The 57,671-nt window shown below is 68.5% G+C and carries 38 protein-coding genes, 2 other RNA genes and 1 pseudogene (2 of these 41 cut by a window edge); 32 read left to right on the top strand and 9 right to left on the bottom strand.

Going from position 1 to position 57,671, the window contains the following annotated elements; translation table 11 throughout:
- Positions 1-575: the 3' end of a UvrD-helicase domain-containing protein gene (locus ACZ7D7_RS30770; protein ID WP_470828576.1), read on the top strand. Its footprint begins 1,033 nt before the window's first position; only the last 575 of its 1,608 coding nucleotides appear in the window; the start codon falls outside the window, past its left edge; it ends in the stop codon at positions 573-575.
- Positions 576-1,610: 1,035 nt separating this feature from the next.
- Here the strand turns inward: ACZ7D7_RS30770 and ACZ7D7_RS30765 are convergent.
- Positions 1,611-1,931, bottom strand: coding sequence for a hypothetical protein (locus ACZ7D7_RS30765; RefSeq protein ID WP_470828574.1), 321 nt, complete (start codon positions 1,929-1,931; stop codon positions 1,611-1,613).
- Between ACZ7D7_RS30765 and ACZ7D7_RS30760 the strand changes: the two genes are divergently transcribed.
- From ACZ7D7_RS30760 to ACZ7D7_RS30715, 10 genes are all read left to right on the top strand, one after another.
- Positions 1,902-3,113, top strand: coding sequence for a helix-turn-helix domain-containing protein (locus ACZ7D7_RS30760; protein WP_470828573.1), 1,212 nt, complete (start codon positions 1,902-1,904; stop codon positions 3,111-3,113). The two genes, ACZ7D7_RS30765 and ACZ7D7_RS30760, sit on opposite strands and share 30 nt — an antisense overlap.
- Positions 3,110-3,676 (top strand): helix-turn-helix domain-containing protein, encoded by a 567-nt coding sequence (locus tag ACZ7D7_RS30755; RefSeq protein ID WP_470828572.1) that lies wholly within the window; start codon positions 3,110-3,112, stop codon positions 3,674-3,676. Before ACZ7D7_RS30760 ends, ACZ7D7_RS30755 begins: the two co-directional genes overlap by 4 nt.
- A gap of 241 nt (positions 3,677-3,917) precedes the next feature.
- Positions 3,918-4,634 carry a ParA family protein gene (locus ACZ7D7_RS30750; RefSeq protein WP_014676526.1) on the top strand — a complete coding sequence of 239 codons (717 nt, stop codon included), beginning with the start codon at positions 3,918-3,920 and terminating at the stop codon, positions 4,632-4,634.
- Positions 4,631-5,401, top strand: coding sequence for a hypothetical protein (locus ACZ7D7_RS30745; protein WP_470828571.1), 771 nt, complete (start codon positions 4,631-4,633; stop codon positions 5,399-5,401). The genes ACZ7D7_RS30750 and ACZ7D7_RS30745 overlap by 4 nt, the downstream gene beginning before the upstream one ends.
- A 121-nt stretch (positions 5,402-5,522) precedes the next feature.
- Positions 5,523-5,834: a hypothetical protein gene (locus ACZ7D7_RS30740; RefSeq protein ID WP_470828569.1), complete on the top strand. Its 312-nt coding sequence runs from the start codon at positions 5,523-5,525 to the stop codon at positions 5,832-5,834.
- An 802-nt stretch (positions 5,835-6,636) separates the two neighbouring features.
- On the top strand, positions 6,637-7,794 hold the full coding sequence (locus ACZ7D7_RS30735) for a DNA-processing protein DprA (protein WP_366837047.1): 1,158 nt from the start codon (positions 6,637-6,639) through the stop codon (positions 7,792-7,794).
- Entirely contained in the window at positions 7,784-9,007 is a 1,224-nt protein-coding gene (locus ACZ7D7_RS30730; RefSeq protein ID WP_470828568.1) for a hypothetical protein, read from the top strand. Before ACZ7D7_RS30735 ends, ACZ7D7_RS30730 begins: the two co-directional genes overlap by 11 nt.
- 355 nt (positions 9,008-9,362) lie before the next feature.
- Positions 9,363-10,121 carry a hypothetical protein gene (locus ACZ7D7_RS30725; protein WP_470828567.1) on the top strand — a complete coding sequence of 253 codons (759 nt, stop codon included), beginning with the start codon at positions 9,363-9,365 and terminating at the stop codon, positions 10,119-10,121.
- 1,037 nt (positions 10,122-11,158) lie between these two features.
- Entirely contained in the window at positions 11,159-11,668 is a 510-nt protein-coding gene (locus tag ACZ7D7_RS30720) for a helix-turn-helix domain-containing protein (RefSeq protein ID WP_470828565.1), read from the top strand.
- Positions 11,669-12,433, top strand: coding sequence for a hypothetical protein (locus tag ACZ7D7_RS30715; RefSeq protein WP_470828564.1), 765 nt, complete (start codon positions 11,669-11,671; stop codon positions 12,431-12,433).
- A gap of 49 nt (positions 12,434-12,482) precedes the next feature.
- On the opposite strand, the gene rnpB is transcribed toward ACZ7D7_RS30715, so the two are convergent.
- An RNA gene (gene rnpB / locus ACZ7D7_RS30710) (RNase P RNA component class A) lies at positions 12,483-12,887 on the bottom strand.
- A gap of 569 nt (positions 12,888-13,456) precedes the next feature.
- On the opposite strand from rnpB, the gene ACZ7D7_RS30705 reads away from it, so the two are divergent.
- The 14 genes from ACZ7D7_RS30705 (at position 13,457) to ACZ7D7_RS30640 (ending at position 22,789) form a co-directional block, all read left to right on the top strand.
- Positions 13,457-14,329, top strand: coding sequence for a hypothetical protein (locus ACZ7D7_RS30705; RefSeq protein WP_470828562.1), 873 nt, complete (start codon positions 13,457-13,459; stop codon positions 14,327-14,329).
- Between the two features lie 83 nt (positions 14,330-14,412).
- Positions 14,413-15,810 carry a DNA cytosine methyltransferase gene (locus tag ACZ7D7_RS30700; protein ID WP_470828561.1) on the top strand — a complete coding sequence of 466 codons (1,398 nt, stop codon included), beginning with the start codon at positions 14,413-14,415 and terminating at the stop codon, positions 15,808-15,810.
- A 171-nt stretch (positions 15,811-15,981) separates the two neighbouring features.
- Positions 15,982-16,221 (top strand): hypothetical protein, encoded by a 240-nt coding sequence (locus ACZ7D7_RS30695; protein ID WP_382230856.1) that lies wholly within the window; start codon positions 15,982-15,984, stop codon positions 16,219-16,221.
- The gene (locus ACZ7D7_RS30690; RefSeq protein WP_470828560.1) at positions 16,218-17,117 is read left to right on the top strand and encodes a phosphoadenosine phosphosulfate reductase domain-containing protein; all 900 of its coding nucleotides are present in this window, start codon (positions 16,218-16,220) and stop codon (positions 17,115-17,117) included. The genes ACZ7D7_RS30695 and ACZ7D7_RS30690 overlap by 4 nt, the downstream gene beginning before the upstream one ends.
- A gap of 227 nt (positions 17,118-17,344) precedes the next feature.
- Positions 17,345-18,223: a hypothetical protein gene (locus ACZ7D7_RS30685; protein WP_382230854.1), complete on the top strand. Its 879-nt coding sequence runs from the start codon at positions 17,345-17,347 to the stop codon at positions 18,221-18,223.
- A gap of 563 nt (positions 18,224-18,786) precedes the next feature.
- Positions 18,787-19,164, top strand: coding sequence for a hypothetical protein (locus ACZ7D7_RS30680; protein WP_470828558.1), 378 nt, complete (start codon positions 18,787-18,789; stop codon positions 19,162-19,164).
- An 8-nt stretch (positions 19,165-19,172) separates the two neighbouring features.
- Positions 19,173-19,385, top strand: a complete 213-nt coding sequence (locus ACZ7D7_RS30675) for a hypothetical protein (protein ID WP_470828557.1) — start codon at positions 19,173-19,175, stop codon at positions 19,383-19,385.
- A gap of 66 nt (positions 19,386-19,451) precedes the next feature.
- A complete protein-coding gene (locus ACZ7D7_RS30670; RefSeq protein WP_470828556.1) occupies positions 19,452-19,598 on the top strand; it encodes a hypothetical protein in 147 nt (48 codons plus the stop codon).
- Between the two features lie 119 nt (positions 19,599-19,717).
- Positions 19,718-20,062, top strand: coding sequence for a hypothetical protein (locus tag ACZ7D7_RS30665; RefSeq protein ID WP_470828555.1), 345 nt, complete (start codon positions 19,718-19,720; stop codon positions 20,060-20,062).
- A gap of 53 nt (positions 20,063-20,115) precedes the next feature.
- Positions 20,116-20,181: hammerhead ribozyme type II (locus ACZ7D7_RS30660), an RNA gene on the top strand.
- A gap of 30 nt (positions 20,182-20,211) precedes the next feature.
- Entirely contained in the window at positions 20,212-21,012 is an 801-nt protein-coding gene (locus tag ACZ7D7_RS30655) for a hypothetical protein (RefSeq protein WP_470828553.1), read from the top strand.
- Positions 21,013-21,160: 148 nt separating this feature from the next.
- A complete protein-coding gene (locus tag ACZ7D7_RS30650) occupies positions 21,161-21,478 on the top strand; it encodes a hypothetical protein (RefSeq protein WP_189896521.1) in 318 nt (105 codons plus the stop codon).
- A 168-nt stretch (positions 21,479-21,646) separates the two neighbouring features.
- The gene (locus ACZ7D7_RS30645) at positions 21,647-22,255 is read left to right on the top strand and encodes a hypothetical protein (RefSeq protein ID WP_470828552.1); all 609 of its coding nucleotides are present in this window, start codon (positions 21,647-21,649) and stop codon (positions 22,253-22,255) included.
- A 165-nt stretch (positions 22,256-22,420) separates the two neighbouring features.
- Positions 22,421-22,789, top strand: coding sequence for a hypothetical protein (locus ACZ7D7_RS30640; protein WP_470828551.1), 369 nt, complete (start codon positions 22,421-22,423; stop codon positions 22,787-22,789).
- Positions 22,790-22,861: 72 nt separating this feature from the next.
- Here ACZ7D7_RS30640 and ACZ7D7_RS30635 read toward each other — a convergent pair whose 3' ends face one another.
- Positions 22,862-23,344 carry a hypothetical protein gene (locus ACZ7D7_RS30635; RefSeq protein WP_470828550.1) on the bottom strand — a complete coding sequence of 161 codons (483 nt, stop codon included), beginning with the start codon at positions 23,342-23,344 and terminating at the stop codon, positions 22,862-22,864.
- A gap of 349 nt (positions 23,345-23,693) precedes the next feature.
- On the opposite strand from ACZ7D7_RS30635, the gene mobF reads away from it, so the two are divergent.
- The 5 genes from mobF (at position 23,694) to ACZ7D7_RS30610 (ending at position 33,703) form a co-directional block, all read left to right on the top strand.
- The gene (mobF, locus tag ACZ7D7_RS30630; protein WP_470828548.1) at positions 23,694-28,472 is read left to right on the top strand and encodes a MobF family relaxase; all 4,779 of its coding nucleotides are present in this window, start codon (positions 23,694-23,696) and stop codon (positions 28,470-28,472) included.
- An 18-nt stretch (positions 28,473-28,490) separates the two neighbouring features.
- Complete coding sequence (locus ACZ7D7_RS30625) at positions 28,491-28,850, top strand: hypothetical protein (RefSeq protein WP_359387073.1); 360 nt, start codon at positions 28,491-28,493, stop codon at positions 28,848-28,850.
- Between the two features lie 291 nt (positions 28,851-29,141).
- Complete coding sequence (locus tag ACZ7D7_RS30620; RefSeq protein ID WP_470828546.1) at positions 29,142-29,579, top strand: hypothetical protein; 438 nt, start codon at positions 29,142-29,144, stop codon at positions 29,577-29,579.
- Between the two features lie 77 nt (positions 29,580-29,656).
- On the top strand, positions 29,657-32,410 hold the full coding sequence (locus tag ACZ7D7_RS30615; protein WP_470828544.1) for a tetratricopeptide repeat protein: 2,754 nt from the start codon (positions 29,657-29,659) through the stop codon (positions 32,408-32,410).
- Between the two features lie 198 nt (positions 32,411-32,608).
- Entirely contained in the window at positions 32,609-33,703 is a 1,095-nt protein-coding gene (locus ACZ7D7_RS30610; RefSeq protein WP_470828543.1) for a hypothetical protein, read from the top strand.
- 315 nt (positions 33,704-34,018) lie between these two features.
- Here ACZ7D7_RS30610 and ACZ7D7_RS30605 read toward each other — a convergent pair whose 3' ends face one another.
- The gene (locus tag ACZ7D7_RS30605; RefSeq protein ID WP_359387079.1) at positions 34,019-34,642 is read right to left on the bottom strand and encodes a hypothetical protein; all 624 of its coding nucleotides are present in this window, start codon (positions 34,640-34,642) and stop codon (positions 34,019-34,021) included.
- 233 nt (positions 34,643-34,875) lie between these two features.
- Here ACZ7D7_RS30605 and ACZ7D7_RS30600 point away from each other — a divergent pair, with 233 nt between their 5' ends.
- Entirely contained in the window at positions 34,876-35,199 is a 324-nt protein-coding gene (locus ACZ7D7_RS30600; protein WP_470828541.1) for a hypothetical protein, read from the top strand.
- Between the two features lie 70 nt (positions 35,200-35,269).
- Here ACZ7D7_RS30600 and ACZ7D7_RS30595 read toward each other — a convergent pair.
- Positions 35,270-35,858 (bottom strand): annotated as a pseudogene (locus tag ACZ7D7_RS30595) (transposase); the annotation flags it as partial.
- Between the two features lie 702 nt (positions 35,859-36,560).
- On the opposite strand from ACZ7D7_RS30595, the gene ACZ7D7_RS30590 reads away from it, so the two are divergent.
- Positions 36,561-37,955, top strand: a complete 1,395-nt coding sequence (locus tag ACZ7D7_RS30590; protein ID WP_470828539.1) for a hypothetical protein — start codon at positions 36,561-36,563, stop codon at positions 37,953-37,955.
- Positions 37,956-37,985: 30 nt separating this feature from the next.
- Here ACZ7D7_RS30590 and ACZ7D7_RS30585 read toward each other — a convergent pair whose 3' ends face one another.
- The 4 genes in view from ACZ7D7_RS30585 to ACZ7D7_RS30570 are tightly spaced (at most 59 nt apart) and all read right to left on the bottom strand, a layout consistent with a single transcriptional unit that may run on beyond the window.
- Positions 37,986-55,097, bottom strand: coding sequence for a UvrD-helicase domain-containing protein (locus ACZ7D7_RS30585; RefSeq protein ID WP_470828537.1), 17,112 nt, complete (start codon positions 55,095-55,097; stop codon positions 37,986-37,988).
- A 59-nt stretch (positions 55,098-55,156) separates the two neighbouring features.
- On the bottom strand, positions 55,157-55,684 hold the full coding sequence (locus ACZ7D7_RS30580) for a hypothetical protein (protein WP_470828536.1): 528 nt from the start codon (positions 55,682-55,684) through the stop codon (positions 55,157-55,159).
- An 18-nt stretch (positions 55,685-55,702) separates the two neighbouring features.
- On the bottom strand, positions 55,703-56,365 hold the full coding sequence (locus ACZ7D7_RS30575; protein WP_382227918.1) for a hypothetical protein: 663 nt from the start codon (positions 56,363-56,365) through the stop codon (positions 55,703-55,705).
- Positions 56,358-57,671: the 3' portion of a type IV secretory system conjugative DNA transfer family protein gene (locus ACZ7D7_RS30570; protein ID WP_470828534.1), read on the bottom strand. The gene runs 507 nt beyond the window's last position; only the last 1,314 of its 1,821 coding nucleotides appear in the window; its start codon lies off the right edge, out of view — the gene reads right to left on this strand; the stop codon is at positions 56,358-56,360. Before ACZ7D7_RS30570 ends, ACZ7D7_RS30575 begins: the two co-directional genes overlap by 8 nt.

Here is a 57,671-nt window from a genome sequence, read left to right as displayed (position 1 = left end):
TGGAACTGACAGACCTGCTGGGCCAGGGAAAGAGACGCATCACCCGGCACACCGACAAGAGGATCATCAGCGAAGCAATTCGCGAGCTCGACACGGTGCGCGCGACCGGGACCATCGGCGATGTGCTGGACCTCATGGCCGACAGCCCTCTCTTGGCCATGCCCGGACGAGTGAAAGACCGCGAGCGCCGCAGAACCGCAGTCGACCTCGACGAGCGACACAAGCGGCAAGCGGACTTCTCCAACAACATCCGTGCTGTCTCCTACCGGGAAGTCATCAGCGTCACCCAGTTCATCGATGAACTCACGCCTTTCTCAACCCAACACGGCGTCAAAGGTGACGAGTTCGAGAATGTCGTCGTAGTGATCGACGACTCTGTCTGGACCATGTACAACATCGGCAAGATGCTTGCCGGCACCGACAAACCTGAGCGCACCGAGCGCTCACGCAACCTCTTCTACGTCTGCTGCTCACGAGCCCGCCGCGGCCTGGCCGTGGTCTTCATCAACGACCTCCCAGACGGAGCGGAGGCAACAGCTCGCGACTGGTTCGCTTCGGGCACCGTCCATCCGTGAAGCCTGCCCCAAACACCATCGGTCGTGGCGAATGAGGCACCTATGCGGTGGGGCGCGCCATGCGGCGTTACGCACATTGCGCCAAGTGGTCTCGTTGTGGATCGCCGCAGTCCAGCCGGAGGCCCCTTGTCATCGCGCCAGTCCACACGGTGCCGAGTCGACCAGGTGTTCTCGAGTCCGGCCCTAACAGCGGGCACCGCGTTGCAATGCAAATGACCTGAACTCGCCACTCGTACTCAGATTGCGAAGCGACTTGACCTGCAGCTCAAAGAAACCTGACCGCCCACCAGAATGAGTGTGCCGATATCGCCGGTAAGGCTCAGACCGCACGGCCCACTCCACCGGAGACACGGCGGACAATACTTCGAGCCCACCCGAGGCTTCCCGCCCTGCCGCCTACGGCCTTCCGGCTACGCCTCCCACTAACCGATCGCCCGATATGCCCTGTATTACGCCCACCCGCTGATCAGACCGGACGGACGATACTCAGGACCAAAATTCGACCCGGATTCGACCCGGACGCTTTGTTCAGCGAGAAAACATGGCCTCTGACCTGCGAAAATAAAGAGCGGCAGACGAGTCGGGCTGTACGCCGGGTTCTCCAGCAGCCCCCTCCTGACCTGCGGCTTTGTGGGTCGAACCGGCTGTGACCTGCTAGGACGGGTTGCAGAGGCGATCGGAGGCAGTCAGAGGAAATCGCTCTGATTCGACCCCGGATCGACCCGGGTCGCTCAGAGGCAGCCAGAGGCAACCCCTCTGCTCCAGCCGCCTGAGCGGCCCGGGAGTCCGGAACCGGACAGGCCGACGACTCCGACTCCTTCACGGTCTCCCCGGTCGAGCCGCGATGGGGATGCCTGCCTCCACCGGAGCCAGGCACACGAAAGCCTCCAGGACGGCCATCCTGGAGGCTCTTCGCTGGGCACCGATTGGAGGTCGGTTCCGGACACCACCCGTGGTTTTAGCGGGCCCCGGTGGCGTCCATGTCTTTCGCGAGACGACCCCAGAATGCCATACGCCGTACCCCGTTCGCAGCACTCACAGAAGGCTGCGCCTCCAGGAAAACCCCATCCAGAGGCAGTCAGAGGCGGCCACACCAAGCCCCTGGGACTGGCCCACCTCCCTCAGGCCGCCGCCGACCTGGTCCTCCTCGGAGACCTCACTGGTCGCTACGCCGCCGGCTGCTACAGCAAGCTCGGCCGTGACGGAGAGGTCGTACGCCGCGGTGACCGCCAGGGCGTGTCCGAGCACGGGCACCGTGTCACCGCCGCCATCGCCTGCCACGTCGCACGTTGTGGAGGAACTCTCGATCAGCTCACACAACTCCTCATGCACCCGGACCACGAGGGCGGTAGGCATCCGCAGTACATAGCGCAGCGCTCGGGCCAGGCTCGCGCCCTGTCGTACATCCGTCGAGTCTGGGACAGCGCCTGCGCCGCGGTCAGTAGCACGACACGGGTCGAGTCACGCGAGCAGTCCTACGAGGACCTCGCGGCCCTGCGGGCCCGCATCGAGACCACCCCATGGCGCGGCGAGCGAGGCAGGACCGCGCTGCGTGTGCTTCGTGCCCACCTGAACTTCGCGGAGATCGCCGGAGGCCGCCTGCACGCGGCCAGCGAACGTCAGACAGCGGAAGAGGCAGGAGTATCGCGGCAGACCCTGCGGAAGGCCTACGAAAGCGTTCTCGTGCCTGCAGGATGGCTGCGCCGGCTGAAGGTCGGACGGGGCAGGGAAGGCTCAACCTGGTACCTCGGCGACGGGCCTGGTGCTGCCATTCAGTCACCCGAGTCTCGATCTCGTACCACTCAGTTCCCCCCCGACCCGGAACTTGAGGAGTGGAACACCCCTGAGACGGGATCGCGTGCAGACGTCGATTCCACCGTCATCGGCAGCCTCATGGGGCACGACGCCTTCACGCACCAGGCTCTGGGCAGCTCCGCTCTCATGGTGATCGGTGCTCTGCATGCACGTCCCCACCAGACCGCCAGCGAACTCGTCGCCACAGCGTCCGTCTCGCGGGCAACCGCCTACCGAACCCTGAACCGGCTCTTGAGCCATGGCTTGGTCCACCAGACCGGCGAAACCTGGTCCTTGGCCCCCAGGGCCCTGGAAGGCTTCGGTAACAGCCACCCGGACGCTGTTACCGACCTCCAAGTGACGCCTGCACACGGTTGGGACCGGATCGCCGACCAGTACGGAACGACAGGGACCTCAGCCAGCCGCAAGGCTCTCCATGCTGCTGAAAGGGCGGCGTACCGCAAGGCGCTGGAGGGCCTGGCGGAGCATCGGACCAAGGCGCTGGTGATGGTCCGTGATGGCCGTTCGGTGCTGGTTCCTGCCGTTCGACCAGACGAGATCTCCGCTGAGTGGCACGGGCCGCACGGAGCCGTGACCAACCCGGCCACAGGAGTGGCGGACCCGGAGTGGCGGATCGCCACGGACGGCCGCTTGATCCTCATTACTCCGCGCGACGAGCGCTCATATGACGAGCTTGCCGCCGCCTACACGAACGCACTCAGAGAATGGGAGTCCGCCGCATGACGGATCAGCGCCCAGTACAGGGCGACCATCAACCGCCCACCACTCCCGCGGCTTTGCGGAAGTGCTACGAGGCCGGATCCACGGTTCAGGAACTCGTGGAAATCAGTGGCCTCTCGTACGGCACGGTCATCAACCGGCTCCGCAGCGCCGGGACGGTGATGCGTACTTCGTGGGAGACGCGCCGCATGCGTGAAGCTCCGGCGCGCCGCCGCTTGGCAACTCACCTGCGCCGACTGTACGAGCAGCATGGCGCCACTCTGGCGGAACTGGCTGTCGCTGGGGCCAAGACGAAGCGGGCCGCCCGTCAGCTTCTGATCGAGGCTGGCGGCAAACCGCGCACGGCACAGGAGACGCTGCGCATCCGTTCCGCTGCGCAGGCCGCTGAGCGGCAGAAGCTGATGGCGGCGCTTCGGACGAAGTACGAAAACGGAGCTGCGGTGTCGGTTCTCGCTGCGGAGCACAACCTTTCCACCGCAACGGTCTACCGGCTCCTGCGCCAGGCCAGGACGCGGATGCGGCCCCACGGTTCTGCTGGACAGCGTCAGCGCAGGACCGTCCCGTGAACAGCGTGACGCGGAGGCACGAGCGCCTCGCTCAGCGCGGTGGGCGAAAGCAGAACTCACGCGGATCGCTGCATCCGGCTCGTCCTCCCCCAAAGGACCGGCGATCACGTCGACTTCCGGGCGCCTGCCCGTGACGGCAGGCACCCGGAGGGGCCCCTCGTCAGGCAGTTGCTCCACACAAATCCTTGTGCCGCTGCCTGACGAAAAACCTCAACTTCGCATTCTAGGAGTACAAGCAAACGTGAACGAGCTCACTCGCCAGAAGACGCTGGCAGCAGCAAAGACCAGCACCTGGGACGCCTTTGTGGTCGTCGTCGGAATGCTCAAGGGCGGCGCCGGCAAGACCACATCGGCCTGGTTCATCGCCCTCTACTACGCCGTGGTCCTTGGGCTGCGCACGCTGCTCCTGGACGCCGACGCCATCAGCCAGTCCGCCTACGACTGGTTCAAGGTCGCCCAGGCCGAGGGCTTCGAGATCCCGGAGAACCTGGTGGTCGAGCGGTACCCGTTCGATGACATCGCCGAGTACATCCAGGCCAAGCGCGCCGAGTTCGGCGCGATCGTGGTGGACGCCGGCGGCGGCAGCGCCCGGATCTTCCACGAGGCTGTTACCGAGGCGGACCGGCTGATCGTGCCGGTCGCCCCCACCAAGATCGAGCGCCGCAAGCTCGTGGCCACGTTCGACGAGGCCGAGCGCGCCGCCGCACGCAACGAGCGTGACGTCACCGCCCACGTGGTGCTGGTCAAGGCGGACGACCGCACCAGCCTGCCCCGTAGGGCCAAGGAGAGTCTGCTGAATCCCCCGAAGGGTGAGGGGCTCGGCGAGGACCGTGACGGGCCGTTCCCCCTTGCGGAAACCGTGATCCATTCCTGGGTGCACTACATGGAGGCCTTCGGCGAAGTGCCGACCGAGCTGAGCGAGTACGCCGAGCTGATGAAGGAGCTGGACGCAGCGTGACCGAGAACAACGACAAGCTGAAGCCCCCGGCTCGGCGTACCCGTCCGAAGGGTCACGTGCTCGGCGGCGCCAAGAAGACGGCAGCCGCGCCTCCGCCGCCGGCCGAGCTGACCCGTGAGCACCTGGATGCCGAGCAGGCCCACCCCGCCGACACCGTTCTCGCGCCGCCTTCCACGGCGGACAGTGGCCTCTCGCCGCGGCCGACTGCCGCCCCTGTCGAGTCGCCCGCGACAACGCAGGAAGCGTCCGCGACGCAGGCTCCAGAGCAGGTGGGGATCGCCGCACAGGTGGATGGAGGCGCCGGCCACACGTCGGGCGCGCCCCCTGTGGCCTCTCCTGCTGAGGCGCCGTCCGAGGCACCTGAAACCTCTCCTCAGCCTGTTCCGGGCGCTCCCTCTGGACCCGCGCACGGCTCCTCCGAAGTGGCCGTGCGGGCGGCTGCGTCGGCAGCACAAGGAACGTCATTCCCTATCAGGGCTGGGGCAGCAGCTCCCCAGTACGAGAGCGAGGCTGCTTCAGGGTCAGCATCGAATGAGGGTGCGCCGTGGACGCAGGGAGCGGGCCGCCCGAAGGACATCCCGGAGGCTGCCGCGGTCCTCAATCAGCGCCACATCACGCGCGAAAGCCTCGACGCATCGGTTCCCGCAGCGCTGAAGCTCAAGAAACGGATCAAACGCTTCGCGCTCGACAACGATCTCGACCACCTGCCGATCGGTGACATCGTCTGCGTGGCAGTGGACGAGTGGTTGAGCCGCCGCGGGTTCTGACGAACCGCTCGTCGATCGGGGCGACCCGCCAGTACGAAGGCTGGTCGCCCCTCCGGCGACTATTCCACTAGTCCACTAGGCGGCTAGCTAGCCGCCTAGTCGCCTCCACGGGAGCCACTCCGTGCACAACCTCGCTACCTATGCCGGCCAGCTGCGTGCGGTTGCCGACGCGCTTGAAGCGCAGTCCGAGTCACAAGGTGATCCTCTTGCTCCCCACCCGGACACCCTGAAGGTCATCAACAGTCGGCACACCAAGCGCGGGCAACTGAACTACGCCGTTCCTGATGTCCTTGAGCTCCAACGGCGCGTCCGCCGCTGCAATGCCGACACCGAGATACCCCACGGCGACATCGTTGCCCTGGCCCTCGACGCATGGCTCCGGGCCAAGGGCTACCCGCCTGACCCCAAGCAACTCGGCAACAACACGCCATGACGGAACACACCGGTCAACTCCCGCTGCCGGACATCGACGAAAGGCGACAGACCGCGCCAGCCAGAGGAGAACAGCTGTCCCTCCTGGGTCACCCGACACCGATCCGACTACCGGCAGATCTCTGGTTGAGCTGGCTGACTGACGAGACCATCGTCGCCCGCTTCAAGGCCAAGTGCTACGTCCGCTCAGCGGGTCAATGCTGGCCATGGCTGGGCGCCGTCAGCTCAACCGGCCATGGATCATTCCGCGCCGCCAGCCTGCCGGGGCCGTCCCGCAGAGGCACGGTCCCAGCTCACCTCTTCGCCTACCAGTTGGCCAACGGCGTGGTCACTCGGACGGGATGGTCCTCCGCTGAGGATCCCGTCATCTGCCACACCTGCGACTTCCACGGCTGCACGAATCCCGCCCATCTGCGGCTGGGGACAGCCGCAGAGAACCGAGCCGAGTGGTCGCGACGGCGGCACAATCCCCATGGACCACTCGCAGACGTACGGGGGGCTGCTGGCCGAACACGGGCCATCGCTTCGGCGATCCTGGCGGGCCTCAAAGCCGGCGAATCGCAAGATCGCATCGAAGAGAGAATCCGTGCCGCGGAGGAAGCGGGAATCCCGCTGACCCTGTGGTGACGTCTCCATTCCTCGGGACACGTCCAGGCAGCCGGCCCGGCCTCGAAGTCCAACGCGGCCGGGCGTCTACCCCTTCGAGAAGAGGATCTCGGTGCCGGGCTGGACTGCCCGCGGCACGCGCGCCGGAAGCTGGCCTTGACCGCCCGTTGCGCCGGCACGCCGGATAGGGTGCTGGGGTGGATCAGCGCGGCACCGAGAACGGTCGTGGGCTTCCCGCTCCGGGTGGGCAGCCCACACTGTGGCAGGCCCACGATGACCTGCCAGCCACCGATATGCCTTTTGCCGTTGCTCTGCTTGCCCTCGGTTCCGCTCGTGGCCTAGGAACCAAGGGGCTGCATGCGCTGGTGCGTGAACACCGGGAGCAACTCGGTCGGGTCTGGGAGCTTCCCGGTGGCCGCTTGGCCGCCGAACTCGCCCGCGCAAGAGTTCCCGCCGCCCGCAGGATCGCAGAGGAGATCGACGTCAGCCGCTCAGAACTGCTGGCGGCAGCCAGGGCGAAGGCCGACGAACTCGCTCGGCGCAGCGTCCGGATCATTGGTCCGTCCGCTTTGCCTGCCCGGCTTGCCGAGCTCCCCGGCGGGCCCTTGTGGCTGTTCGTTGAGGGCGACTCCCGCGCCCTGTACGAGGGACCGCACGTCGCGGTTGTCGGTACCCGGGAGGTCACACCCGATGGCGTGCGTGCCACCGAGGCCGCTGTGCGCACCATGGCCGCCTACCCGATCACCCTGGTGTCCGGTCTCGCCAATGGCGTCGACGCGGTCGCGCATCAGGCCGCTCTGCGGGACGGAGTACGCAACGTGGCCTTTCTCGGCCATGGCATCGACGTGGTCTTCCCGGCCGAGACGGCTGACATCCGTACCCGCATCGTGCGCTCGGGCGGTGCGGTTGTCAGCGAGTACCTACCCCAAGAGCATTACCGCAAGGCACAGTTCGTCCAGCGCAATCGCCTTCAGGCAGGTCTGGCAGACATCGTCGTGGCCACCGAAGGCAAACGCACGGGTGGCACAGCCCATACCGTGCGCTTCGCGGCCACCTACCGGCGCCCGATCATAGGCTTCACCTGGCCCGGCGCGGGCGATCTTACCGACCTGATCGGCAACGAGCCCACCGGCCGGCTGATCGCCCCCTTCACTGCGGCCGGACGGCGCACCCTGGACACCCTGCTGCGCAGCGCGGCCGATTCCTATGGCCACACCACCTTCGGCCTGAGTCTGGTCGAACGCCAACTGAGCCGTGAGGTGGAGCTGCGCGCCCTGCACCCGGAAGACCTACAACGGCTACGGCAGCGCCTGGACGACCTGCTGGGCCAGGAAGATGGTGGTCATGCCCGCTAAGGCAGTCATCTTCGACTACAAAACCCTCATCCTCAGGCTCGGTACATCCGCGGCTGCCGACGCTGCCGCGCTGCTGCACAGCCTGGCCGCCCAGGGACTGCAGTGGTGCATCTTCTCCACCGAACCGCTCTCACCAGCCCAGAAAGAGCAGATACAGCAACTCGGCTACCCCACCCCTAGCCTGGTTGTCGACCAGTCTCACATAGCGGACGGCAAACGGCGCGGCTCACCTGCCTGGATCGATGCCGTCACCACCGCCCTGCACCTAAAGCGGCACGAACTGCTGTACATCGGCTGCACCGCCATGGACTGGCGCACCGCCATCAACTCCGGCGTCATGTATCAGCACGCCGCTTGGGCAGCCTCGATGCCCGCCGGCACCACCTCTCTCGTCGCCCGGGCCCCCGGTGACGTGGACAGATTCCTGAAGATGTTCCTCTGCGGGGATCCGAGCTGGTCACACCGTACCGATCAGGGCAACTGGTCACTGCGCTCGCTGCTGCCCGCCTCCGCGAGGCTGCCTTCGACCTCGCCGGGCCCCACCTTCAAACTTCAGGACGTCTTCACCTACAACAAGAAGGTGCAGATCGGCGACGCGGACGCACGCAGCATCCTCATGCTGTACGTCCTGGCCAACGCCTACCTGGAAGACCTGATCCCCGCCAATCCCTACTTCTGCATCTACCCCAGCAGCACCAGCGGCCAGGTCAGCGAGCGGCTGCAGACCTATCTCGACAAGGCAGCCGCTCTTTTTCACGGCTACTACCGCGAGGACCTCCTCATCCGCGCCGCCGACGCCCCGGACACCAGCCTGGAGCGCTGGAAGGCCAGCCAGGGCAAGTCCGCCCAGGACATCTCCATCGCCACGCAGGCCCAGACCGTGCACCTGGGCCCCAAGTACCGCGGCAAGCTCGCCACGAAGACCGTCGTCGTCCTCGACGACTTCACCACTCACGGCATGTCCCTGGAATGGGCCCGCCTGCTGCTGTCCGCGGCCGGGACGCGGCGGATCGTCATGCTCACCGTCGGCAAATACGGCAGCCGCCACACCCGCTACGACCTCAAAGACCCCAGCGCCCTCGACCCCTTCCGACTCAACGCTCTCACCCCCGAAAACTTCACCACCACAGTGGTAACTCCCGTTTACGACCCTCAGGCTCAAGACCGCCTCTACCAGCGCCTCGCCGCCGCCCTGGACGCCTCCGGCACCTGACGACGACGTCTGCGGCAAGTGCGCACGGCCTGCAGCCAGTAGCGGCGCATCGGCCTGTGCCGTTCCCCCTGCCCGCAAGCGGGGAGCCTCAGGGCTGAGCGTGCATCGACGACCTCGCCGGTCCACGGCAACAGATTCGGTAAACACCTGTAGAGGGCCCATCCAGGCGACTACCCTCGACCCTGCTCGGTGACCACCCAGCATGGAGCTATTGGTCTAGCCGCCATGCGCACCGTGGCGAGGTCACCTTGACGCGACCTGCTCCCATGGTGATATTCACGTGCGTAGATGGCTGATACTGTCCGTACGCGCTTAGAGCGACCGAAACCTGAGAAGAGAGGAGGGCGGGCCGACGATGCCCGGTACCGGCGGTGACGAGGGCGCGGCGCCCCGTACGCTCGCGGAGAAGCTGACCGCCCTTCGCGACGGGCTCGCCGCCGAGGGGGGCAAGCCGCCATCCTGGAACACTCTGGCCCGCGAGATCTCGGAGCAGACCGGCGTCCCGATCTCGGGTCCGTACCTATGGGAGCTGGCGACGGGCAAGCCCGGCACGAACGTTACGCTGCGCCACCTGAAGGCACTCTCTGAGTACTTCCACCGTCGCATCTCGTACTTCGTCGATGATGAGATCGCCTTCGAAGACGACACCCAGGCACAGATGGATCTCCTCCGAGAGCTACGGCGTCTAGGTGTGCGCAACATCAGGCTGCAGAACGTGGAGTCAGGCGCCGCCGATCGCGAGACCATCCAGGGACTGCTCGCACGCCTTCAGACGCTTGATGCGCTGGGGGACGAAGGTGTACGCAAGGTCGCTCTGGGAGCCAGAGCCCTCAGCTCGGAGCAGCGCAAGATCCTGAGCGACCTCGCCAGCCAGCCAAGATTGTTGGACGCAATACCTCGTATGATGCGACTCCTTGAGGCTGCCGAGGCACTCACGGAGGAACAGCTCACGACCGCCACGAACGTTCTCCGTCAGCCCAATGCACTCCTTGCAGTACAGGATGAGGTTGTGCGCGAAATCGCAACGAAGTGTCACGAGCTGCTGCCGTCCAGCCGACAGGCACTTTTGCCCGTGATTGCGCAGCTTCAGCGCCTAGAGAACAGAGAGGCGTAGCAACCCAACGCCCCGCTCGGTGCCACTCGGACGATTACCGACCATCAGCTTCACCGCGCAGAAGCTTCCGTAATCGCGGGCAGACATCACTGTCTCGGAAGGCCCAGGCCCAGATATTCAGCGATCAGCTCGCGCGGAAGCTTCGGCATCAGCCAACTCGCGGCATCAAGAGTGGCTTGATCGTCCGCGTCCAGTTGAGGGTTGTCTGCGTTCGACCGGAACGGGGACCCGGCGACGCCGGCAGAGACCGGGAAGAGGAGCACCGTGCCGTCGTCCGCGCCAAGCCACACGCCGCTTGGCGCAGCACTCCCGTTTGCGCTGTCCCGCGTGAAGCAGCCTGACACATGTTCGCCGCGTACGTGATCAACACCCTCATCGACCGACTCAGTGCTTCTGTGGGAGTTTTCCAGGGTGGTCTGTGCCCCCCTGGGGAACGCATCGTTCCGTGTTGCCCGCCGGCTCCCTCCCGGCATCGCCATCGCTATCGCCCCCGTGGTCTCTGTAAAGGTCAGTCTCCACGCGCAACTGCGGCCCTACCTACTGAAGAACCAACGTGCTCCGGTACTCCACCGGAAGCACCACAGCGATTTCCGCTCATCCGTCGTGGTCGGTTGCGCCAACCCCGCTACAGCGGTGGTGCTTAAGCGCTGTCGGCGAGGCCGGGCTCGTCCCACAGCAGACCTCTTGACGCATCTGATCACTGCTCTTCACTGTCGACTCCACCTCCACCCCTGCCGGTGCGGCACTACGACTGGGCCGTCAGCCCCAGACCATGGGGAGGCACCTGTGCAGGAGCCATCAGCAGGCCCTCCCTTCGGCGAAGCCTCAATGAAGGGTCGATCGATGGCGGTCAGCGACGACATGCGGTAGTCACACTGCTGCACAGGGTTCCTCCGTCTCGGGATCCTGCCTTGCGCCCCCGATCATGTCAACTAAAGTACACAGCAGTTGACCTTCGGCAGAGTGAGAGACCGGTACGTGGTCGTGTGCAGTCATCGACAGGACGGTTTGCGGAGTACGTCCGGGAGTTTCTACCTGTGGTGAGCTACAACGGCCCGTCGCTGGCGGAAAAGCTGAGAGCCCTGATGGCCAGCCGTCTGGACGCCGACGGCCGTGCTCACACGTCGCGTTCACTGTCCGCGGCAGTGAACGAGCTGCCCGGCGAGCACGCGTCTGTGTCATTCGCCGCTATCGCCAAATTGGCCAACGGCTCCCAGGACAACCCGACCGTGGGCACGATCGTTGCGCTGTGCAAAGCGCTGAACAACGTGCCGCCGGCACATCTTCTTCCGCACGAAAGCTACAACGACCTGGCGGCTCTGGAGGCGTTCGAAAACCCTGACGCACGCCGCGTCCTAGCGCTGCTCAATGGCCTTCCAGAGAGTGAGCTGCGCAACATCATTGCAGCCCTAGAGCAGCGTCGGGCCGAATTCGGCCTGGAGCCGGCGACGAACGCTGAATCCGGAAAGGAAAAGGGCAAGCGTCGACGGCGCCGCAGCAAGGATGAAGCCGCACGTTACGCGGCCGATGCACTGGAGGGGCTGTAAGTGGTAGACGGCATAGTCTTCGGCACCTGCACCGCAGCAGGGTTGTTGGTTACTGCCCTCTGCACTCGCAGAGCCGTGGGAAATCCACGCGTTGCCACCTGGGCGATCGCCATCGCCTTCGCCATCTGCACGCTTGGTGTGCTGTGCGCCGTACCAGCGGTGGCCAACCAACTGCAGCACGCCACAGGCACGCCCAACGCCGGCAAGCTTGTAGCCCACGTCTGCGCGATCCTCTGGTGCGCTGCGATTCAAATCACGATGGTTGATCTGGCCTACCGTCCTGAGTACCTCAAGTCGGCAATACTCCAGCGCGGCTTCGCTGCTGTGTTAGAACTAGCCATCATGGTACCGCTCTTCCTTGCGGCGAACCGGCCCGGCATACAGTTCACGACCGAGTACGTCGACAACCCCAAGGTTGCTGCTTACCTACTTATCTATCTCTCCTACGTTCTGGTCACCTGCGGCGAGCTGATGTTCATGTGCGGGAGAACGTCACGACGCAATTGGGGGGTCCGCCCTTGGAGCAGCGTCGGCTTCGCGCTCTCCTCGATCGCCGCGATTCTCGGAATGGCCTATGCAGTCTGCAAAGGCTCTTACATCATCTTCTACGTCCTTGAGGACCCCTGGCCGCTAAAGATCGAGGAAGTCGTGAGCCCGACACTAAGCGGCCTTGCAGTGCTGTTCGTCTTCAGTGGAATGACCCTTCCCATGGTCGGTGCTCTCCGGGAACGACTTCGCCAAAGAAGAGCTCTCACAGACGACTGAACCAGCAGATATGCGTCCGAGATCGTCGATTGCAACTCTGGTGGAGCGGCAGACGAGTCGAGCTGTACGCCGGATTCTGTCACCCGGTCACCTCACGGTGGCCGGGGAGACGGCCATCCATCTAGGACCAGCGTTACCGCTGGCCTCGTGCGGTCTACCCGCGGACTCGGGCGGGCAGCCCTCGAACGTCCGCGCAGGGGCACCTGGGCGCCCCCTTCTTGACCTTGCTCCGGGTGGGGTTTACCTAGCTGCCCAGGTCACCCTGGGCACTGGTGGTCTCTTACACCACCGTTTCACCCTTACCAGGGGCCGGAGCCCCAGGCGGTTTGCTTTCTGTGGCACTGTCCCGCGGGTCACCCCGGGTGGCCGTTAGCCACCACCCTGCCCTGTGGAGTCCGGACGTTCCTCGGGAAGCCCCCTTGCGGGAGCTCCACGCGGCCGTCCGCTCGGCTCGTCTGCCGTATGGCCATGCTAGCCGACCGAACACCGCCGACGGCTCTCTGACCCTCCAGGCATGATCATGCTGTCGCAGCACTCCAGCTGTATCCACTGAGCAGGTTTCTCCTGGCCGGCCGAGAGACAAGGCGCGCCCATATACACGACGACCCTCCCGGCGGGGAGATTGTGAGGGGGTGCGGCGGACTGTGCGCAAGGTCGTCTCGGAACCTTTTTTCGCCGCTCCTTCGTCGCGGTGAAAAAAGGTTCCGTTCCTCCCCTGCGCTTCGTCCGGCACCCCCTCAGAATCTCTTTTTGCCGGGAGGGGGAGGGCGGCGGTCCTGCGGCTTCTGCTGGTCGGGCGGCGGGGGTGGTCGGCCGGGTGCGGGCCGGTCGCGTGAGGGCCGGTCGGCGGGGGGCGTCCGCTGCACGGCCACCGGTGGCGGGTGCGGAGAGCGGAGCCAATTCGCTGTGGTTGCTGAGGGTTTGGGGTTGACTCCCCCAGCGCGATTAGATAGATTTACCTATGTCGAGACGGGGCCGGGCAAGCCCCCCGACACTCCACCACCAACCACAAGGAGACGGTTCGTGGAACTCGTTCCCATCTCCCGGCTGGGCGCGGAACTGCGCTCCCAGGCCCAGTTGGAAGTCCAGGTCGCCGAGGGTGAGCGGCAGCTAGTGATCGTCCTGCCGAGCAGCCTGGACCAGCTTTGGATCACTGCCGGCCACAACAGCGGGCGGCCCCGGCTCTTCTGGCGGCGGCGCACCTTCCTCGGCACCGCGACCGACGAGTCGGGCTACCTCGACTGGACCGCCGACCCGGCCCCGCTGATCCGCTTCGTCATCAACTACGCCTACTCCCGCAGCCAGATCGCGCCCCAGTACCAGAGGGTTCTCGACGCTCTGCGCGGGCGCGGCCTTGACGCGGAGCTGGCGCACGCCGACGGCGGGGGCTTCCAGATCCGCATCGGGCTGCCGGACCTGACATACCTGCTGATCGGCGCGGACGAGATCCTTCCTCCCCGACTTGAGCAGGTACAGGGCTGGCACGTCGAGCACTACGGCCCCGAAGACCACATCGCCGTGGTGTACGACTCGATGCCGCACAACCGCCCCCGGGGCGCCAGCCTCGGCGGCGCCCACGTGGACGTGATGGCCGACCATGTCGCCCGGTACGTCGCCAGCGTCATGGCCCGCTACGGCGGCCGTCACCCGCTGGGGGCGCCGGTCCGCCTCCAGCAGGACGCCACCTCCCCCGCCACCGTTGCGTGGCTGCTGGAGGAGCTGGTCCGGCTTCCGCGCCACCACGGCGAGCTGGCCAACGACGGCGGCGCGCTGATCACCATCGCGCGCCGGGACGGCAACGACCCGGCGACGGTCGAGCTCCCGGCCGTCGTCGTCAACCGGATCAGCGCCCTGCTGCTGTCCGAGGTCACCGCCTGCCAGACCTACGGCGGGTAACAGCTCCTGCCGAGCTGAGCGCACCACCGTGCCTGGCCCGGAGGGCAACCGGGCCCGGCACGCCGACTCCACCAGGACGGACCTTGAGCATCACCTTCACCGACATCTTCTGTGGCGCTGGCGGCGCCAGTACCGGCCTCGTCAACGCAGGTTGGGAGCTGAAACTGGCCGCCAACCACTGGCAGACCGCGATCGATACCCACTCGGCGAACCACCCGCAGGCCGAGCACGTCTGCGCCGACGTCTCGAACTACGACATGCGCCGCCTGCCGCGCACCGATGTGCTGTGGGCCAGCCCCATCTGCACCGAGATCTCGCCCGCCGGAGGCCGCCGCCGCAGCAAGAAGGTCAGCGGGCTCACCGAGGAAGAAATGCGCTCGCTGCCCGACGCCGCGTTCGAGCGGACCCGCGCAACCGCCTACGACGTCATCCGCGCCGTCGAGGTGCACCGGTACAAGGCGGTGCTCATCGAGAACGTCACCGAGTTCGCCACCGACTGGATCCTGTTCGACTGGTGGCTGAGCGGCATGGTCAAGCTGGGCTACAACTACCAGATCGTCTGCGTCAGCTCTGCGCATATCGGCGACGAGCTCAACCCGGCCGCCCCCCAGTGGAGGGACCGCCTCTACATCGTCTTCACCCGGTTCGGCATGCGCCTTCCGGACGTCGCCCCACGGCCCCTGGCCCGGTGCGAGGAGTGCGACGAGGACGTGTACGCGCGGCAGACCTGGCGGCCGGGCCACACCGAGACCCGGATCGGCAAGTACGGCCAGCAGTACGACTACACCTGCCCCAACCACGACACCGCCGTGATCGTCGAGCCCTACGTTCGGCCCGCCTCCGACATCATCGATTGGACGAACCTGGGGACCCGGATCGGGGACCGCAAGCGCCCCTTGGCGCCCACGACCATGGACCGCATCGCCGCCGGTCTGGAGATGTTCCCCGACGAACCCTCGGTGGTCACCGTCAACCACGGCGGACACGACGGCCGCGCCTTCCGCCCGGACCTCACCCCATTGCCGTCGCGCACCGTCAAGATCGGCGAAGGGCTCGTCGTACCGCCCGGCACCTTCCCGCACGCCACCACCGCGGATCTGGCCGCCCCGCCCTTCATCGTTGAGTTCCGCAACCACGCCACCGCCGAGCGCGTGGATCGGCCCCTCGCCACCGTCACCGCGGGCGGCAACCACCACGGCCTGGTGATCCCGTTCCGGAAGGGCTCGACCGCCAAGCGGACCAGCGAGCCGCTGCACACCCTGTCCACCCGCGACTCCGCCGGTCTGCTCCGCCCAGCGGTGAAGATCGAGGACTGCCACTTCCGGATGCTCCAGTGGCGCGAGCAGATGAGTGCCCAGCGTTTCCCCGAGACCTACATCGTCAAGGGCCGCAGCAAGGCCGAGAAGACCATGCAGGCCGGAAACGCCGTCAGCTGCAACGTCCCGCAGTGGCTCGGTCACGCCGTCAGCGCCGTCCTGTAAGCACCCGTAGGCCGCCCCATTCGGGCGGGGCGGCCTGCTGTCATCTCCCAGGCGCACACTTAGATAGATTTACCCATGTTGCTTTGGGGTGTAGGCACCCCGGGCATTCACGCCTTGGCGGACGGCAGGGCAAGCCGCCGCCGGGCTCTCCACCTCAATGAAGGGACGCACATGTCCGAAACCACACCCAGCCAGGTGGTCACGGATGAAGTCAGCTTCGCCCGCTGGACCGCCCAGGCCCTCGCCGTCGTGCGCGGCCTGCGCGCGCTGCCCTCCCCCTCGGTCCGGCGCGCCGTGACGGAGCAGACCCGCGAGGAGGCCGAGATCGAAGCGCTTGCCGTCAGTCTGGGCATGCTGGCGCCGCACCCGGCCACGCCGAGCCGGCCGAGCACTGCGGGGGGCGTGCGATGACGACCGCCCAGATGTCGCTCTTCGAGGAGCCGACCATGACCGCCGACGATCCGCTGGACCTGCTCCGCAACGCGGATCTTGTCGTCCTGAACTCAAGCGGCGGCAAGGATTCGCAGGCCATGGTCTCCTACGTCGCCGGGCTGGCCGCCCAGGTCGGCACGCTGGACAAGATCGTGGTTGTGCACTGCGACCTGGGCCGGGTCGAATGGAGCGGCACCCGCGAGCTCGCCGAGTTGCACGCGCGGCATTACGGGCGGCGCTTCGAGGTCCGCAGCCGCGAGCAAGGCGACCTTCTGGAGCAGGTCGAGGAGCGCGGCATGTGGCCTAGCGCAAGTGCTCGATATTGCACGGCTTATCACAAGCGGGACGTGGTCCGGCAGGTCATCCGCAGCTTCGACGGCCGGTACACCGGTTTCTGGCGTCGGGGCATCGTGCTGGACTGCCTCGGCATCCGGGCAGCGGAGTCCTCCAAGCGCAAGCGCAAGCTCCCGCTGACACAGGACTCGGCGCTCACCACCCGCGGGCGGTCGGTGTTCACCTGGCTCCCGATCCACACGTGGTCCGATGAGCAGGTCTGGCAGCAGATTGCGGAGTCCGCGCTGCCCTACAGCCCGGTCTATGACCAGGGCATGAGTCGCCTGAGCTGCAGTTTCTGTGTGCTGGCCAGTGAAGACGATCTCGTGTGCGCCGCCCGGCTGCGCCCCGGGATGGCCGCGCTCTACGCCGATCTGGAGACGCGCATCGGACACCGCTTCAAGGTCGATCTTGCGATGGCCGACGTCGTCGCCCAGGCACAGGCGCTCGGGCCGATCGCCCCTCAGCCGCGCGGGACCGCGATGCGCCGCCACCTGGGCGACCAAGCGACGGACGCCTATCTGCGCAGGCTCACGGCCTGACCTACCGGGCCGGGGCGGGGTGGTGCGGCGGGCAACACCCCGCCCCGGCCGCAAACGGCAAAGCGGGCCGACGGTTACGAGCCGAAGCTCGTACCAGCCCCGCCGAAGCGTGCTGGCTCGGGCAAAACCGCCGGCCCTTCTCCACCACCAACGACGAGGCCACATCAGGTCTCCCGCTGGCAGCGTCCATCAGTGTACGGCTCGGGATACGACAGGATGACACCACCATGACTACGACGAGAGAGCAGTTCGAGCAGCGGCTCGCCGCGCTGCACGACCCCTGGGTGACCCGTAAGCAGTTGGAACACCTCGCTGGCGTTTCGCCGAAGACGATCCGAAACTGGCTGGAGGCCCACCCCATCCCCGAGGCGAAGACCCGGGTCGGTGCCCGCAGCACCCAGCTCATCGACAGGCAGACGGCAGCGGAGTGGGTTCGCGTGCGGCTCTTCGGCGACAAGGAGGGGGCCACGGACGTGCAGTCCGGCCCGCGCTTGGCCGCCGAGCCGCGCCCCATGACGCACGCCCCCGGCGAGCGGTGGCGCCGTGTCGAGATCGCTCGGCGGCGCGGCGTGACCCCCGGCGCCATCGGCAACCTGGCCCAGGCGTACGCGGATCACCCGAGTCACCCCTTCCCGCCCGCCGCGGAGGACCACACGCGGGACGCTGCCGCCGTCGCCGCGTGGTTCGCCTGGTACGACGCCGAGCGCCCCGGCTACAGCGGGAAGAGCGCAGGCCGCGCGGACGCCACGCAGGCTCCATCCGGGAGAGTTGCCGAGGTCGCCGACCTGCTGCGCACCGCCATCACCGAGGGCACCAACCTGACCACCGAGACCGTCGCGACTCGGCTGAGGGTTTCACCCGACGTCGCCACCCGCTACCTGTCGCAGGCTGCCCAGGTGGTGATGCCTGAGCACGGGCTGATCGCTCGCAGGCAGATCCCCGACCTGTTCCCGGCCGCCGTCCGCAACGAGATGACCCCGCCGCAGCGGCGCGAACGCGTCAAGACACTGCTGCGACGCCGCACGGCGCCGAAACCCGTTCTCGTCGTCGGCGGCACGGAGTACTACCGACGCCAGGAGGCGGAGGCCCTAGTGAGGTCAGTGTGACGGTGGTTTGTGTCAATGGGGGTAGGTGACGATACGGGCTGGCCGTCAGCCAGCCGAAGTGGTGGGGCTATTGTGCGGCCCCTGTAGGCCGGCTGTGGCGGGAGTGGGTTGTCGGGGTGCGGGTTGTTCCCTCCCGGCGGGGAGATTGTGAGGGGGTGCGGCGGACTGTGCGCAAGGTCGTCTCGGAACCTTTTTTCGCCGCTCCTTCGTCGCGGTGAAAAAAGGTTCCGTTCCTTCCCTGCGCTTCGTCCGGCACCCCCTCAGAATCTCTTTTTGCCGGGAGGGGGAGGGGGGCGGTCCTGCGGCTTCTGCTGGTCGGGTGACGGGGGCAGTCGGCCGGGTGCGGGCCGGTCGGCGAGGGGGTTTCGTCCGCTGCACGACCGCCGGTGGCGGGTGCGGATAGCGGAGCCAATTCCTTGTAGTCGGGGAGGGTTTGGGGTTGACTCCCCCACCCAATTTAGATAGATTTACCTACGTCGAGACGGGGCAGGGCAAGCCCCCCGACACTCCACCACCAGCTGCGCGTGAAAAGCGTGCGGCGAGCCAGGAAAGGAAGCCCGCTCATGTATGCGGTGAACATCGGTGAATTCACCAAGGTCAAGAATCCCGACTCCAAGAAGGCGTACCGCTGCGCGAAGCGCACCAAGTACGTCACCGACGACCCGTCCCGGATTTCCGAGGACGCCATCACCCTCCTGAAGAACACTGGGAAGGGAATGCGATTCTCCGGAATGGAGGAATTCGGAGAGGCCCACGGATTCTGGAACGACGGCCACAAGTGCCCGGACGCCGACCCCTCCGCCGAGTGCGAGCGGCTGGAACTTGAAGCATGCGGCGACTGGATCGAGAAACGGGTCCGTGAGCTCGGTACCGGCGAATCGGTGGACCTGCATCTTGCACTGGAAAGCGGCTTCACCGAGTTCATCGTCACCGGAAAGTGAGCGTCGGCATGGACAGCCTCGAAATCCTCTTCTGTCACTTGGAGGACATCGCGCAGCGCGCCGAGGACTTGGCGAAGTCGCCGAACCTGGACGACGCCGAGCGGCATGACGTGCACTCACTGTGGGACACGGCGCTTGCCGCGCTCCAGGATCTCGGCGTGGCGTACACGCAGCGCGACGGCACGCAGGTGTTGACCAAGCCGGAGCGGCCGGCGCAGTGACGCATTCTGCTGGGCCTAACCGCATCCGCCCTCAGCCAGCTGGGCGCCGAGGAGTACCCCGCCGATGTGCAGACCGGCGGTGAACTGGTCGGCGGACGGATGCGCTGGCGCCCGCGCATCCTGACGTACCGCTGGAATGCCGCGCCCTACGTCATCCGCGAGCCGAGGAAGGGCAAGGAGGCGGCCCGCTGGGTCGTAGCCGACTCGAAGTAGCGCCACACCGGTGCCCGGCCCGCCGCCGGGCACCCGCACCGAACACCTCTACGTCGACCGGGGGCAGGGCAAGCCCCCGACACTCCATCGCCAACCACGCCAGGAAGCGAGGCGCGCTCATGCACTCCGTGAGCACCGCCCCATACACCCTCCCCCACGAGCAGCGGGCACTCGCGTGGATCGCGCTCCACTGCGAGGTTCCCGCCGAGTGGCCGCCGGAAGATCGCCGCGAAGAGCGCCGGTCCATCCGGGAGGACATACGCGAGCGGTACATCTCGATCGGCCCCAGCGCCGAGGACGCGGTGAAGACCGCCTACAACCAGGGCCGCACCGTGCTCGACCTCAGCAACATCGAGGACGGCGAGCCGATCCCGTGGACGGTCATCACGGCTGACCTGCGCAAGGCATGCATCACGGAGTTTCACCAGACGCCCTACGGCACCGTGCTGCTCAACATGCGCTGACCCCGGTGCCCGGCCGTGCGCGCCGGGCACCGCTCGAACTCCGTGTTCCTCACTGCCGAAACCCCTCGGTGAGGGGTCGTTCCGGGGTGGTGCCCGGAGCCTGACGACGGCAGCCGCCCGACTCAGCAGGCATGGAAGAAAGGTGCGCTTTGACCACCATGGAGAAGGTTCTGGTGTCCGCCGACGGCGAGCATGTATATGAGGCCGTGGTAGACAAGTCCAACCGCTGGAACGGCTGGCTGTCTCCGCGCTTCACGCTTGAGACCGTCAAGCAGATAGCCGCCGACTGCCGGAAGTTGATCGAGGAGTTCGGGCGAGCGCACCAGGACGAGATCCGAGTCATCGAGGCCCCGGAGCTGTCGGAGATGTCCGAGGACGGCGAGGAGCTCAAGGCCGCCATCGTGCTCCACATCCGCTGGGGCTACATCCACAGCGACGGCCCGGCCACCTGCGCGACCGTCGTGGAGCCCGGCGAGGACGGCCGGTATGCCATCGGCGCATGGGAGTGGACCTGGTCGGAGGTCTCCCCCAACGTCAGCGAGCGCAGCACGTACCGGTTCGACTTCTGCGCCGCAGCGCTGCGTGAAGCGGTGTGGTTCGAGGCTCAGCCCGCACCCGGCGACCCCGATCTCACTCCGGGCCGGGAGTGGGAGCACGTTGAGGGCCTGGACCTGGATGTGAACAGTGTCGTGCTGGAGCAGCGCGAGGCGTTCATGCGGGCGTGCGCCGCGTTCATCTCCGACAACGCCGAGGCGCTGAATGACATCCCGGCCGAGCGGGCCGGAGAAGCGTTCTGGATGTCGGCGCGCGGTAACGACGGTATCCCCTCGCGGTCGCTCCTCGCGCTGCCGGACGTGCCCGAGGAGACGCGCGAGCGCCTGCACGCTTCGGCGGCCACGCACCGGTTCGGCACGGTCCACCTGGACGGCACCACGGTGAGCTTCGGCTGACCGCTCCCGCACCAAATCCGCGCAGCTGACCAACAAGAGAGAATGGTTGACTCCCCCACTCAAGAGATAGATTTACCTATACCAAAAGTGGGCAGGGCAAGCCCCCGGCACTCCACCACCAATCCGATCCGAAGGGAATGCAGAGGCGATGGCCTACGGCAACGCAATCGACCTGGACGAAAGCACCCGTATCGTGCCGGTCTTCGACCCGGTGCTGCGCACCCTGTCCGTGCAGCTGTGGAAGGGCGGCGAACCGGCCGGAATCCATGGCCTGGTCGAGCACTTCACCCACCCCGACGACGTTCTCGACACGATCGACGAGTTCCTGGAGCAGTCCGGTGTCCGGGCGCTCACCGAGCACGAGATCGACGTGCTCGCCGGTGAGCTGATCATGGCCAAGGGCGGCCCTGACGCTGCCCTCCTGACGATGGCCCGCCAGAACCCGGAGTCCTTCCTCATCTACTGATCTACGCCAGCCGGGGCGGCGCGCGGTCGCGCCGCCCCGGCCCCCGCCCCTGGAGCCACAGCGCAGGTTGGATCCCACCGTGGCTCCCGGACACCGCCGAGGGACAGGGCAAGTTCCCGGCGGCTCCGCCACCAACAGCACGCCACTGACACCCGAGAGGAGCCGGACATGACCACGTACCAGGTCTGCTGGACGAACGAGGACGTCTGCGCCGACGACCCGCTGAGCGCCGCGAAGGAGGCGTGGGACATGCTGCGCGATCCCGAAGCCTTCCCACCCGTCTTCGAGGTCCGTACCGACGGCGAGACCACCGTGGAGGTAGACCTGCTGGACGACACGATCCGTCCGACCAGCAGCAACCTCGCCGGCGGCCCCGGCACGGACCTGTTCATCGCGGCATACCTGGCCACCTACCCGCACCCGCTGCCCGGCCTGGACGCCAGCACCGCCCGCATCGTACGAGCCGACCAGCTCCGCCAGGGTGACGTGATCCTGGGCGCCTTCCAGCTGGACGACCAGCAGCCCGGCCGCGCGACATTGCAGTCCCACATTCCTCGGTACGCCGACCCCTCCCCGGCGTGCGGGGCGTGCAGTCCGGACTGCGCCATGTTCACCATCTCCGCGCAACACACCGGACGCACCGCGTTGCACATCACCGCCATCGGCCGCGAGGTCACCGGCCCAGAAGATTCCGACGAAGAGCCTTTTCATCTCGACGACTTCGCCGACACGCTGTATGTGATGATCCCGCGCACCGCCGACGGCCAGCAGGCGTAGCCGCCGCCACGACCGCAGCCCTCGGGGCCTGGGGACACCGGCACGGTGTCCCCAGGCCCCGAGGCGTGGATGTCGTAATGCGCGCTGCATCATGTCCCTGGGCCGAGGTACTGTCACGCTTGATCAGCGCGAACAGCATCACGTGCCCGAGGGAAAGGGGAGCCCGTGACGCGCAGCAGAATGACGGAGACGCCGATCGAGGATCTCGATCTCGGCTGGATCGGCATGACGATCGAAGTGGACACCCCTGACGGCAGCCAGGTTGGGTTCCGCCTCGCACGCTACGAGAAGACGACCCGCGACGGCGAACCGCTGTGGATCCTCTTCAGCACCGACCACCCGTGGCGCACCGAACTGACCGCAGGCGCCAAGATCCGGTGGATACACCGGCTGGCCGACCCGGGTCGGCCGACGGGGTATTACGTCCCCCAACAGCAGTACACCAGCCCGGTAACGGCTCCTCCGGCCGCGCCCGCACCTGGCCAGCTCAACCCGAGCTCCTGGGTGACTCCACCGGCGCCCGGAACCCGGTGACACACGCCGCACACGCCGCGACCCCCGACCTGGACCGGTAACAGTCAGGACGGGGGTCGCGGTGCGTGTGCATCAGCCGGGCAGGGCCACTGACTCATCTGACTGAGCGGACGTCTCGACGGCTGGCACCGGAGATGGCGGCGGCACCGACGGCGACGGCGCCACCGCGGGCATCGGCGCCGACGGCAATTCTGCGCTCGCCGGAGCGCTCGCGGCGCCGTCCAAGGACGCCTTGATCTCGCGTACCGCGGCCTCGGGCACGCCCAGGCGCTCCGCCACGGACCGCACGCCGGTGAGCGCCAGCATCTTGCCCACGACGTCGTTCATCTGCTCCCGGAGCTTCCCCGTCTCCTTCTCCACCTCCCCGCGCACCTTCTCGGTGTACTTCCTGATTTTCTCCTCGGCCGCGGACTCCTTGTCGGCTATCTCGTCCTCTGCCTCGAACCAGGCAGTCGCCAGGTCCTCCAACTGCTGCTCGCGCTGCCGGCGCTCCGCCGTGCGGGCCCGAGCCTTCTCCCTCGCTTTGAGCTGGCGGGTGGTCCTCCGCTCTGCCATGGATGCCCTCCCCATCGGTAGGTACACAGTCATTGTGGTCCCCACACAACGGCCGATGCTACGGCGAGTTGACCAGCCGTCTGGCGGGCTGTCCGCGAGTCGGAGGTTCGCTCCCGGACAGCCCGGATCACCCCTTGTGGAAAACCAGAACGTGGTGGTTGTCCTCAGGGCCGCTCAGGAGAGCGCCCCTGAGGACAACCACCACCGCTGCGCGGACCGCGCCAACGGCACGGCCGGGATTGCTCGTTGGCCGGCTCGTTCCTCGCCTTCCCCAACTCACTCCACCCGACCGCGCCGTTGGCGCGGTCGAAGCTCTTGCATTCACAATGTCACAAGGTAGGCTGAGCGCATGATGACCATCCACAAGCTCAGCGCTGGGGATGGTTACCTGTACTACACACGTGAAATTGCCACCGGCGACGAACGCCGTTCGGGCAAGCGTGAACTGAGCGACTATTACACGGCCGATGGCAACCCACCCGGCGTCTGGGTTGGCGGCGGGGCCGACGAACTTGGCGTCCAAGGCACCGTCACCGAGGCCCAGATGAAGGCCTTATTCGGTGAGGGTCTGCACCCGGACGCCGACCGCATCATCGCTGAGGCCCAGGCCCAGGGGCTCAGTCCGGCCGCCGCCGTGCGACAGGCCCGGCTCGGCCGGCGGTACTACCAGTACGAGCAGACCGAAGGCCCGCTCGCCGCCCTGATCCAGGATGCGATCCAGGACTTCGAGACGCGCGAGAGACGCGAGGCGACCGACGCCGAGCGCAAGCGCATACGTGGGCGTGTCGGCGCCATAGCCTTCCGCGAGGATTTCGGTCGGGCCCCGAAGGACGCCGAGGAACTCAGCCGCTACATCAGCGCCAACACCTCCTGTGGTCGCCAAGCGGTCGCGGGCTACGACCTGGTGTTCCGCAACAAGTACGGCTCCGTCCTGTGGGCGCTGGGCGATGAGGAAACCCGTCTTGAGGTGCAGGCCGCCCACGAGCAGGCCATCACCGAGACGCTCGCCTGGATCGAGGAGAACGCCCTGGCGACCCGTACCGGCATCAACGGCATCGCGCAGGAAGACGTGCGCGGCGGCCTGATAGCCGCCCGCTACCGGCACTACGACAGCCGCCGCGGCGATCCGCTGCTACACGACCATGTCGTCGTCGCCAACAAGGTCCGCGGTCTGGATGGCAAGTGGCGCAGCATCGACGGCAAGCTGCTGTACGCGATGGGAGTTGCAGCCAGCGAGCTGTACAACCAACGTGTGGTCGAGGAGTTGTGCCGCCGACTCGGAGTACAGGCTGAGGAGCGGGAGGTCACCCCCGGCAAGCGGCCCGTGATGGCCATCAGCGGCCTGGACAACGACCTGATCGAGGCGTTCTCCAAGCGGGCCCAGGACATCCGCAAGGACTTGGACAAGCTGCTTCAGCAGTACCGGCGTCGGCATGGCAAGGAGCCCGACACCGGCGCCCGCATGGCCCTCATCCAGCAGGCCGCGCAGATGTCCAGGCCGCACAAGAAGAAGGCGCGTGCCCTGTCGGACCTGCGCGCGGCCTGGCGTGAGGAGGCCATCGCGCTGTTCGGCGCCGCGCGAGTCGACGGCTTGGTGGAGCACCTGCGTGCCATCGTCCGCCGCTCGGCCACGGATCAGGACCCGGCCGCCGCGGTCGACGTCGAGCAGGCCGCGCGGGACGTGCTGCAGGTGATCTCCTCCGAGCGCTCGGTGTGGGGTGAGCGGCATGTGCTCGCCGAGGCCCGGCGCCATGTCGTTCGCCTGACCCGGGGCCGTGGCGACACCCGGGGGCTGGCTGAGCGGATTACCCGGCAGGTGATCGCGCACGGCTCGATCGACCTGACTCCCCCGGAGCTCCACCAACCCTTCGCGCCCTTGCTACGCGCCGACGGCAGCAGCATCTACCGGCGCCGCGAGTCCCGGCTCTACACCTCCAGCGAAGTCCTGGAGGCCGAGTCGCGCATCCTGAACGCGGCGCGTACCTCGGTCATCCCGCCGCTGGCCACCGACCGTTTCACCGCCGTCGCCGACCGCTTCGGCGGGCCCTCGCTCGACCCCGGCCAGCGTCGCCTGGCCCAGGCGTTCGCCTGCTCCGACAAGCTGGTCGTCATCGGCATCGGTCCGGCCGGCTCGGGCAAGACCACTGCCCTGCAGTTGGTGCGCGACGCCGTCACCGCCGGCGGCGGACGCCTCATACCTCTGGCCCCGTCCAGCCGGGCGGCGAAGGTCATGAAGGACGACCTGGGCACCGTCGCCCACACGATGCACAGCTGGCTCGCCCAGCGCGACCTGCTCGCCGAAGGACGCAAGGTCAAGGACGCCTTCCAGCTCCGTCCGGGCGACGTCATCATCGTCGACGAGGCGGGCATGGCCGGAACCCGCAACCTCGCCCGGATCGTCGCAGAGGCCGAAGCAGCCGGCGCCCTGGTCCGCCTGATCGGCGACCCCGCGCAGCTCGGCGCGGTGGAGTCCGGCGGCGCCCTGCGGCTGGTGGCCCGCGAGGTCGGCGCGGTCGAACTGGAACAGTTGCACCGCTTCCACACCGACGGGGAAGCGGAGGCCACCTTGGCGCTGCGCGACGGCGATCCAGCCGACGCGTGGACCTGGCATCTCGCCCAGGGCAGGATCGTCGGCGGCGGCCCGCAGGAGATGCTGGACTCGGTCTTCGCCGCCTGGCAGACCGACACCGAGGCCGGCCTGCACTCGCTGATGATGGCCGACGACACCGATGCCGTCCGCGAACTCAACCTGCGCGCCCAGGCGTTCCAGATCGCCTCCGGCCGCCTGGACCTGACCCGCTCCACCGCCCTGCGCGACGACCTGCAAGCGGCCGTCGGCGACCTGATCGTCACCCGCAAGAACCAGCGCCGCCTGACGGTCAACGCAGGCCTGGACTTCGTGAAGAACGGCGACCAGTGGCGCGTCGAAGCCCTCGACCAGGCGGGCAACGCCACCGTCCGGCACACCGGCCACGGCGGCCGTGTGGTGCTCCCGGCCTCCTACCTTCGACGGCACGCTGAACTCGGCTACGCCTCCACCGTGCACCGCGCGCAGGGCCTGACGGTGGCGACCGCGCACGGTCTGATCACCGCCAGGACCAGCCGCGAGTCCGCGTACGTCATGGCCACCCGCGGGCGTCTGTCGAACCGGCTGCACGTGGTCGCGGACGAGGGCCAGAGCATGCGCGACGTGCTCGACACCGTCGCACGCAGCAACCGCGGATCGGTCTCCGCGCACGAGACCATCCAGGCCGAGCAGGACCGCGCCTACAGCATCGGCCACCTCGCCGCCGAGTACACCGACGTCCACGCCCGCGCGGTCAGTCACCGCCTCAAGAACCTCGCCCGGCGCGTCCTGGGCGGCGCGGCCGAGGCGTTCATCGACTCCGACGCCTGGTCCGCGGTCGAGCGCTCGCTGAAGAAGGCGGAAGCCGAAGGCTGGGACGCCGCCCGGTTGCTCGCCGCCGCGTACGGCGAACGCGACTTCGCCGACGCCGAGGACGTCGCTGCGGTGCTGTCCTGGCGCATCGACGCCCGGGGGGAAGAGGGCCGCGCTGCCGCCGAGCGTGCCGCCGAACGGGAGTCGGAGCCGGGCCGCAGCCGCCCGCTCAAGCACCTCGACGGGCAGCTGCTCGACCGCCTTCTGGAGCGCGCCGAGCGCCTGCGGCGCGAGGCACTGGACGAACTGCACCGCGCCGACGCGGCGGTGGCCGGCCAGCCCCGCCACATCGTCGTGAACGGCCTGCCGCACCCGGCGTGGCCGCGCCGGCCGCACGGTCACCTCACCCGCGCCGACCTCGCCGCTGCCATCGCCGACGCCCGGCATCGCATGCGCCGCGCCGCCCTCGAAGGCGATCAGGCCGCCGAGCGCACCGCCGCCGCGGAACACGCCGAGCTGCGCCGCGAGCAGAAGCTGCGCCGGGACATGCGCCCTCTCGACCGCATGCGCGAGGACTGGCAGCGCGAGCCCCGGCGTGGCGCCAGCCACACGGCCCGCCAGCCGGTCGAGGTCACTCGCCGCGAGCTGACCGCCAACCTGCACCGGCAGGACGAGGCCCGCCAGCGACTGCGCCGCGCCGAGATCATCGCCGAGCACATCCGCGCCGAGCGGCGCCTGCGCGACCAGCTCCCCCACGGCCCCGCCCCGGCGCCGGACAACTCCGGCCCCCTCCCGGACTGGCTTGCCCCCTCGGTCGCCGTACGGGACGCCGACACCCCCGAAGCCTGGCGCGCCCATCTGGTCGAGCGCCGCATCGTGCTCTCCCAGCGTCTGGAGCAGAACGGCGCGCTGCTGGCCGCCAACCCCCCGGCCTGGGCGCGCATGCTGGGCCCTGTCCCGAGTACCGGCACCGAGCTGCGGAGGCTGTGGGAGCGCACCGCGGCGCTGGCGGATGCCTGGCGGGTCCGGCACGGCCTGGACGACGCCGTCGAGGGCATCGGCGAGCAGCCCGAGGACCCGCGCGACGCCCACGCCTGGGCGACCCTCCAGGATCGGATCGACGAGGTCGGCCGGCGCACCAGGGCGTGGGCCGCCGCCCGCGCCCGGCCGGGCGATCCCGTCTCCGGCATACGCATCGCGGCTCGTACCGCTGAGAACTTCCACCGCCGCCTCCTGGAGGCTCGCTTCACCGACGCCGACGACCGGCATGCGGTCACGGCCGCCGCCGCGGCGTTCGCCGACGTCGCCTTGCGTCTGGTGTTGGACGACGAGGAACCGCCGGAGCAATGGGTCCAGCAGATACCAGCGCCCGACGAGCAGGACGAGGAGCAGAAGGCCCAGTGGCGGCAGCTGGTGGCCGCCTTGGTGGGGTGGCGCATGCTGCACCAGACTGACGCGGACGACCCCCTCGGAGAGAGCCCCGAGGAGGCCGGGCTGCGCGCGCAGTGGACTGAGCTGCACGACGCCCTGACGCTCTTCCAGCGCTCGCGGATCCAGCAGCGGCTCGCCGAACTGCGGGCGCGGCGGGAGACCGAGCGCGCTCAGCGCGGTCTGCCGCCGACCGGTGAGGCGGGGTCCCCCCGAGCATCTGCGGTCGCCCGCCAAGCCCGCCGGGCGACCGAGGACGAGCAGCAGCGCCAACAGCGCCCAAGCCCCGGCCTAGGCCCCCACCGAGGGCCAAGGAGCTAGCAGGAAGGAGAGGAAACAATGGATGACCAGCCGACCGACGGCCTCACCCACGAGCAGCGCGGACAGCTCGCCGAGTGGCTCGCCGAGCGCAACGCGCGCATGGCCGCCCTCGGACACACACCGCCTCCGGAAGGCACCCTCGACGAGCGGCTGCGCGCTATGGACGCCGCCTTCGAGGCCAGTCCCGACCGGGATGACGAGAAGGCGCAGGAGAACCACGAACTGCGCCGGACGGTGGCCATCCTGGAGGAGGCGATCCGCGCCCTCCTCAACGGTCAGCTGCCCCTGCCCGGCACGGCGGCACAAGATGTTCCGGCATGGACCGCTTCTACGACGCGCGTCCGTAGGCCGGGAAGCGACCACCACGCCCTGCAGTGAATGAAAGCCGCGACCCAGCCCCGAGGAAGCAGCCTGGCCCGACCGCGCAGGATTCTGACACGCCACAGCAACACCGTCCCGCTGCGCAGCCGAGCACACCCCGGAAACGGCAAAGATGCCGGATCAAACTCAAGAACGGCCCCACCATGCCGGGGTGGGAATCATGCGCAAACCCTCCCCTGGTAAAGATCCGGGCTTCTACCCTGCGTGATGGAGGGAAGCTGTCGTCCGTATCCGGACGACCTGTTGAGCAGCGGCCGTATGAGGGGCCGGATGTGGAGAAGAGGGATCATGACGGCACGTCACTGGTGGTGGGTCGGACTGATCGTCGGGATGGCCTTGCTCGTACTGACGATCGTGGCGTTCAGCGCGGGGCTGGACGTGGCTGACCAGCTTGGCGGTGTGGTCGGCGGAGTCTTCGGAGTCGGCAGTTTCGCCCTGTCCGTGGTCAGTGCTTTGGCCCTTCGCTTTTCTTCCGGCGCGAGCGGAGGCGGGCGGCCTGTGGTGAAGGCGACCGGTCCAGGCAGTGTTGCCGCGGGCGGTGACGCAACGGGCAATGCGACTGGAACAGGTTCCGTCGTCACCGGCCCCACTGCTTCAGCCAGCACTCATCCGCCGGCGCTCCGCGGTCCCATCGCGGACGTGGAAGCAACTGACGGTGGGGTTGCAGCCGGCGGCAGCACCCGTGATAACGCGACCCGCGACAATAGCCGCAGGGAAGTCCAATGACGCTCTTCCGGCGCCACAATCAGGATGACTGCGGTGACTGGGAGAGAAAGAGAAGTCCGGGCGGTACCCGGCCAGACGTGTCCGCCGACCATGGCGCCCTCGCTGCCGGCCGGGACGCGCACCACAACGCAGTCGGCGACGGCAGCAAGGTCATCGACCAGAGCGGTGCCACTAACCCCGTCATCGTTGAACCAGGCGGCACGTACATCATGCATGCCCCGCCGCTGGAGCTTTGGGAGCGGGAGACCGCTGCCAAGGAGGTCTGGGTACCTCAGAGCCGAGCTGCGCTGCTGTCGCCGTTGCGCAGGACCGTGCAACTCATGGGCCGCGACGAGGATCTGGCTCAGCTGCTGCACTGGTGCGAGAGCCGGGACAACCTGCACCCGTCCGACGTCCGGTTCCGGCTGATCACTGGGCCGGGCGGCGTTGGGAAGAGCCGCCTAGCCGAAGAGCTCAAGCACGCGCTCGCGTCGCTGCCAGCCGAGGAAGAAGCAGGCTGGGTGTCCACCACGGTCTTCCACGGCGATGATCAGGAGAAGCACCGTGTCGGCAAGCAACGCGCGCTGTACCCGGATCGCCCTCTGCTGTTCGTTGTCGACTATGCCGAGGCCCGCCCCGGCCTAAAGGAACTCCTTGAGGACGCCTATCGGACCACGGGCACGGTGCGAGTCCTGTTGCTGGCCCGCACCGCCGGCCGCTGGTGGCAGGAACTGGAGAACCTTCCGGGCGACCTCGGCTACCTCCTTCGGGCCGGATACGACGAAGCCGACCTTACCGACCCGGCCGTGACGCCGCAGGACTTGTTCGACGTCGCTCTCCAGGACTTCGCTACCGCACTCGGCATCAACCCACCGTCTTCAGACGTGCGCATCGAAGGCGCTGGAACCGGACTGAGGGCACTGGACGTGACCGCCCGTGCCCTCGTCGCCGTGCTCCGCACCGACTTCCCGAACACAGCCGCTGGCGACGCAGGCCGCATGCCCATCGGCGATGTGTTCGACGAACTGCTGCGGCACGAGGATATGTACTGGAAAGATGCCGCCCGCCGGACCGGCATCGACGGCGAGATGGGCCCCGAGCCGCGCAGGATGACAGTAGCCGCCGCGGCCCTGCTAGGCACCAGGGACAAGACCCAAGCCTTCGACGTGGCCCTTCGCGTCCGGACAGCGTTGACCGACCGGACCGAGAGGGCGCTGCCACCGGACGAAGCCGTAGCCCGCTGGCTGCGCGTTCTCTACCCGCCCAAGCCTGGCGAAGAAATGTGGGCGATGCCGCTGCAGCCCGACCGCCTCGCTGAACACCTCATCGCTACCGTGCTCACACCTCGCAACCCCGCGCACGGGGAACAGAACCAGGCTGCGCTACTGGAAGGCCTGGCCGCGTCGGCAGCCCCGCACGCCGCGACCGTTCTCGCCAGAGCCATCACCGACCCGGCCCGCCCTGACCGAGCCGCCACCGTGCAGCCCCTGCTGGACCGTCTGCTCCGCGCGCTGCCCGACGACTGGGAACTCATGGGCGCGGTGCACAATGTGCTGCCGGGGCCGGATCCCCGACTGGCGGAGAGTGCAATCCTCCTCACCGAACGGGCCCTAGCCCATGCTCAGGAACACCAGCGCAGTTCTGCCGACATTGCCGCTGCTCATGAAGCCCACGCCTGCTGCTGTGGCGCCGCCGACCGCCCCGAGGAAGCCATCGCCCACCATCAGCAGGCGCTGGAGCTGTACTCGGACTTGCTCGAACAGGGCCAGTACGTGTACACGGACGAATATGCGTCGACGCTGAACAACCTGGCAGTAACGCTCTCCGACCTCGGCCGCCATGACGAGGCTATGGTATTGGCCCAACAGTCAGTGGAGCTGAGGGAAGAACTCCACGAACGAGTACCTGAAGACCGGCTGCTGCCCCAGCGGGCATCGGCCTTCCACAACTTGGGGCTGTGTCTCTTGGAGCTCGGGCGCCCGGAAGAAGCGCTACCGCACTGTCAGCGGGCGGCGGAGCTGTACCGGGAGATGTATAAACGGGAACCTGGGCGACACACCTCTAACTACGTCCGCGCGCTCGCCAATTTGGGGACCACCCTCAGCGGCCTGGAACGATTCCAGGAGGCGCTTGATGCCTTCCAGCAGATGCTCGATCTCAGCCGGGGTCTGTTCGATGAAGACCCCGCCAAGCACAAAACTCTCCACGCTCACGCGCTGTACAACGTCGGAGCCACATACGGGGAACTGAAGCGCTACGAGGAAGCGCTTGAATTGATGCGACGGGCACTGGAGCTGCGGGAGGAATTGCACGGGCAGAACGACCCCGACGAGCGCTACCTGCATGGCTGCGCTGAAGCCCAGTACAACTACGGGCTCTCCCTCATCATGCAGGGAAAGCGTCAGAAGGCATTCGAACAAACCCAGCAGGCGGTGCAGTTGTACCGGAGGCTGCACGAGAGGGACGCTGACGAGTACGCGGACCCGTACGCCGATGCGCTGATTAACCTGGCAAGTTGTCACATGGACTTGGAAGCCGCAGAGGAGGCGCTTGCCTGCTACCGGAAGGCCGTAGATCTGAAACAGGCCGTCTACGAACGGGATCCAGATCACCACACGGTCCCGTACGCGATGTTCCTGAACACCCTGGCAAACCACTTGGCAGAGTTCGGCCATCACGAGGACGCACTCGACCTCCTACAAAGGGTGGTGAAAGTGCACGAACGTGGCCCCGTCAAAGACCAGTATGACTACGGTGACGCGCTCACCACCCTCATGTTCTTCCTGGCGATGCTCGGGCGCCGCGAGGAAGCAACCGCCGTCGGAGTGAAGCTGAAGCAGCTCGTCGACTGAGGGGACATCACACCCCGCCATTGATACAGCTCAGGGCAACGACAGGGCGCGAAGACGCATGAGGCACCGGTACATGTTGCGGCCCCTTCCCGGGGAACGACGCAATCGTTGTCCTCCAGCGAGCGTTCTAGGGCAGCCTCCGTCCGTTGCCGTCAGTGACAGAATGGCTCCGTTCGGAGACTGGGGAGGGGCCGAAACATGGTGCTGAGGCGGGGGCGGAATGGCGAGTTGGGGATCGAGGTTCTACCTCTCATCGAACTGGCCCTGGGGGAACCACCAGACGGCCAAACAGCAGCACTCCTGCGGGATCGGCACCCGGAGACGATCGCTGCTATCAGCAGCGCATTGCGTGAGTCGCTGGGTAACGTCTCTCGGCTGCAGGGACACCAGACGCAGTACGCCTTTGAAGCGGTGACCGTGGCGCTGGGGTCGATCCGTCTCATCAAGACCGAAGATGCGGGGCTGTACTACTTCGATGATGCCCAGGGAAAATTGCTGCCGCCCGACTTCAGGATCGTGCTGCATGACGGCACTGTGCTCCTAGTCGAGGTGAAATTGGTGGCCCCCGGCATGGAGAAGAAGGTCAAAGTGCGAGCCGATGACATGGCCGCGGCGCAGGCATATGCCGGTTTGACGGGCGGGCGCCTGCTCTACGCCCACTACTGGGCCGGGCCCAACCTGTGGACCCTTGTCGATCCCTCCAGGTTCGACGAGGCGGGATCGCAGCGACGCCTGACAATCTCCTCCGCCATGAAGGGCAACGAGATGGCTCTCCTCGGCGACGCTCAACTGGCAGGGAAGTGGCCACTGACCATCTCCATACTTTTCAACCCTGATCAGGAGCAAACGACGACTGAATCTGACACCAAGGAAGGAGAGCGCCTCGTGGAGGTTACCGGCTTCCGGCTGAGCAACGCCGGACAGACAATCACCGACCCGGTAGAAATGAAACTTGCGTGGTTTCTCGCACAGTACGCCGGCTGGATGCCGGAGGAGGTAACCCATACTGACGGTGACGGCCGCATTGTCAGACTGGATTACCACCTCGCTCCCGATGGCGATGAGGAAGCCCTCGCAGCCTATGCTCAGCAGGGTTTCGCCTTCTTCGGAGCGCTCAGCAGCGCCTACACACGCCGCTTCCTCATGGCCACGACCACCGAGAATGGTGACATCACCGCTCTGCGCCAGGAACCCAGCCCCGCCTTGATGACCCAGCTTGTCCCCGACGACTATTGGGTCCCGGGGCGGAAGCGCGTCCTCAACCTCTGGCGTTTTCGCCAGCAGCCCTCCTGATCAGGAGTGAGAACCGGTTGGTGACTGGCGGTCAACTACTTGCGCACTTCGAGTTGTCCGGGGCATGGTGGGCGGCCTATGGCCCTCATCTGGCCGATCTTGATTCAGGTTCGATGACTGGCCCTGTTTCTGCTAATCAAGGCCCTACAGGGCCCGCACCGCCCGACCGCGCCGCATCCTTTCCACACTCCCCGGCTGCCGGACGCAGTCCGCAGGCCGTGGAACGTGAAGAGGACACGCGGCGCGGCGACCGCAAGAGACCCCTGCCCCCGCAGCCGTCGGACGCGCAGCGCAGGACGAGCCCCGGACCAGGCATCACGGTGCGAGGAAGACGACCCCGCTGCGGTCTTCCTGCATCCGGGCCACCCGGACAGCAGTGCCGAAGGCGATGCCACGGAAGTACTCCGCCTTCACCTGTTCGACCGGAATGATGTCCTCCTCCGCCGCAGCACTCAAGTGCGCCTTGACGCCCTTCTCCCACACGACGGCCGACACACAGGGACGGGAGATCCACGCGTCGAAAAGGACCGCCTGGGCGATCTTGGCCTCGCCCTCATGCGCCATGATCCGCTTCCGAACCTGCGCTTTGTCCTCCTTCTTCGTCCGGCCGACCTTGACGTACGACAGCTTCGAGCACATGGAACGGAAGAACAGGACGTACAGCCGGTCACCGACGACGTCGAGCGAACCCCCCTTGTACTCCAGGTCCCTCCACGACTGGTGCCGTACCGCCGCGACGACCTCCGCGGGCGGCAGACGCCCGGTGTCGAAGTAGTCGCCCAGCAGTACCTTCGCCGTCATAGAGTCCAGGTACGGGTTCCTGTACTGCACGTTCAGCTTCGTCGTCGGCAACGCCTGCTGCTCCCACTGCGGCGCATCGGCGACGGATAGGTGCTCGTCGCCGAAGTACTGTTCGGTGTAGAGGTCCTCTTCTCGCATGTCCGAGATTGTGGTGCGGCAGCGCCGCCGGGAGAAGCGCACCTCGGCCAAGGGCCACCTGCCGGATACCCCCTCCCGGCAAAGGCGATGCCCCCTACAGTGCTCCCATGGCCTATGACGAAGAGACCGGGACCATCCGAGACGTGTTCGTGGTGGAACGCCCCGCTGGGACGAGCCTCTCGGATTCGAGCAGTCCCGGGGGGATCAGCGCCCTCCTGCGGGACGCCGCTAACGTGCTCGCTGGACACGCCGTGCTCTACCCGGCCGACGCCGAACTCGACGAGATCAGGGCTGAGGCGAGGGAAGAAGGCCGTCAGGAAGGCGTCGTGAACGGCGTGGTGATCGGTGTCGCCGCCACCGTCGCCGCCGCCGCGCTCGGTGCCGTCGCCGTGAAGGCCGCGCCGCACATCAAGAGCAAGCTCAACTGCCTCAGGTCCAAGCTGAACCGCAAGCCCGAGGACACCGCCGAGACGGGCCCCCTCCAGGCCGTGCCGGAACCGCCCGCCACGAAGGACGAGCAGCCCCCGCGCCGAGGTCGGCACCTGCACGTGGCGTGAGGCCCCCCGCGGACCACCTGCCGCATGTGCCCTCGCGAGGCAGAGGGGGTCCGTAGACTGTCGGACGTCACGACGGTTTCGGTGCACTAGCCGGGGAGCCGGTCTTCGCGTGCAGGTTCCTGAACCCTCTGCGAACGCGGGCGGGCGTGAGCTTGTTCGGCTCGGCCGGCTTCTCCCAAGGCCTGCGGAGGTCGGTGGCCAGCGGGCGAGCGAGCCGTAGTTGGGCATAGGCAGCGATCACGATCCAGGTCCACCAGTCGGCTGCTTCCGAGCTGCGAAGCCGGGGCTTGGTCCAGCCGAGGGTCTGCTTGAACAGGCGGAATGTGTACTCGATGTCGATGCGGCGAAGGAAGCACTGCCAGCACAAGCCGACCATCCGCCGCTCTCGGCAACGGCACCCCAACCAGAGCACGACGCAGCCGGGCCGCGTCGATCCGGCCCTGGTTGAGTCCGCCGTACAGCGCTCCGTGCCCACGGCGGTACTCGAGAGCGAGCGCGAGATCGACCAGCGTCCGCACCGGCCCGTCCGTGCACAGCAGCGCGTCGCACAACTCGAACAACGCGTCGCCCCGCGCAGTCAGGCACGCGTACAACTCTGACCGGAAGTGTGACACTTCCGCGAACGCATCCCGCAGGACGCCTTGATGCACCAAACTCACGCCCACGGCCTTCGCGCTGATCCACTTTGTGACGGAGAAAAGGATCATTCGAAGGCCGCCTACATGTCCACTGAAGTGCGAAAACGCTGATCAAGTTCGAGTCGCGTTCGACGCCGGTCGTTGAATGACAAGTGAAAGAGGTTGGCTGCCCCCTACGCTACGGCCCGTATAGGCGTCCAGCGCGACGGAGCGCACCGCGTCCGGCGGCTTGCTCGACCGGAACCGCAGGGCCCTGGGCAACCAGCCGGCGCACCCGCAGCTCGCTCCCGCCCAGCTCCGGTGTATCGATCCACCAGCCGCCGTCCTCGTCACACCACACCCGTATGGACATGGCAGTGTCAGCCGAATCGGCAGCCACTGGCTGCTCCCCGCCCGGTACGACCGGCACCACAGCGGCAACCCGCCGACCATTGCGCGTCAGGTAGGTCACCTCGCCCAAGTACGCGGCTCGGTTGGCGAGTTCACCCAACTTTGCCCGTGCAGCCTCAATGCCCTGTTCCTTGTAACCTGCGTCACCCATGCCGGGCACCCCACTCCCTGAAACCTTAAGGACCTCCAGGTTAATGTGGGCTTGCAGCTCCTTCCCGATAGCAACATCCCTTGTTCTCGGAGGACTTGATGAGTCATCCGCCATCTACCTGGCTCGTCGACCGGCCCGGCTCCGCCTGCAGGACGGCGCGGCACCGGCGCGTGGCGCAGCGAGTGGCTGCCTCAGTCCTGCTCGCTGCGGCTCTCGCCGCCGTCAGTGCTTGCGGTGGCTCCGACAGCGACGCGCAGCAGCCATCCCCCTCGCCGACCCGCCCCCAGGGCACGAGCACGACGTCGGTACGGCTGCCGGTTCCGGACGGGTTCGATGCCACCCGCGGCTGGAGCACGAAGGCCAGTCCCGAGACCCCGGACGTTCAGGCCGGGTCCAGTGGCTTCCCCCTGGTGGCCGTTGCGCCCCGCAGCAACCTGGTGGTGCAGGCCGCCGAAGACGCCTCCCGCGTGCAGGCGTACGACCTGACCACCGGCAAGGTCGCCTGGACCTTCACACCGGCCGCGCTGAGCAGCGCCCGCACCGGCGTCTTCGTCATGACCGTTGGAGGCCGCGAGCAGGTGCTGCTCGCACGGCAGGGCAAGACCAGCGGCGACGGGCTGAACCAGGCCGCCCCCACCGTCACGGTGGACATCATCCCGGCCGGCTCCCCCACCAAGGCGACCGCCGCCCACCATCTCGACCTGCCCGTCCCGTCTGACCAGGCCCTGTCCTTCGCCGCAAGCGACAGCGGCTTCCTGGTCGGCGCCGCGGACCACGGCACCTACAGCCAGGCCACCGTCATCGACCCGGCCACCGGTGCCAAGCGTTCCGTCACGGCCAAGGAGGTGACGGTACCGGGCTGTGGCGGGTCCACCTGCACGCTTAGTGCCACCCCGGCATTCGCGACCTCCGCCGGCGTGGTCTCCACGTACGAGCAGACCACCGGCTGTGATCAGTGGGGCAACGGCAGCGGCCAGCCGTGCACCACCGCGCCACGCGGCATGCACACCGGCATCCCCCTGGCCGTCACGGGCAAGTACCTCATCGCCGCCTGGCACACCAGCGACTCCCAGACCGACCAGCCCACCCTCAGCGCCGACTCGAAGACCACCTTCACCGTCCAGGACCTGGCCACCGGGAAGACGATCGACTCGGTCAGCTGCACCTCCGCCGATCGACTGACCTTGCAGCCCGGCTCTGCGCAGAGCTCCACCCGCACCTCCGCGAACGGCCGCTACCTGGTCTCCGGGCAGACCGTCTTCGACCTCAACTCCCGTACCGGCCGCTGCTACACCAGCTCGGCGAGCAGCAAGGGCATCGACTTCACCGCGGTCGGCGACGACGGCACCGCCTACGGCCTGATCCACACCGGCGACGGCAGTGACGCCTCCAGCCTGTACGGGCGACTGCCGATCGCCCCGGACGGCACGGACAGCACCGAGCAGGGTGCTCGCGTCGACCTCGCCGCGGGTAGCGCCAAGGCGCTGTCCGCGGCGGCCGAGGTCCCCATCTACCTGGCCGCCTCCAACGGCGTTTTCCGCACCGGCGAGGTCCTGGCGGTCTACGCCCGCCGCTGAACGGCGCCCGCCACCGGCCCCGAGTACTTCCTACCTACGCCCTGGAGTGCTCGGGGCATTGCGCTGCTGGCGGTGGATCTCCTGCTGCGCGTGCCGCTGCGTACGCTGCTCCTTCTCCTTTCTCGGGCCCTTCGCCGTCGCACCCTTCGGCGCTGGGCTTTGCGGCTGCGCCGACGGCCGCTGGGCTGCGGCGGTCGCCTTCATCGCCGCCTGCCACGCGCCCTGGATCACGTCCTCCGGCAGCGCCGCGCCCTTGGCTGCCGCGTGGACACGCAGCGCCGCGAGGAACGGCTCGGCCATGAGCGCCCCTTCCTGCTGCGGCGCCACCTGCGTCTGGGGCTTGTCGGCCAGCTTCTGCGCCGCCGCCTGGGACTTGTCGGCCAGCTCCAGCAGCATCTCGGCCTTGCGCCGTTCGGCAGGTGTGGTCGCCGCCGCGGCGGCGAGCCGCCCCCGGTCGCGCAGCCGCTCCGCCTGTGCGGCAAGGGCCTGCTGGGTCAGGGACCGCTGGTCCGGCGCCTGGCGCTGCCGCTGTTGCGGGGCCGCGGCCGTGGGCGCCGTGGCCGGAGCGTCGGGGACACGGCTGCGCTGCGGCAGCGGCGGCGCCGGGGCCTCCGTGGACTCCCGCTCCGCTGCGGGGGCCGCCGGCTGTTCCGACTGGTTCGAGGCCTCGGGAGCGGCAGCGGCCGGCTGCGCCGTCGCAGCGGGGCCGTCGGTGCTCGCGCGCAGCTGCCACCGGTCGCCGTCCTCGCCTCGCACGTAGGCGTAGCCCTGGCCGGCCAGCATGGCGGGCACCTCACTGCCCCGACCGCTCAGGTACAGCTCGACCGCCTGGTTGGCCCGCTGGCCTGCCTCGGCCCGGTCGGTTTGCCCCCGCACTACACGCTGGTTCTCCCGGAACAGCAGGCTGATCATGTCACCGCGGGACAGCTCTCCGTCCGGTACCGGCTCGCGGGGCAGCGCTGCGCGCACCTCGTCGAACCACCTGCTGCGGAACGGCTCGTGCTCGGGGTTCCAACGCGGCCCAGGTTCCTGTCCGGGAGCCTGAGCCGTGGCCTGCGGGGCCGGGCTGTCGGTGGCCTGTTCGCCGTCCACTGCGGTGCTCTGGGCGGCCGGTTCGGGGTCGTAGTAGGTGCCCAGCGGGGTGGTCTGCCCCTCGGGGAGGTAGCCGCGCAGGTGGGAGATGTGCTCCTCGGCCGCGTGGTGCAGCACGCGCAGCGCGTTCCAGCGCAGGCCGTCGCGGTTTCCGCCGCGCTCCAGCCGGTCCAGCAGCGTCCGGATGCCGTGAGAGATCATCTCGACGGTGCGCACCCATAGCGTCCGCCCGATGCCCAGCGTGGCGTTGTCGGCCGAGAGCCGATGGACGCCGAGCCAAGCCCGGTCCATCACCTCTCGCGCGGACTCGAAGGCGGCAGTGACGCGCCGCCACAGCGGGTGCTGCGCGAGGTCGCCGATCCGGTCGGCGACCGTGTGGTAGGCCTGCTTGATCGTCTCGAATCCGCGTTCCATCAACGCGCGCACCCGCCCGCCGGTCTCGCGGTCGGCGCCTTCCTCACCGGCGGGCCGGATGGTGATCCGCGAGGCGAGCCACTGCCAGGCCCCGCGCAGCTGGTCGGCCAGGTCGATGCGCTGGTCGGGCGGCAGCAGGCCGGTGAGCCGGTCGGCCCGGGTGGCCGCGGCACGGTGCAACCGCCACACCGCCCGCCAGGCGGCGGTGTCCCGCTGCCCACCACGGTCCAGCCGCCGGGCCAGCGCGAAGGCAGCGTGCGAGATCACCCGTGCCGTCCGGGCCTGGATCGTACGGTCCAGACCGTGGGTGCGCACATCGCGCACCAGCCCCTCGGCGTAGGTGCCCACCGCCTCACGGACCGCCGCCCGCAGGCCCTGCGCCGCGTCGCGAACATGCCGGATCGTCTCCCACTCGGGGGTGCCCCAGTAGTAGCCTGCCTGGTCCTGGGCCGCCCCCATGGCGGCGTCGAGCTCCGCCGCGTCGGCCGCGTCGACCGCCGAATTCTGCGTGCGCGGCAGAATCGGATCGGCGTCGATGCTCCGCAGGGCCCGGTCCAACTCCTCGCGCAGTACCTCGTACCGGGCGTTGAGCCTCCGTTCCTCCTCGTCACTCAAACGGCGTGTGGGGGCCGCGGGCGCCGACACGTTCAGCTCGACGCTCTGCCGCTCACCGGCGCCGCCGCTGCGGAGCACGGCCATGATGCTCTCGAAGTGCTGATCCAACTCGTCCGTGACCGAGGAGCGTGGCTCCTCCGTCGGTGCCTCCGGCTGCGCCACCGGCTCCTCCTCCATCGTGTCGCTGGCAGGCTGAGCGCCTGCGGCGGGCTCGTACGCATCGGCGGGCCGGACGGAGGGCTCCGTCTCCGCCTCCTCGGTGCCGTCGACCGCCGTGTCAAAGTCGGCCGGGTCCCTGTCGGTCTCCCGGCGCCGCACGCCGCCTTCGCCGTCCATCTCCCACTCGTCGCTGTCATGGACGACCCCGTCGGCCACCAGGTCGTCGCCGATCACGTCGCGCCACAAGGCGAAGTCGTCCGCGACGGCATCGACATCGGCTTCCGCGGCGAGGTCAGCGCCGTCGGCCGGCGCAGCCTCCTGCTCGGCCACCGAGGCGGACGAACCCTGCGGAGCCGCTTCCGCTGGCGCCGACTGGGCGGGTTGCTGGGCGGCAGTCGCCTCCAAACGCTCCGCTTGCTCTCGGGCCTGCGCGATCATGGCCTGCAGCAGCCGCCGGTCAGCGACCGAGGCGAACGCCCGGCGCGCGTCCATCGAGCGCCCGGCCAGCGTCGCGGCCGAGATCAGCTCCTGATAGCTGCGGGCGAGGGCTTGCGGATCGGTGTCGCCAAGCCCGGCCCGGGAGACAGCGCGCCACGCCTCCTCGATCTGCGCGGCCTCGTTCGCGGCGGCGACGCCGGTCTCTTCCCGCAGCTCCCGGGCCTCCGCCAGCATCGACCGGCCGGTGTCGCAGGCCGCCCATGCCTCGTAGGCCTGCCGCAGCTGGGTGAACTCCCGCAGGAAGGCGTCCCGGTCCGCGTACAGCTGCGCTGCCGCGCCGTCGTCCGGTCTCGCAGGGGCGGCACCCGACACGGCAGTGTCCGTGCTGTCCGTGGGTGGCCCGGACGGCTGCCTGGTCTCCGCCTGCTCCGCACCGCGCTCGTCTGCCGCTCCAGCGCCCGCTTCCGTCTGTGACTCCGCAGCCGCGACCTCCTCGGCACTCTCCTGTACAGCAGTGGGCTCCGCCTCGACCGCAGCGACCGGCTCTTGCGGCGCCGCGGAAACCCCCTCGGCGAGAGCGCCCACCGCCACGTGCGGACGGCCCTCGGCGCCGGCGTCGAGCGGCACGTCGATGAGGTTGCCCAGCGACTGCGGCAGCATCAGCGGCTGCACCTGGACGTCGAGGCTGGTCCACTGCGGCAGTGACCACACATACGGGCGCCGCTCGCCGCCTCCCAGCAGCAGCTCGCCGGCGATGGAGATCCACCCCTCCTCGACGGTGGCGGGGCCGTCCGCCACGAACAGCAGCCTTTGCGGCGAGACCTGCCAGAAGGCGTCTCCCGTCCGTACCTCGCCAAGCGGCTTGGCGCTGGTGTGGCGCTCCGGCAGCACGGCCGACAGGCGCCGGATTCGCTCCAAGGACGCCTCCTCGGCTGCCCGCTCGCTCGCGCTGCCTGGGTCCACCAAGTCATCCAGGCTGATCAGCCCGTCGTCCGGCTCCTGCGCCGACATCCGGTTCCGCGCGATCAGGTCCTCGGCCGTGCCCTCCTCCTGGGCCCGCAGCGACTCGCTGATCAGCGTGTCCTTCAACGACCCGAGCAGGTCCCGCACTTCCTGGCGTGCGGCCTGGAAGCGGTCGTGCTCACCGATGACGGTGAAACCGTCCTCCGTGCGCTGCAGCGCGTTGCCCGTACGCCAGGTCTCGACGATCAGCTCCCGGCGCACCGGGGTCAGGGCCGGCTGCAGCCAGGTGACCGCGCGGGACCACGGGATCTTGCCCGCGCGGACGAGCGTGCCATCCACGGAGACCGCGATCTCCAGCCCCGACCGGGAGGAGTAGGCACTCGCCGTCTCCTGGCCCTGCTCGTTCCCCGGCCCGACGGGCATCCGGAAGAACCCGTCGTACAGCTGCGGGTACCGCTTCTGGCCGCTGTCGAGATCGAAGATGAGCTGGCCGAAGTCGTGATCGGAGATCCGGCTGAGCGCGGCTGCGATGTCACGGTCGGTCAGCGGCTCGGGCGCGGCCTCCTCGCCGCCCTCGGCGGTCTCCCTCTCGGCGGGCGGCGCGTCCTGCTCCGGCTGAGCAGACTGGGCCGCCGCGGACGGCTGCTGGCGCTCGGCGATCGCTCGGCGCAGCTCGGCGTACTCCTCCACCACCTGCGCGTCCCAGCCCAATTCCGCCATGACCTCACGGGCCGCGTCCAGCTGCACCTTGACTGGCGTCAGCGCCGCGTCCAAGTGCGGGAACAGCTCGTCGTCCACCGCACTGAACCCTGCCAGGCCCACAATCTGGTCCAGTGCATCGCGCACAGCGGCCGGCTTGAGCTTGCGACTGCGCGCCGTGCGCTCGGCCTCGTCAATCGTGTGCAGGACCAGCGCCAGCGCCTCGCGGACGAACGGATTGGTCAGCTCGGGCAGCCGGTTGTCGGCGGTGAGCTGCTCCTCCAGCGTGGCCAGCATTTGCGGGTCGCCCGCGTTCGGGGTGATCAGCGCCTTGTAGTGCTCGGCTGCGCGGTCGGCGATTTGTCCGATCCGCTGCCGCAGATCACCGGCAACCTCTTCCACCAGGGCGCGGGTGGCGGCGTCGTCCTCGCCGAAGCCGTTCAGGGTGTGCTGGAGGTTGAGCAGGAACTGGTCGAAGGGGTGATCCTGCTCCCACACGATCCTTGCGCGGCTGGAACCCAGGGCCTCGCTGATCTCGCGGGCGAGGTTGGGGATGGTGCTGGTCTGCCCGCGGCGTGTACCGGCCTGGGCGCGGCGGCGGATCTTGTCGTGGTCCCACGGCAGGGGAGCCGGCCGCCCGGCGGCGGCAACCTCGCCCGCCGCCTCCGCCGGTGCGCCCCCGGTCGCCTCGGCGTCGGCCGTCTTGGCCGCAGAGGCCGGGGCGCTGCCGTCCGCGAACAGCGACGGCTGCTCGTCTGCGGTCTGCGCAGCCGCCTCGGGTACCGCCGATACCCTCTCAGGTATCTCGGGTTCCACTGACTGGGACTGCGGCCCGATGTGACCGAGGATGATGCGGTCGCCGAGCCCGTCGAGCAGGAGCTGCCGATCCTCGGCGTCCGGGCCCTGCTGCTCCGGGGCGGCGTCCGGGACCGATTCCTGCGCGGCGACCTGTGCCGGCTCTTCGCGCTGAGTCTCCTCGGACAGCTCCAGGCGGCCCAGCTGCTCGTAGGCGGCCGGGACCGCCAGGCGCAGCACCTCTTCACGGCGGGTGGTGGAACCCAGGTAGGACCAGATCAGGTGCTCGGAGCCGCCGTCGGTGACCAGGTCGTCGGCGACCCGCGCGAAGACCAGGGCGAAGTTGTCCTGGTCGTTGACGTGCGCGGCGCGCACCAGCCGCTCCTGCTCGGTGGCGGTCTCCACCAGCCACGCCGCGATGTCCTCCGTTGCCGGGGCCATGGCCTCGCGCAGCGCGTCGCGCACCGCCGCGGTCAGCCCTCCGCGCGCCTGCTGCGCGTCCCAGCAGGGCGCGAGCGCGCTGCCGGGCAGATGCGCCGACAGCCAGCTGGCGACCTCCTCTTCGGACACCAGCGACTCCCTGGCCGAGGATGTGCGGACCAGCGCGGGCACCTGCGCCGTCACGGGCAGGGACACCCCCGGCAGATCCGCTACGCCCAGATCGGGCACGGGCCGTTCGTGGCGCGAGCCGTCAGTCTCGACGGCAACCGCCAGCTGGCCCTTCCCGTCGGTCGACAGGCTGACCGTGACCAGCGGACCTCGCACCGGTTCCGGCGCCGCGCCAGCGTCGGCCAGCGCCTGCTCCTGCCGTTCCGCCGCCTCGGTGGCGGGTTGTTCGGACGTGGTCCGCTCTGGCGCGGCCGTGACTGTCTGCTGTGCGGCGGCGGGCTGAGGCAGTCCCTCACCGAGAGTGTGCACCCAGCCCAGCGAGCCGATCTCCAGGCGCTCCTTGGCCCGGGTCACCGTCACGTAGGCCAACCGCAGCTCTTCGGCCGCGGGCAGGACCAGCTCCCCGTTCTCGTCCTCCGACGGCTGCGGGAAGTCCGGGCCGATGCGCACCCGGTCCCATTCCCTCCCTTTGGCCTTGTGGGCGGTGGAGACCACCAACTCCGGGCGGGTCTCCTCGTCCTTGGCGTCTTCCGGCACCAGGTCCCCGATCATGCCCAGCAGGCCTTCTGGGCTGTAGCGATCGACGAGCCGGACGAACATCTGCAGGGACTTGTCGTCCTCGCTCTCGGCGTACTCGCGGACTTCATTCCAGCTATCGAACGCCTGGAGTTCGGGGTGCTTGGTGCGACGCCCACGCTGAAGGTCACGCGCCGCCTTCGCGATCTCTTCGATGTCTCGGCCACCGCCGACCAGCGCCACTCGCTTGCCCGCCTCGAAGCCGGCGAACACCGCGGCGATCGCGCCGACATTGGTGCGGGTGAGCACGGCGTCCGGCTCCTCGATCGGACCGAGGGTGGTGTCCAGCGCGGGGTTGCCCTCCAAAACCAAGTCCGAACCCAGCAACTGCAGGTACGCCTTGCCGACGGCCGCGACCTGCGGGCCGAACCGCCAGCTCTGGGTGAGCGGCAGGACCTCGTCGGCCGGCCAGTCCTTGAGCGCGTCGATGGCGCCGCGGAACTCGTAGATGCTCTGGTTGCTGTCCCCGACCACGATCGTCTGGGTGTCCTGATCCTGGATGACTTTCTTCAGGACCGGGTTGATGTCCTGCGCCTCGTCGAACAGGATCACGTCGTAGTTCAGCCGCGGGTTGGTCAGCGCCCACAGCTTAAGGTAGTCGTCGTGGCTGAAGTACAGCTTGTTGCTGTTCGGGTCGGCGATGTCCGCCCACGCGCGGCGGGCGACCTCCAGCAGTCCGGCAGCGGCCGGGCTGGCCGCCCAGCTCTGCCCGAGGTGCTGCGTCCCCAGCTCGGCGTCGGCGCTCTCGCGGAACCGGCGGATGGCCGACATCAAGATTCGTGCCACGTCCTCCGGCTCGATGCCGCCGCCCTTGTACTTCAGCGGCTCGCTCAATCCCAGGGCTTGGGCGACGTCCTTCGGGCGACGCGCGCCGCCGTTGCGCCCGGCCTTGGCGATCTTGTCGCGCAGCGGGGTGTTCCTCAACGCGGCTCGTGCGAACGCGTGGGAGGTGTCCGCCGTGACGTTGCGTGGGAACTTCCGCTTCGCCTCGTCAGCAATGCTGCGGTTGAACGCGACGTAGACGATGCGCTTGTCGGGCATCCGCCGGGTGACCATCTGCAGCGTGGAGGTCTTGCCGGTTCCGGCGAGCGCCTGGACAGCGATGTCCCGCCCGGCGAGGGCTGCATCGATGATCCTCTGCTGCTGCTCGGTGGGCGGATACTCCGTCACCGGGGTCGCCGGCGCGGATACCGCCCGCTCGTCCATGGTCCGCAGGTAGGCGCGAATCTCCTCCACAACACGGTCGCGGTCGGCCGCCCGGCCCTGGTAGCGCCAGCGCCCCTCCCGGAAGGCAAAGCGGCGGCCCTTCTTCAGAAGATCGCGCAGCTCTGCTTCCTGCTCCCAGTACCCGGCGGCGCCGGTGCCAGTGACGAAGGTCCCTCCGCCGTCAGTGACGATCTTTATGCGGCTGGACCACGGGCCTGTTGTCGCTTCCGGCTCCGTGACCGTCACGCTCTCCTCCTGCTTCGGCTCCTCAGTGACTGGGGCCTCCTCGGCCGGCTCCTGCTGGTGCTCCTGGGGCGCCGCGGGTTCCTGGGCCTGTGGGGCCTGATCAGCGCTCTGCTGCTCGGCGGCGAGTTCCGGCGCGGGCGGGGCCAGGCCGAACGCCCGAGTGGCATCGGCCGCGGTCTCCTCGGGCGTCGCGTGGTCGAGTAGCAGCGGCAGCGCGAGACGGGCCTGGTGCGCGGGCAGCGTCGCCAACTGCTCCACCTGCGCCCAGGGGATCGGCGCGGACAGCGGCAGCACGCGGGCGTCGGCCACGGCCAGCAGATCGGCGGGCAGGAAGCGCCCGTTCAAGCTGGTGGAGAGCAGGTTGTTGTGGGGGACAATCTGGGCGCCGCGCATGATCGGGTCGCTGCCGTCGGCCGCGTCCACCTCCAGTGACTGCAGCAGCAACAGCACGTCACGGACCTGCCCGTCCGGGAGATTCAGCGTGGTCACGACGGCCAGCCGCGCGTCCTCGGTCGGGAGCGGGTTGGCATGGTGGGGCAGCGCCTCCAGATGCTGTTGCGTCAGCCGAATCCCGGGGACGGCACCGTCAGCTTCCGGCGTGCTCGGCGCAGCATCCATCTCCTCTTCCGGCTCCGGCTGCTCGGCCGAGAGTTCCGCCGACTGGGTCTGCTGCTCGGGGGCTGTCTGCAGCGCCTCGCCCTGCGAGGCCGGTGCCGCATCGTTTTCGACGCCCGGGCCGGGGGTGGCGAACAGACGCTCCCAAAGTCCTTCTTGCTGGGCCGTCGCGGTGATGCGGGAGGCCAGCAGGGTGGCGTATTGCGTCATCGTGCGGAAGTGACGCAAAGCCACCGGAGCGCGGTACCGCTCTTCTTGGAGGTTATGGGCGAGCGTCTGCGCCGCACGGGCCAGCTCCGTGCAGCGGCGGACGACGTCGTCGGCGGGGTGGGCGAAGGGGTCGCGGCTGCTGCCGACCGGGCCCTGCCGCAGGTCCTCCAGCGCCCGGTGCACCGCCTCGCCGTCCGGGCGGGCGCCGACCCCGCGCGTGATCAGCCGCTTGCCCGCCGGGGTGTCCTGCATCCGCCAGTAGCCGGCGAACATTTCCTCAAAGTCCGCCGTGGCCTCGTCCTTACTGGTGTAAGGCTCCCCCGCCGGAATGACGGTCGGCGGGCCGGCCTGCTCGGGCGGCTCCTCCGCCATTCGGTACGTCCGGCCCAGGCGGACGAGCTCGTCGACCAGCTTGCGGACATGGACGTCCCGCGTGGTCTGCACCATGCGCCTCGGCAGGTACCAGAAACCCTGGTTACGGGAGAAACGGAAGCCGTGCCGGTCAAGGGCGGCGCGCACCGGAGCATCGCGCTCCTGGTTCGTGGTGCCGCGCACCACCGTGCCGCGGTAGTGGTGCTCGATCTCCAGCGCACTGGCCTCGACTCCGGTCTTGGAGCCGGTGGCTGGCTCCGGCGTTGCCTGCGGGCCTGTCTCGGTCCGCAACTGCTCCTGCCGCCGTGCCAGGGCGGTGCGCACCTCGACCGCTGCCTGCGGGTCGTCGGCACTGGCGCGGCAGGCGGCGGCATGCTCGTAGCTGGCCCGCACCAGCCGGGTCAGCGCCTTGCCGTCGTCCGGGCTGCGGTAGGCGCCTTCCTGCAGGCTGAGCACCAGTGCGTAGGTAGCGTGCGCGAGCTTCGTCGTGCGGCGGGTGACCTCCTCAAGGGTGCCGTCGTCGATCGTGGCCCACTCGGCGGCGTACAGCGCCTGCCGGATCTCCTCCAGGGCCGTACGCGCACTGCCCAGCGCGGCGTCCGCTGCCCGTCCGGTCCGCTCGGCGAGGTCGCGGGCGGTGGCCGTCTCCAGCCACGCCTCCCACGCCGTGGTGATCCGCTCCACACCGTCGGCGAAGGAGCGGTCCGGGCCGTACGCGGGGGAGTCGGCCGCAGCCAACTGGTGGGCGGCGAGAGCCTGGTGGTGCCGGTAGGCGCGCTGGGCCAGGTCGCGCAGCACGGTGCGGCTGACGGAGTTGTCCGCCTCCTCGGCCGCGTCCAGCGCGTAGGAGACGATCTGCATCCAGTCGGTCAGCGCCGTGCCGATCGCGGTGTCGGGGGCCTGGCGGATGTTCCACATCGCGCCGCGCAGCTGGGCGCTGGCCTCCCCGCCCTTGCCGGTGTAGACCTCGGGCCAGCGGTCGTAGGTCTCGAACAGCAGCTGCCGGGCGAAGGTGAGATGGTCGCTGCCGGAGTACGGGGTGGGCCGCTCCTTGAGCGGGTCGTTGCGCACCAGGACCGCCCAGGCGTCGGTGTCCAGCGCGGAGGCGTCCAGGAGCATGTCGAACAGGTCGCGGCCGGTGGCGTGCATCCGACCCAGGTGCCGCTCGGTGCGCTGGGCGAGCCGGGCAGCGTGCTCGGCGACCTGGCCGCCGGTCTCGTCGGCGAGCCGCAAGGCGGCGGTGGCCAGCCGGTCGTAGCGAGCGAAGACGTCCGTCGGCGACAGCTGCTCGCCGCGCTCGACATCCGCGCTGGCCTCGGCGAACTCGCCCAGCACCGGTGCGGCGGCATCGCCGGGCCCGGCGACGTCCAGTGCGTCACGCAGCTGCCTGATCGACTCGCCGACCCGTTCCCGGCCGGCCACCAGCTCTCCCCCGTCGGTGTAGCGGTCGAGCAGTACCGCCAGCCGGTGGGCCTGCGCCAGGGCCGAGCCGGGCACTTCCTCCACCACCGAAGCCGATTCCGACTCGGGCTCGGGCTCGGGTTCGCTCGCCTGGTCCGCTTCACCCGCCGCGGCCTGGTCCTCTGCCGCGGCCATCTCGGTGTCCTCGGCAGCGCTCTGCACGCCCGGCGCCATGGTGTCGGGCCCGGGGCCGGCAGGCGTGCCAGCGGGGGACGTGCTTCTGGTGATCTCGAAGCGGACGCCGTCGGGCCCTGACAGCGCGATGCCGTCGGGGTCCTCCTCCAGGATCAGCCCGTCGGCGATGAGCTGCGCGATACCAGCCGCGAGGTCGACGCCGTTGACCGCCGTGGTGCGCGCGCCCTCGGGGCCGGTGACGGTGTAGTGGTCGAAGATGGACAGGCCGGGGATGAGCTCCATCGCCTCGTCATCCGCGACGGTGATCGGCTCGTCGGTGTCCCACCACTGCTGGAAGGCCGTGCTCTCGCGGTCCTCCACGGTCGCGCGGTAGCGGGCGGCGTGGTCGCGCAGCGCGTAGGCCATCTCCCAGGTGCGCCTGACGACCTCCGGGCCGCGCTGGTCCCGGTCCCACTGCTCGGCGACCTTGTGAGCCAGGTCGGCCGCGGCCTGGAGCACCTGCCAGTCGGCCACCTGCTCCAGCCCCAGCAACCGGCCACGACGGGCGTCCTGCGACTGTGCGAGCATCAGCTGCGCAGACGCCGCCAGGCTGGCCTCGGCGTCGGTGCCATCGGCCAGGCGGGTACCGAGCTCCTGCTCCCACGCCCGGTAGCCCTCCAACGCGGCATGCTCGGCGGCCCAGTACTCGGTCCGGTGGGCGTAGGGTTCCCCCGTGGCCTGCTGCCCGGCCCGCTCTCCCGAGGCCTGCGCCGCCGGAGCGCTGATGGCAGTGCGATCTGGCGCCGGGGTGTCGTCCTCGTACAGGTCCTGGCCGGTGACCTGGTTCTCGATCTCGGCATCGAGGCGAGCCTGTTCGGCGCGGGCACGGTGGAGCTTGTCGAGCTTGGTGAACGGCTGGTCGACCAGCTTCTGAGCGCGGTCGATCTCCTGCTTCAGCTCCTGCACGGCGCCCAGCAGCCTGGTGTGGATGTCACCGAGCCGCTCGCACAGGTTCTCCAAGCGGGCCACCAGGCCGAGCGGCGGCTTGGTGTCACTGACGAGCCCGCCGACGTCGTCGATGGTGTAGGTGGCCTGGGGGATGTCCTGTAGACCCCGGATGCGGAACTCGATGTAGTCGTGAACGGAATTGATGCGGGCCTCGAACTGCTGGCCGCCCACGGTGGCCACGTTCTCCCAGCGGCTGACCGGCCCATGCATCATGCGCTGGATCAGCGCGATCTGGGTCCGCAGTGCGGTTGCCGCCTCGCCACGCTTGGCGACGACCGTGCCGTTGGGCAGCTCCATGCGGAAGGCGTCGCCCTTGGTGTCGGTGCGCACCGACAGGGCTCGCGCCACCAGGTCGGCCCGCTCCTGGGCCTTGGCCAGGGTTTCGTCGGCGGTGTCGACCACGTTGCGCAGGTGCTTGTGCGTGCGCTGCCAGCTCTTGTAGGCCGCCTCCAGTTGGCGGACCTCCTCGTCGGCCTGCAGCTTCTTCAGCAGCAGCGGGTTGCCGGTCGCGATGGCCTTGATCTCGCCGTATTCGAGGTAGTCCTTGCCCAGGTCGCCGTCGAGCGCCTGGTCCTGCTCGTCCAGTTCACGGCCGGTGCGGACCTGGTCGATGAAGCGTGCCTTGCGCTCGACCGTCTGCCACATGAACGCGTCGAAGGAGCCGGCCTTGGTCCACCGGTAGATCTGGACGGGGACGCCCTGGGTGAAGTGCTGGTTGAACTGCCGGATGATGCGACCCTCGCGCTGGGTGACGTCGGAGGGCCGCCAGGGGCAGTCCAGGTGGTGCAGCGCGATCGCCCGGTCCTGGACGTTGACGCCGACGCCCATGGTGTCGGTGGAGCCGATCAGCACGGCGACCTTGCCGGCGCGGGCGTCGGCGAACAGCTTCTCCTTCTCCTCGGCGGTCTGCGCGTCCTGGGCGTAGCGGATCTTGTCCTCGGGGATGCCGCGCTTGACCAGCTCGTCGCGCAGGTAGTCGTAGGCGATGAACCGGCCCTGCTTCTTGGCCTCCTCCGAGGCGGTACCGCGGTCGGCGAACACCAGCTGGAGGGCGCCGGTCAGCTCGCTGGGGTTGCCCTCGCGGTCGGTGTAACGGTGGTCCTTGTACTGCTGCCAGATCTGGGTGATCTTGTCGGCGGCGGCATCCAGCTTGCCGGGACCGTCGGGGGTCATGCCGACCATCCGCAAGTCCATGGCGGCCAGCCGGCCGTCGTTGCTGATCTTCAGCAGGTTGTCCACGGAGGCGTCGACCTCGCGGGCGCGCACGGCCTCCGCGCGGTCGGCGATCTCCGCCATGTACTCGCGGTCGGCGTCGGTGGCGGGGACAACGATGGTCTCGCTGGTGTAGTCCGGGACCGGCAGATTCAGATCATGCTTGGTCTTGACGTCCGCCATGGACTTCCACAGCTGGCTGAACGACTTGGCGTTGCGGAAGCCACCGATCCGCTCCTTGATCCGCGGGATCCCCTCCGGGGAGATCTCCGGGGCCATGGTCTCCGCGAGGTATTGCGCCTGGAAGGAGGAGAACGCGGATATCTCGGCGGCTTGCAGAAGGTCCGGGCGGAAGTAGTCGAGCATGACGTACGCCTGGGGCATGGCGTTGGGGAACGGGGTCCCGGTGGCGCCGAGGCCGACCTTGCGGCCGTACGCCTTGAACATCGAGCGCAGCTTGACCTTCAGGTCCTTGGCCTGTGCGGAGACCGGCAGCGACAGCTCGGAATTGTTCGCGCCGACCTCGCCGTTGGCGAAGTCCTGGACCTCGTCCACGGCGATGAAGTCGATGCCTGTCTGCTCCCACGAGATGCCCGTCGTGGTCTGCTTGACCAGGTTCTTCTCGGCACGCTGCGTGTGGCGCTTCAGGTCGCCCTGCAGCTTCTTGATGGTGTCCTTCGAGACGGGCCGGCCCTCGCTCACGGCGGTCGCCGCGTCCAGTGCATCGGCGATCAGCGGGTCGCCACCGGGGTTGAGGGCCGGGTCCAGCGCCTGGTCGCTGCCGGTGAGCGCCTTGTGGATGCGGGCCCGGTACTCGGCCGTCTGGTCGGCGATGAACTGGGCCTGTCCGCGCCCGGACATCGGGATCCGCTTGAAGAGGGACTGGGGCAGGATGACAGCGTCCCAGTCACCGTTGGCAATCTGCGCGACGTACGCCGCGGCGGATTCCCTGGTGAACTCGCTGCTGTCGATTGCCAGCACACGTGCCTGCGGATAGGCCTTCAGGAAGTCGTTGCGGAAGTCGTTGACCGTGGAGTTCTTCACCACGATCGAGGGCTTGTTCACCATGCCCAGGCGCTTCATCTCCATGAGCGTCATGGCGATGGTGTAGGTCTTACCCGCGCCGACCTCGTAGTCGAAGAAGGTGCCGTACGGCTCGGACAGCGCGCGGGCGACGCCGGCGCGCTGGTGCGGCAGCGGGGTGATCGTCTCGGACAGACCAGGGAACGTCAGGTGCGAGCCGTCGCCCTGGTAAGGGACGTAGGAGTTGTAGAGCCGGTTGTAGGTGTCCAGGACGTCCTTGGTGCGCTCGGGGTCCTGCCACAGCCAGTCGGCGAACAGCCGGTTCAGTTCGTCGGCCTTGGCGATCGCCTGCTCGGTCTGGTCCGCGGCCCACCGCTTGGCGTCCCGGATGTCCTCCGCAGTGGCGTTCTCGTCCGGCTTGGGCGGCTTGACCACAAGGGTGGCCCGGCGCAGCATGCGGGAGAACAGCTCGACGGCGTCCCGGCGCACGGTGCCGTAGACCTTGGTGGCCGCGCGGGATTTGCGCACTGCCGTCGGAGCGTCGACCTCCCAGTCCGCCCCGGAGGTGCGCGTCACGGTGACGGCCTTGGTCTGCAGCAGCTGCTGGATGAACTGCTCGTAGTACTTCGGGGCGACCCAAGTCGCGCCGATCTCGACGTTCTCGATGTCCCCAGGCTGCGCGTCGGGAGGCAGCACGCGGCGCAGCGCGGCGACGTTGGCCTGCAGCGGGTGCTGTGCCCGGGACTCCTCCGGGACCATCCGCAGGATCTTCTCGGCCTGCTCGATCTTCTCGCGGACGTTCCCGCTCAAGTACTCGGCGGCGGGCACCAACCGCTGGGTGCCCGGCTCGTCGAACACCAGCTCACCGAGGGCGTCCCGGGCCTGGTCCAGGGACTCCATGCCGAGCAGGCGGGCGATCTCACCGAGCCTCACCTCGCCGTAGGTGTTCAGGCTGATGGCCAGCGCATCCTGCGGAGTCTCGGCGCTGCTCTGCTCGGCCTGCGGCTTGGTCACCGCCCGGGTGAAGATCGCCGACTTCTTGGCGGTGCGCGACTCCTTGTCGTAGACCTCCAGCGCGTACACGCCGGCGGCGTACGGGTCGGTGCGGAAGGCGCCGTGCGCACTGCGGCGGTCGCGGCGCGCCTCCCGGTCGTTGAGGAACCCGTACTGAGCGACGTAGGCGTCGTAGTGGGCGTTGAGCTGTTTGCGCAGGGAGGTGGCCTGATCGTCCTGCCCGGTGGGCTCCGCGCTGAGCAGGTCGACGTAGGTGTCGCGCAGGCGAAGCAGCGCACGCAGCTCCTCCACCGCGTTCTTGAACAACGGGCGGTCGGCCAGCTCACCGCCGACGACTTGAAGGAACGTTCCGTCGCCCTGGTCGATGAGGGTGCCCTCGAACCGCTGGAGCTCCTCGCCGAACATCTCCTGCGCCTGACGCATCCGCTCGGCGCGTTGCTCGACCGCCATCCGCTGCGCGGCATCCGGGGAGGCGCTCATCGTCAGGCCCGACTCCCGGGCCTGACGGGTGATCGAGGCAAGTGCCTCGGTCAGCGCCTTCGTGAGGTCGGTGCCCTCCTTCGGGCGGACGGTCAGGTCTTCGCGGCCGTACTGGGTGCTGGTCAGCCCGATCGTGCCCAGCACCATTTCGGGGTGCTGGGCGAAGTAAGTGTTGACCAGGACGCTGCGCTCCGCGCCGACCTGCACCGGCGACAGGCCCACCCACTCCGGCGGAGTCTCCGGAACCTTGCCGTCACGACGGCGCAGGATGAGCACGTCGGTGACGACGGCCGTGCCCGCGGCCCTTTGGTGCGCGCTGGCCGGGAGCCGCACCGCACCGACCAGGTCCGCCCGGTCGGCGATCTCCAGCCGGGCGGTCTTGCCCATGGAGTCCAGCGTGTAACGGCTGGTGATCACGGTGACCAGGCCGCCGGGCCGCGTCAGTTCGAGCGATTTGACGATGGCGTAGTTGTGCAGGGCCAGCCGCAGCGGGTTGTGGACGGGATCGGTCGGTGCGATCTCGTCGAAGGGGACGTTGCCGATGACGGCATCGAAATAGCTCTCGGGCAGGCGGGTGTCCTTGAAGTCCTGCGCGCGGATCTCCGCGTCCGGGTACAGGGCCGCGGCTATCTCGGCGGTGATCGGGTCCAGCTCGACTCCGGTCATCGCCGCCTGGGGCGGGGCGAGGGCGAGGAAGTTGCCGCTGCCGCAACCCGGTTCCAGCACCCGGCCCTCGGAAAAACCCAGGTTCTTGAGCGCTTGCCAGATCGGCTGTACCAGGGCGGCGTCGGTGAAGTGCGCGTTGCGGACGGTCGCCTCGGCCGCGTGCCATTCTTCCTCCGTCAACAGCGACCGCAGCTCCGCGCGCACCCCGGCGAACTCCGGCTTGCGGGGGTCGAAGACCTGCCAGGCCGCTCCCCATGAGCTCCAGCGAGCCAACACGGCCTGCTCGGCCTCGGTCGCGGGCCGCTTTTCCTCCCGCAGGGTGTGCAGAACTCGGATCGCGGCGATGTTTGCCCGGATCCGCGCCAGCGGGCCGGACGGCGCGAGGTCGTCCTGGCTCCGCGGCCTGAACCGCAGCCGCTGCACCTCCGTCGGCGGAGAAGCGACGGCGCGCCGCAGAGCGACCTTCGTGACATCGACGGCATACGGCTCGTCGTCGCCGTCAACGTCCTGCACCAGCAGGCGCCCATCGGTACTGCTGACGACCACCGCCTCGGTCAGGCGTTCCGGATCGGTGTCGACGTCGCCGTCCTGTGGAGGCCCGCTGGTGACTGCCGGCTGGTAGTCGGGGAGGGTGAACGCGGCCGAGGCGGCCTCCCAGTCCCGGTGGGCGATAACGTCTCCCGCCTGGAACTGCTCGACGTGTTGGGGCGCTTCCTCCCAGGTCGCCTTTTCCTCCAGAGGCTCCCCCGCCCCGCGCGGGGGCGTCCTGTCCCCTTCCTCGGTGGGCGGCGGCCCGCTGACGATCTCGGTGACGATGGCCTGCTCTGCCGAGTGCAGCGCGGCTTCATCGTCCGTGTCCTCGGACAGGCTCCCTTCCTCCAGCGCCTGCCAAAGCCGGTCGAAGAGGCTTTCGGCCCACTGCCGGTGCACCAGTACCTGTGGGGAGGCCACCTCGTGCACCGAGCCGTCCTCTGCCACGCGGACCAACAGGTAGTTGCCGCGCTCGGTATAGGCGGCCTCGGGGCCATCCGAGCCGATGGCATAGAGCCGGTACTGCCACGGCTTGTTCTCCGGGCTGGTCGAGGCGCAGAAGACGATGGCCTCAGACGCAGCCTGAGCGTCCAGGTCAGAGAGCTGTCGAGGAGTCTGGTACATCGCGATCCTCCACCACGTCGCGGCACGGTCGATCTGTTCCGGGGGGTGGATTAGGGGCGCTACACGTTGCGCCCCCGGGATCGCAGGTCCTCCACCGAAGTACCGAACAGGCGCAGGAAGGACGGGGTCATGTAGTCGAGTACCTGCCGCAACTGCTCGTCGGTGAGGTCATCCAAGGTGGTCGTGCCGTCGATCAGAGCGTCGGCAGTGGAACTCACCCATTCGGTGTGCTCCTGGGTTCGCCGCATACGCTCGGCGAACTGCTCGTCGCTTTCCAGCAGCCCGTCGTCCGCGTCGGCCTCAGCGGCTGCCTCGCGCTCGGGCGGCAGCCGCACGAACTCGCTCATCACCTCGTACTCGGCTCGCGCCTTGAGCATGCCAAGCCGTCCGACGCGCTGCTCGTGCGTCTCGTCCGCCGGCGGCCAGTCGTTGGCCACCAGCTGGTCCCACAGGTCGCCAACCTGCTGCTCGACCTGCTCGCCCAGGTTGGTGAAGAAGGCCACGGGGTCGGGGATGGCGGCGTAGCGCTTGGGCAGCCACCGCCGCCAGTACGCCCGAGCCTCCACGCCGTACCGGTTCATTGCCATCGCGATCTCTCCTTGCTGTCACTCGCCGTCAGGGGGTGTGTCATGGTCTTCAGCGTTTGCGCCCGGTGAGACAGCGGAGCTTTCCCGCTTCCCACCGGCCTCTGCCCGGGTGCCGCCGTCGGCGGGTGTGGGTGCGGCTGCGAGAATCCCGGCGAGGTACTCCTCATCACCGCCCCACTTCTCACGGTGCCGGTCGCGGTGGTGGCCGTTGCGGCAGGCACCGACCCACAGGCGGCCGATCCGCTCGATCGCCCGGGCGAGGGCGTCCTGCCACAGGTACGGGGCAGAGCCGGCGTCCTCGCCGGGGGCATAGGCAGACTGGTGGGAGGTCCACAGAGCGGTCAGCTCCTCGACCACGGCACCGTGCCGCCACCAGCACTGCCGGGGGAGCTGGTCGTTGGTCACCTCGTACCGGTCGGCCACCCAGATGACCCAGGCCACGAACTCCGGCCACAGCGCTGCTCGCTCGGCCGGTTTGAGCTCAGCCCAGCGCACCGGGGCACCGACGACACGTTCCTCCTCGGCGCCCTCGCCGCCGGAGTGGCCCCCACTGCCAGCGGCGCGGTGTTCCTCCAGCACCGCTACGCGTTCGCCGAGCAGAACCAGCTCCGCGTTCATGGAGACGACCTCCTCGTTCACCGAGGCCATCGCCTTGAACAGGTCGTCAAATCCGTTAGCCATCGGCGCGGCCCGCCTTGTCCAACGTCAGACGTCGGCCCGCGACGATCTCGCGTGCCTCGCGAGTGGCGGCCTTGATTTCCTCGGCCCGCGGTCCTTCGTGGGCACGGGTGAAGCTGACCAGAGTCGCCGGGGTGCGACGGTGGAAAACCAGGCCGCCTCGTTCGGGGATCATGCGAATCTCGGCCGGCTCCAGCACCGCGCGGCGTCGCAGCGAAGTGGAGACCGACACGCGGTCTCCGTCGTCAGAGATCGAGGCGACGTCCTCGTCGAACTCTCCCGCCAGCGCGGAGTACGCCTTGAGCTCTTCGGGGTCCGAGATACCACCGAGGAAGATCTTCACGGTGCCGGCCGCCATCATCTTGCGCACGCCGAGCTGTCCCCACCGCTCCTCCGCCTGGGCGTAGGACTGCAGGACCGCCATGACGAAGATGTTCTGGGAGCCGGAGACGCTCATCAGGCTCGGGATTTCCGGCAGCGGGGCGACGTTGGCCAGTTCGTCCAGGAAGCACCCCAGAGGGATGGGCAACCGCCCGTTGGGGGCGCGCCCCGCGATCGCCTTGGCCGTGTCGAACAACGCCTTGGCGAATGCGGCGTTCAGTGGCGCGAGCGCCGAGCCTTCTTCATCCTCGCCGATCACAAACAGTGTGCCGCCCTCGGTGAGGTACTTCTCGATGTCGAAGACCTCCGCGTCGCCCTCGGGAGCGAAGATGGCGGCGACATTGTCGTCATACAGGGCGATGAAAGACTGCTGGGCTGTTCGCCAGGTCGCGCTGCGCTCCTCTTCCGCGGCGGCGTGCTGGCCGGCCAGGGCCTCAGCCAAGGCATGCTTGCCCTGGAGCGCGAGCAGGTCGACGGCCTCCCGGTTGTCCGGATCGGCCGCCCAGCTCAGCACATCGGACACCGGTCGCTTGTTCAGCGCGGCGGCGTGCAACCAGCAGGTGATCAATGTCTTGGCGTTGAGAGAGAAGTAGCCCCCATTGGAGGTGCCCTCCTCGCTCTTGGTCGTGGCGACGAGCGTCTCGGCCCGCTTGCGGGCGACCTGATAGCGCTCACACCCGGCGGTCAGCGGCCACCGCAACTGGTTCGGCCAACCAGACAGCCCCGTCGGGTCGAGAACCCACACCGGGCCGTGTTCCTTGCGCAGCACCGCCGTGTTGTACAGCACGTCGGTCTTGGAGCTGGTGGCCAACACCGTGCCCTGGAAGTCGAGGATGCCCGGGAGGATGATCTGGCTCGTCTTGCCCTCCCGAGGAGGCGCAACCAGGACCACGCTCTCCTCGATCGTGATCCACAACGGGATGCTTGA

It is taken from the genome of Streptomyces sp. NPDC037054 (genome assembly GCF_055606745.1).
This window is presented reverse-complemented; position numbering and strand designations above follow the sequence as displayed.

Coding starts and splice junctions, on each gene's coding strand:
- ACZ7D7_RS30760 (WP_470828573.1), top strand. CDS start 1,902: ATGCACCCGGACCACGAGGGCGGTAGGCATCCGCAGTACATAGCGCAG.
- ACZ7D7_RS30765 (WP_470828574.1), bottom strand. CDS start 1,931: ATGCCTACCGCCCTCGTGGTCCGGGTGCATGAGGAGTTGTGTGAGCTG.
- ACZ7D7_RS30755 (WP_470828572.1), top strand. CDS start 3,110: ATGACGGATCAGCGCCCAGTACAGGGCGACCATCAACCGCCCACCACT.
- ACZ7D7_RS30730 (WP_470828568.1), top strand. CDS start 7,784: ATGCCCGCTAAGGCAGTCATCTTCGACTACAAAACCCTCATCCTCAGG.
- ACZ7D7_RS30725 (WP_470828567.1), top strand. CDS start 9,363: ATGCCCGGTACCGGCGGTGACGAGGGCGCGGCGCCCCGTACGCTCGCG.
- ACZ7D7_RS30695 (WP_382230856.1), top strand. CDS start 15,982: ATGTCCGAAACCACACCCAGCCAGGTGGTCACGGATGAAGTCAGCTTC.
- ACZ7D7_RS30690 (WP_470828560.1), top strand. CDS start 16,218: ATGACGACCGCCCAGATGTCGCTCTTCGAGGAGCCGACCATGACCGCC.
- ACZ7D7_RS30685 (WP_382230854.1), top strand. CDS start 17,345: ATGACTACGACGAGAGAGCAGTTCGAGCAGCGGCTCGCCGCGCTGCAC.
- ACZ7D7_RS30680 (WP_470828558.1), top strand. CDS start 18,787: ATGTATGCGGTGAACATCGGTGAATTCACCAAGGTCAAGAATCCCGAC.
- ACZ7D7_RS30675 (WP_470828557.1), top strand. CDS start 19,173: ATGGACAGCCTCGAAATCCTCTTCTGTCACTTGGAGGACATCGCGCAG.
- ACZ7D7_RS30665 (WP_470828555.1), top strand. CDS start 19,718: ATGCACTCCGTGAGCACCGCCCCATACACCCTCCCCCACGAGCAGCGG.
- ACZ7D7_RS30650 (WP_189896521.1), top strand. CDS start 21,161: ATGGCCTACGGCAACGCAATCGACCTGGACGAAAGCACCCGTATCGTG.
- ACZ7D7_RS30645 (WP_470828552.1), top strand. CDS start 21,647: ATGACCACGTACCAGGTCTGCTGGACGAACGAGGACGTCTGCGCCGAC.
- ACZ7D7_RS30635 (WP_470828550.1), bottom strand. CDS start 23,344: ATGGCAGAGCGGAGGACCACCCGCCAGCTCAAAGCGAGGGAGAAGGCT.
- mobF (WP_470828548.1), top strand. CDS start 23,694: ATGATGACCATCCACAAGCTCAGCGCTGGGGATGGTTACCTGTACTAC.
- ACZ7D7_RS30625 (WP_359387073.1), top strand. CDS start 28,491: ATGGATGACCAGCCGACCGACGGCCTCACCCACGAGCAGCGCGGACAG.
- ACZ7D7_RS30620 (WP_470828546.1), top strand. CDS start 29,142: ATGACGGCACGTCACTGGTGGTGGGTCGGACTGATCGTCGGGATGGCC.
- ACZ7D7_RS30610 (WP_470828543.1), top strand. CDS start 32,609: ATGGTGCTGAGGCGGGGGCGGAATGGCGAGTTGGGGATCGAGGTTCTA.
- ACZ7D7_RS30605 (WP_359387079.1), bottom strand. CDS start 34,642: ATGCGAGAAGAGGACCTCTACACCGAACAGTACTTCGGCGACGAGCAC.
- ACZ7D7_RS30585 (WP_470828537.1), bottom strand. CDS start 55,097: ATGTACCAGACTCCTCGACAGCTCTCTGACCTGGACGCTCAGGCTGCG.
- ACZ7D7_RS30580 (WP_470828536.1), bottom strand. CDS start 55,684: ATGGCAATGAACCGGTACGGCGTGGAGGCTCGGGCGTACTGGCGGCGG.
- ACZ7D7_RS30575 (WP_382227918.1), bottom strand. CDS start 56,365: ATGGCTAACGGATTTGACGACCTGTTCAAGGCGATGGCCTCGGTGAAC.